Origin of the sequence: Streptomyces sp. JJ36, assembly GCF_021696945.1 — a bacterium.
GTDB lineage: Bacteria > Actinomycetota > Actinomycetes > Streptomycetales > Streptomycetaceae > Streptomyces.
In genome coordinates this window covers 1-54,772 of sequence record NZ_JACYHE010000019.1, presented here as the reverse complement: position 1 = coordinate 54,772, position 54,772 = coordinate 1, and the positions used below count along the sequence as shown (strand labels likewise).

General features: G+C 70.9%; 61 protein-coding genes and 1 tRNA gene (1 of these 62 cut by a window edge). 52 read left to right on the top strand and 10 right to left on the bottom strand.

Annotated elements, in window-relative coordinates:
• Positions 1 to 858, top strand: the 3' portion of a protein-coding gene (locus tag HOY81_RS10710) for a UDP-N-acetylmuramate dehydrogenase (RefSeq protein WP_237320044.1). Its footprint begins 198 nt before the window's first position; 858 of the gene's 1,056 nt are visible here — the last part of the coding sequence; its start codon lies beyond the left edge, outside the window; its stop codon occupies positions 856 to 858.
• Positions 859 to 1,255: 397 nt separating this feature from the next.
• Here HOY81_RS10710 and HOY81_RS10705 read toward each other — a convergent pair whose 3' ends face one another.
• Both HOY81_RS10705 and HOY81_RS10700 read right to left on the bottom strand, forming a co-directional pair.
• On the bottom strand, positions 1,256 to 2,341 hold the full coding sequence (locus HOY81_RS10705; RefSeq protein WP_237320043.1) for an adenosine deaminase: 1,086 nt from the start codon (positions 2,339 to 2,341) through the stop codon (positions 1,256 to 1,258).
• A gap of 143 nt (positions 2,342 to 2,484) precedes the next feature.
• Positions 2,485 to 3,720, bottom strand: coding sequence for a pyridoxal phosphate-dependent aminotransferase (locus HOY81_RS10700; protein ID WP_237320042.1), 1,236 nt, complete (start codon positions 3,718 to 3,720; stop codon positions 2,485 to 2,487).
• A gap of 182 nt (positions 3,721 to 3,902) precedes the next feature.
• Between HOY81_RS10700 and HOY81_RS10695 the strand changes: the two genes are divergently transcribed.
• The 3 genes from HOY81_RS10695 to nusG all read left to right on the top strand — a co-directional run bounded on the left by HOY81_RS10695 (position 3,903) and on the right by nusG (position 5,346).
• Positions 3,903 to 3,975, top strand: a tRNA-Trp gene (locus HOY81_RS10695).
• Positions 3,976 to 4,082: 107 nt separating this feature from the next.
• Entirely contained in the window at positions 4,083 to 4,361 is a 279-nt protein-coding gene (gene secE / locus HOY81_RS10690; protein WP_237320041.1) for a preprotein translocase subunit SecE, read from the top strand.
• Between the two features lie 88 nt (positions 4,362 to 4,449).
• Positions 4,450 to 5,346, top strand: coding sequence for a transcription termination/antitermination protein NusG (gene nusG, locus HOY81_RS10685; protein WP_237320040.1), 897 nt, complete (start codon positions 4,450 to 4,452; stop codon positions 5,344 to 5,346).
• Between the two features lie 58 nt (positions 5,347 to 5,404).
• Here the strand turns inward: nusG and HOY81_RS10680 are convergent, their stop codons facing one another.
• Complete coding sequence (locus tag HOY81_RS10680) at positions 5,405 to 6,217, bottom strand: alpha/beta fold hydrolase (RefSeq protein WP_237320039.1); 813 nt, start codon at positions 6,215 to 6,217, stop codon at positions 5,405 to 5,407.
• Positions 6,218 to 6,397: 180 nt separating this feature from the next.
• Here HOY81_RS10680 and HOY81_RS10675 point away from each other — a divergent pair, with 180 nt between their 5' ends.
• From HOY81_RS10675 to tuf, 15 genes are all read left to right on the top strand, one after another.
• Positions 6,398 to 7,843, top strand: coding sequence for an FAD-binding oxidoreductase (locus HOY81_RS10675; RefSeq protein WP_237320038.1), 1,446 nt, complete (start codon positions 6,398 to 6,400; stop codon positions 7,841 to 7,843).
• 206 nt (positions 7,844 to 8,049) lie between these two features.
• Positions 8,050 to 8,484: a 50S ribosomal protein L11 gene (rplK, locus tag HOY81_RS10670; protein WP_237320037.1), complete on the top strand. Its 435-nt coding sequence runs from the start codon at positions 8,050 to 8,052 to the stop codon at positions 8,482 to 8,484.
• A gap of 106 nt (positions 8,485 to 8,590) precedes the next feature.
• Complete coding sequence (rplA, locus tag HOY81_RS10665; protein WP_237320036.1) at positions 8,591 to 9,313, top strand: 50S ribosomal protein L1; 723 nt, start codon at positions 8,591 to 8,593, stop codon at positions 9,311 to 9,313.
• A gap of 203 nt (positions 9,314 to 9,516) precedes the next feature.
• A complete protein-coding gene (locus HOY81_RS10660; protein WP_237320035.1) occupies positions 9,517 to 10,407 on the top strand; it encodes a hypothetical protein in 891 nt (296 codons plus the stop codon).
• Positions 10,408 to 10,721: 314 nt separating this feature from the next.
• Positions 10,722 to 11,291: a 50S ribosomal protein L10 gene (gene rplJ / locus HOY81_RS10655; RefSeq protein ID WP_237320034.1), complete on the top strand. Its 570-nt coding sequence runs from the start codon at positions 10,722 to 10,724 to the stop codon at positions 11,289 to 11,291.
• A gap of 105 nt (positions 11,292 to 11,396) precedes the next feature.
• On the top strand, positions 11,397 to 11,789 hold the full coding sequence (rplL, locus tag HOY81_RS10650) for a 50S ribosomal protein L7/L12 (protein WP_237320033.1): 393 nt from the start codon (positions 11,397 to 11,399) through the stop codon (positions 11,787 to 11,789).
• Positions 11,790 to 12,345: 556 nt separating this feature from the next.
• Complete coding sequence (gene rpoB, locus HOY81_RS10645) at positions 12,346 to 15,831, top strand: DNA-directed RNA polymerase subunit beta (protein WP_237320032.1); 3,486 nt, start codon at positions 12,346 to 12,348, stop codon at positions 15,829 to 15,831.
• A gap of 95 nt (positions 15,832 to 15,926) precedes the next feature.
• Positions 15,927 to 19,826, top strand: a complete 3,900-nt coding sequence (locus tag HOY81_RS10640) for a DNA-directed RNA polymerase subunit beta' (RefSeq protein WP_237320068.1) — start codon at positions 15,927 to 15,929, stop codon at positions 19,824 to 19,826.
• Between the two features lie 238 nt (positions 19,827 to 20,064).
• A complete protein-coding gene (locus HOY81_RS27330) occupies positions 20,065 to 21,231 on the top strand; it encodes a cytochrome P450 (protein WP_237320031.1) in 1,167 nt (388 codons plus the stop codon).
• 5 nt (positions 21,232 to 21,236) lie between these two features.
• Positions 21,237 to 21,452, top strand: a complete 216-nt coding sequence (locus HOY81_RS10630; protein WP_237320030.1) for a ferredoxin — start codon at positions 21,237 to 21,239, stop codon at positions 21,450 to 21,452.
• Positions 21,453 to 21,810: 358 nt separating this feature from the next.
• Positions 21,811 to 22,311, top strand: coding sequence for a DUF1707 and DUF4190 domain-containing protein (locus HOY81_RS10625; protein WP_237320029.1), 501 nt, complete (start codon positions 21,811 to 21,813; stop codon positions 22,309 to 22,311).
• Positions 22,312 to 22,668: 357 nt separating this feature from the next.
• Positions 22,669 to 23,040 (top strand): 30S ribosomal protein S12, encoded by a 372-nt coding sequence (rpsL, locus tag HOY81_RS10620; protein ID WP_003948652.1) that lies wholly within the window; start codon positions 22,669 to 22,671, stop codon positions 23,038 to 23,040.
• A gap of 2 nt (positions 23,041 to 23,042) precedes the next feature.
• Complete coding sequence (gene rpsG, locus HOY81_RS10615) at positions 23,043 to 23,513, top strand: 30S ribosomal protein S7 (RefSeq protein ID WP_237320028.1); 471 nt, start codon at positions 23,043 to 23,045, stop codon at positions 23,511 to 23,513.
• 39 nt (positions 23,514 to 23,552) lie between these two features.
• Positions 23,553 to 25,676 (top strand): elongation factor G, encoded by a 2,124-nt coding sequence (gene fusA / locus HOY81_RS10610; protein WP_237320027.1) that lies wholly within the window; start codon positions 23,553 to 23,555, stop codon positions 25,674 to 25,676.
• Between the two features lie 233 nt (positions 25,677 to 25,909).
• Positions 25,910 to 27,103 carry an elongation factor Tu gene (tuf, locus tag HOY81_RS10605; protein WP_237320026.1) on the top strand — a complete coding sequence of 398 codons (1,194 nt, stop codon included), beginning with the start codon at positions 25,910 to 25,912 and terminating at the stop codon, positions 27,101 to 27,103.
• Between the two features lie 104 nt (positions 27,104 to 27,207).
• Here the strand turns inward: tuf and HOY81_RS10600 are convergent, their stop codons facing one another.
• The 5 genes from HOY81_RS10600 to HOY81_RS10580 all read right to left on the bottom strand — a co-directional run bounded on the left by HOY81_RS10600 (position 27,208) and on the right by HOY81_RS10580 (position 32,482).
• Complete coding sequence (locus HOY81_RS10600) at positions 27,208 to 27,459, bottom strand: hypothetical protein (protein ID WP_237320025.1); 252 nt, start codon at positions 27,457 to 27,459, stop codon at positions 27,208 to 27,210.
• The gene (locus HOY81_RS10595; protein WP_237320024.1) at positions 27,459 to 28,382 is read right to left on the bottom strand and encodes a hypothetical protein; all 924 of its coding nucleotides are present in this window, start codon (positions 28,380 to 28,382) and stop codon (positions 27,459 to 27,461) included. Before HOY81_RS10595 ends, HOY81_RS10600 begins: the two co-directional genes overlap by 1 nt.
• 141 nt (positions 28,383 to 28,523) lie before the next feature.
• Positions 28,524 to 29,651 carry a cellulose binding domain-containing protein gene (locus HOY81_RS10590; RefSeq protein ID WP_237320023.1) on the bottom strand — a complete coding sequence of 376 codons (1,128 nt, stop codon included), beginning with the start codon at positions 29,649 to 29,651 and terminating at the stop codon, positions 28,524 to 28,526.
• 160 nt (positions 29,652 to 29,811) lie between these two features.
• Positions 29,812 to 30,546 (bottom strand): hypothetical protein, encoded by a 735-nt coding sequence (locus tag HOY81_RS10585; RefSeq protein ID WP_237320022.1) that lies wholly within the window; start codon positions 30,544 to 30,546, stop codon positions 29,812 to 29,814.
• Positions 30,547 to 30,796: 250 nt separating this feature from the next.
• Positions 30,797 to 32,482, bottom strand: coding sequence for an amidohydrolase family protein (locus tag HOY81_RS10580; protein WP_237320021.1), 1,686 nt, complete (start codon positions 32,480 to 32,482; stop codon positions 30,797 to 30,799).
• A gap of 760 nt (positions 32,483 to 33,242) precedes the next feature.
• On the opposite strand from HOY81_RS10580, the gene rpsJ reads away from it, so the two are divergent.
• The 33 genes from rpsJ (at position 33,243) to HOY81_RS10415 (ending at position 51,097) form a co-directional block, all read left to right on the top strand.
• Positions 33,243 to 33,551, top strand: coding sequence for a 30S ribosomal protein S10 (gene rpsJ / locus HOY81_RS10575; RefSeq protein ID WP_016473429.1), 309 nt, complete (start codon positions 33,243 to 33,245; stop codon positions 33,549 to 33,551).
• Positions 33,552 to 33,565: 14 nt separating this feature from the next.
• A complete protein-coding gene (gene rplC, locus HOY81_RS10570; protein WP_237320020.1) occupies positions 33,566 to 34,210 on the top strand; it encodes a 50S ribosomal protein L3 in 645 nt (214 codons plus the stop codon).
• A gap of 8 nt (positions 34,211 to 34,218) precedes the next feature.
• Entirely contained in the window at positions 34,219 to 34,881 is a 663-nt protein-coding gene (rplD, locus tag HOY81_RS10565) for a 50S ribosomal protein L4 (protein ID WP_237320019.1), read from the top strand.
• Positions 34,881 to 35,219, top strand: coding sequence for a 50S ribosomal protein L23 (gene rplW / locus HOY81_RS10560; RefSeq protein ID WP_237320018.1), 339 nt, complete (start codon positions 34,881 to 34,883; stop codon positions 35,217 to 35,219). The genes rplD and rplW overlap by 1 nt, the downstream gene beginning before the upstream one ends.
• 46 nt (positions 35,220 to 35,265) lie before the next feature.
• Positions 35,266 to 36,102, top strand: coding sequence for a 50S ribosomal protein L2 (gene rplB / locus HOY81_RS10555; protein WP_237320017.1), 837 nt, complete (start codon positions 35,266 to 35,268; stop codon positions 36,100 to 36,102).
• 15 nt (positions 36,103 to 36,117) lie between these two features.
• Positions 36,118 to 36,399 carry a 30S ribosomal protein S19 gene (gene rpsS, locus HOY81_RS10550; protein ID WP_237320016.1) on the top strand — a complete coding sequence of 94 codons (282 nt, stop codon included), beginning with the start codon at positions 36,118 to 36,120 and terminating at the stop codon, positions 36,397 to 36,399.
• 42 nt (positions 36,400 to 36,441) lie between these two features.
• Complete coding sequence (gene rplV, locus HOY81_RS10545; RefSeq protein ID WP_237320015.1) at positions 36,442 to 36,789, top strand: 50S ribosomal protein L22; 348 nt, start codon at positions 36,442 to 36,444, stop codon at positions 36,787 to 36,789.
• Positions 36,789 to 37,610: a 30S ribosomal protein S3 gene (gene rpsC / locus HOY81_RS10540; RefSeq protein ID WP_237320014.1), complete on the top strand. Its 822-nt coding sequence runs from the start codon at positions 36,789 to 36,791 to the stop codon at positions 37,608 to 37,610. The genes rplV and rpsC overlap by 1 nt, the downstream gene beginning before the upstream one ends.
• Before the next feature lie 3 nt (positions 37,611 to 37,613).
• Positions 37,614 to 38,033, top strand: coding sequence for a 50S ribosomal protein L16 (rplP, locus tag HOY81_RS10535; RefSeq protein ID WP_237320013.1), 420 nt, complete (start codon positions 37,614 to 37,616; stop codon positions 38,031 to 38,033).
• On the top strand, positions 38,033 to 38,257 hold the full coding sequence (gene rpmC, locus HOY81_RS10530) for a 50S ribosomal protein L29 (RefSeq protein ID WP_237320012.1): 225 nt from the start codon (positions 38,033 to 38,035) through the stop codon (positions 38,255 to 38,257). The genes rplP and rpmC overlap by 1 nt, the downstream gene beginning before the upstream one ends.
• The gene (gene rpsQ, locus HOY81_RS10525; protein WP_237320011.1) at positions 38,257 to 38,562 is read left to right on the top strand and encodes a 30S ribosomal protein S17; all 306 of its coding nucleotides are present in this window, start codon (positions 38,257 to 38,259) and stop codon (positions 38,560 to 38,562) included. Before rpmC ends, rpsQ begins: the two co-directional genes overlap by 1 nt.
• A gap of 103 nt (positions 38,563 to 38,665) precedes the next feature.
• Complete coding sequence (gene rplN, locus HOY81_RS10520; RefSeq protein ID WP_019354942.1) at positions 38,666 to 39,034, top strand: 50S ribosomal protein L14; 369 nt, start codon at positions 38,666 to 38,668, stop codon at positions 39,032 to 39,034.
• Between the two features lie 2 nt (positions 39,035 to 39,036).
• Positions 39,037 to 39,360, top strand: a complete 324-nt coding sequence (gene rplX, locus HOY81_RS10515) for a 50S ribosomal protein L24 (RefSeq protein ID WP_237320010.1) — start codon at positions 39,037 to 39,039, stop codon at positions 39,358 to 39,360.
• Positions 39,360 to 39,923, top strand: coding sequence for a 50S ribosomal protein L5 (gene rplE / locus HOY81_RS10510; RefSeq protein ID WP_237320009.1), 564 nt, complete (start codon positions 39,360 to 39,362; stop codon positions 39,921 to 39,923). The genes rplX and rplE overlap by 1 nt, the downstream gene beginning before the upstream one ends.
• Before the next feature lie 2 nt (positions 39,924 to 39,925).
• Positions 39,926 to 40,111 (top strand): type Z 30S ribosomal protein S14, encoded by a 186-nt coding sequence (locus tag HOY81_RS10505; protein ID WP_070008926.1) that lies wholly within the window; start codon positions 39,926 to 39,928, stop codon positions 40,109 to 40,111.
• A 213-nt stretch (positions 40,112 to 40,324) separates the two neighbouring features.
• Positions 40,325 to 40,723: a 30S ribosomal protein S8 gene (gene rpsH / locus HOY81_RS10500; RefSeq protein ID WP_237320008.1), complete on the top strand. Its 399-nt coding sequence runs from the start codon at positions 40,325 to 40,327 to the stop codon at positions 40,721 to 40,723.
• A gap of 23 nt (positions 40,724 to 40,746) precedes the next feature.
• Positions 40,747 to 41,286, top strand: a complete 540-nt coding sequence (rplF, locus tag HOY81_RS10495) for a 50S ribosomal protein L6 (RefSeq protein WP_237320007.1) — start codon at positions 40,747 to 40,749, stop codon at positions 41,284 to 41,286.
• A gap of 3 nt (positions 41,287 to 41,289) precedes the next feature.
• Positions 41,290 to 41,673, top strand: coding sequence for a 50S ribosomal protein L18 (gene rplR / locus HOY81_RS10490; protein ID WP_237320006.1), 384 nt, complete (start codon positions 41,290 to 41,292; stop codon positions 41,671 to 41,673).
• A gap of 43 nt (positions 41,674 to 41,716) precedes the next feature.
• Positions 41,717 to 42,319, top strand: a complete 603-nt coding sequence (gene rpsE, locus HOY81_RS10485; RefSeq protein WP_027738926.1) for a 30S ribosomal protein S5 — start codon at positions 41,717 to 41,719, stop codon at positions 42,317 to 42,319.
• Complete coding sequence (rpmD, locus tag HOY81_RS10480; protein WP_237320005.1) at positions 42,319 to 42,501, top strand: 50S ribosomal protein L30; 183 nt, start codon at positions 42,319 to 42,321, stop codon at positions 42,499 to 42,501. The genes rpsE and rpmD overlap by 1 nt, the downstream gene beginning before the upstream one ends.
• 1 nt (position 42,502) lies before the next feature.
• Entirely contained in the window at positions 42,503 to 42,967 is a 465-nt protein-coding gene (gene rplO, locus HOY81_RS10475) for a 50S ribosomal protein L15 (RefSeq protein WP_237320004.1), read from the top strand.
• 177 nt (positions 42,968 to 43,144) lie between these two features.
• The gene (secY, locus tag HOY81_RS10470) at positions 43,145 to 44,458 is read left to right on the top strand and encodes a preprotein translocase subunit SecY (RefSeq protein WP_237320003.1); all 1,314 of its coding nucleotides are present in this window, start codon (positions 43,145 to 43,147) and stop codon (positions 44,456 to 44,458) included.
• The gene (locus tag HOY81_RS10465) at positions 44,458 to 45,108 is read left to right on the top strand and encodes an adenylate kinase (protein WP_237320002.1); all 651 of its coding nucleotides are present in this window, start codon (positions 44,458 to 44,460) and stop codon (positions 45,106 to 45,108) included. The genes secY and HOY81_RS10465 overlap by 1 nt, the downstream gene beginning before the upstream one ends.
• A 118-nt stretch (positions 45,109 to 45,226) precedes the next feature.
• On the top strand, positions 45,227 to 46,063 hold the full coding sequence (gene map / locus HOY81_RS10460) for a type I methionyl aminopeptidase (protein WP_237320001.1): 837 nt from the start codon (positions 45,227 to 45,229) through the stop codon (positions 46,061 to 46,063).
• A gap of 298 nt (positions 46,064 to 46,361) precedes the next feature.
• Positions 46,362 to 46,583: a translation initiation factor IF-1 gene (infA, locus tag HOY81_RS10455; protein WP_003948620.1), complete on the top strand. Its 222-nt coding sequence runs from the start codon at positions 46,362 to 46,364 to the stop codon at positions 46,581 to 46,583.
• A 66-nt stretch (positions 46,584 to 46,649) separates the two neighbouring features.
• The gene (gene rpmJ / locus HOY81_RS10450; protein WP_003956441.1) at positions 46,650 to 46,763 is read left to right on the top strand and encodes a 50S ribosomal protein L36; all 114 of its coding nucleotides are present in this window, start codon (positions 46,650 to 46,652) and stop codon (positions 46,761 to 46,763) included.
• Positions 46,764 to 46,967: 204 nt separating this feature from the next.
• The gene (gene rpsM / locus HOY81_RS10445; protein WP_237320000.1) at positions 46,968 to 47,348 is read left to right on the top strand and encodes a 30S ribosomal protein S13; all 381 of its coding nucleotides are present in this window, start codon (positions 46,968 to 46,970) and stop codon (positions 47,346 to 47,348) included.
• 68 nt (positions 47,349 to 47,416) lie between these two features.
• Complete coding sequence (rpsK, locus tag HOY81_RS10440) at positions 47,417 to 47,821, top strand: 30S ribosomal protein S11 (RefSeq protein ID WP_237319999.1); 405 nt, start codon at positions 47,417 to 47,419, stop codon at positions 47,819 to 47,821.
• Positions 47,822 to 47,847: 26 nt separating this feature from the next.
• The gene (rpsD, locus tag HOY81_RS10435) at positions 47,848 to 48,474 is read left to right on the top strand and encodes a 30S ribosomal protein S4 (RefSeq protein WP_237319998.1); all 627 of its coding nucleotides are present in this window, start codon (positions 47,848 to 47,850) and stop codon (positions 48,472 to 48,474) included.
• A 115-nt stretch (positions 48,475 to 48,589) separates the two neighbouring features.
• Entirely contained in the window at positions 48,590 to 49,612 is a 1,023-nt protein-coding gene (locus tag HOY81_RS10430) for a DNA-directed RNA polymerase subunit alpha (RefSeq protein WP_237319997.1), read from the top strand.
• A 277-nt stretch (positions 49,613 to 49,889) separates the two neighbouring features.
• Positions 49,890 to 50,423: a 50S ribosomal protein L17 gene (gene rplQ, locus HOY81_RS10425; RefSeq protein WP_237319996.1), complete on the top strand. Its 534-nt coding sequence runs from the start codon at positions 49,890 to 49,892 to the stop codon at positions 50,421 to 50,423.
• A gap of 174 nt (positions 50,424 to 50,597) precedes the next feature.
• Positions 50,598 to 50,855, top strand: a complete 258-nt coding sequence (locus HOY81_RS10420; RefSeq protein ID WP_237319995.1) for a type II toxin-antitoxin system Phd/YefM family antitoxin — start codon at positions 50,598 to 50,600, stop codon at positions 50,853 to 50,855.
• The gene (locus HOY81_RS10415; protein WP_237319994.1) at positions 50,852 to 51,097 is read left to right on the top strand and encodes a type II toxin-antitoxin system RelE/ParE family toxin; all 246 of its coding nucleotides are present in this window, start codon (positions 50,852 to 50,854) and stop codon (positions 51,095 to 51,097) included. Before HOY81_RS10420 ends, HOY81_RS10415 begins: the two co-directional genes overlap by 4 nt.
• 163 nt (positions 51,098 to 51,260) lie before the next feature.
• Here HOY81_RS10415 and HOY81_RS10410 read toward each other — a convergent pair whose 3' ends face one another.
• Together HOY81_RS10410 and HOY81_RS10405 are read right to left on the bottom strand one after the other, a co-directional pair.
• Entirely contained in the window at positions 51,261 to 52,871 is a 1,611-nt protein-coding gene (locus HOY81_RS10410; RefSeq protein WP_237319993.1) for an adenosine deaminase, read from the bottom strand.
• Positions 52,872 to 53,292: 421 nt separating this feature from the next.
• Positions 53,293 to 54,772, bottom strand: a 1,480-nt coding sequence (locus tag HOY81_RS10405; protein ID WP_237319992.1) for an FAD-dependent oxidoreductase, incomplete at its 5' end; no start/stop codon positions are given.

Sequence of the window (54,772 nt, the reverse complement as noted above, 5' to 3'; positions counted from 1 at the left end):
GTCGTGCGCATCGCCACCACCGGCTTCCACCTGGACGGCACCCACCTGGAGCTGGCCGCGGGCGAGAACTGGGCCGCCGCGGTGGACCGCACCGTGGACGCGGGCCTCGCCGGCATCGAGTGCCTGGCCGGCATCCCCGGCTCTGCGGGCGCGACGCCCGTGCAGAACGTCGGCGCGTACGGCCAGGAGGTGTCCGCCACCCTCACCGAGGTGGTCGCCTACGACCGGCGCGCCCGCGAGACGGTGACCCTGCCGAACGCCGCGTGCGGGTTCTCCTACCGGTACAGCCGCTTCAAGGCCGACCCGTCGCGCTTCGTGGTGCTGCGCGTCCGCTTCCGGCTGGAGGACGCGGGCGGGCTCTCCGCCCCGCTCCAGTACGCCGAGACGGCCCGCACGCTCGGTGTGCAGCCCGGCGAACGGGTGCCGGCCGCCACCGCCCGCGACACCGTGCTGAAACTGCGGGCCGGCAAGGGCATGGTGCTGGACCCGGAGGACCACGACACCTGGTCGGCCGGGTCCTTCTTCACCAACCCGGTGCTCAGCGAGACCGAACACGCCGCCTTCCTGGCGCGGGTGGACCGGCGGCTCGGCCCGGGCGCCGCCCCGCCCGGGTTCCCGGCGGGGGACGGGCGGGTCAAGGTGTCGGCGGCCTGGCTGATCGACCGCGCGGGCTTCACCAGGGGGTACGGCGACGGCCCGGCGCGCATCTCCACCAAGCACACGCTCGCCCTCACCAACCGCGGCGCTGCCACCACCGAGGACCTGTTGCGGCTCGCCCGGGAGGTACGGGAGGGGGTGCGGCGCGCCTTCGGCGTGACGCTGGTGAACGAGCCGGTCACGGTGGGGTGCGCGCTGTAGCGGGCCCCCGCGGGTCGCACACCCCGCGGGCCGCGGACGCCGCGCGGGCCGTGCACACCCCCGCGGGTCCCCGGGGGCCCGTACCCGGCGCCCCTCGCACGCCGTCCTTTCGCACGCCCTCCCCTCGCACGGCCCCGCGCCCGCACACGGCGCAGGCCCCGGCACAGCGTCCGGCCCGGGCCCCGAGGTCGCGTACGGCTCGCCCGCTCCACCGCACCCGGGCTCGCGCACGCCGGCTCTCCTCGGGCGCTCGTGCGCCGGTCGGTGAAGCGGGCGCGCCGCCGGCCCGCCCGCGCCCGCACGGCTTCACGGGCAGCCGCCTGGCCAGGGTTCCCGGGGCCTGGCTCTGCCGGTCCGTGGCTCGTCGGCCGGCACCCGTGGACGGGCAGCCGTACGGTCAGCGGCTCCGGGCCCCGGCCTCGCCCGGGCGCGGCGCCGGGCCCGGTACCCGGGGCCCGGCGGCCTCCGGGGCGGCGGCGAGCCAGTCGTCGATGCCGGCCAGCAGCTCGGCCCGTACGGGCTCCGGCGCCGCCGAGCCGCGTACCGACTGCCGGGCCACCTCCGCCAGTTCCTCGTCCGTGAAGCCGTGCGCCTCCCGGGCGAGTTCGTACTGGGCGGCGAGCCGGGAGCCGAAGAGCAGCGGGTCGTCCGCGCCCAGCGCCATCGGGACGCCCGCGTCCCAGAGGGTGCGCAGCGGCACGTCCTCCGGCTTGTCGTAGACGCCCAGCGCCACGTTGGAGGCCGGGCACACCTCGCACGTCACCCCGCGTTCCGCCAGCCGCGCCAGCAGCGTGGGGTCCTCCGCCGCCCGCACCCCGTGCCCCACCCGGGCGGCGCGCAGGTCGTCCAGGCAGTCACGCACGCTGCCCGGCCCGGAGAGCTCGCCGCCGTGCGGGGCGGCCAGCAGACCGCCGTCCCGCGCGATGGCGAAGGCGCGGTCGAAGTCCCGGGCGAAGCCGCGGCGTTCGTCGTTGGAGAGACCGAAGCCGACGATGCCGCGGTCCCGGAAGCGCACCGCGAGCCGCGCCAGCGTACGGGCGTCCAGCGGGTGCTTCATCCGGTTGGCCGCGACCAGCACCCGGATGCCGAGCCCGGTGTCCCGCGCGGCCCGTTCGACCGCGTCCAGGATCACCTCCAGCGCCGGGATCAGCCCGCCCAGCCGGGGTGCGTACGAGGTGGGGTCGACCTGGATCTCCAGCCACCGCGAGCCGTCCCGGACGTCCTCCTCGGCCGCCTCGCGCACCAGCCGCTGGATGTCCTCCGGGGACCGGAGGCAGCCGCGGGCGATGTCGTAGAGCCGCTGGAAGCGGAACCAGCCCCGCTCGTCGGTGGCGCGCAGCCTGGGCGGCCGCCCGCCGCTGAGCGCGTCCGGCAGATGGACGCCGTACTTGTCGGCGAGCTCCAGCAGGGTCCCCGGCCGCATCGAACCGGTGAAGTGCAGGTGCAGGTGGGCCTTGGGAAGCAGACGTACATCTCGTGCCATCCGCAGATACTGCTACACGCGGGCCGCCGACCGGTAGCGGGGGCGGCGGCCGCTGCCCGGACGGGGACCGCTTCGAAAACACGGACGGGCGGCGGCGCGGCGGCACGCCCGGTGCCACCGCTCCGCCGCCCGGTCCGGCCGGCTCAGTGCGCCTCGGCCAGCAGCTTCTGGATCCGCGACACGCCCTCGACGAGGTCCTCGTCGCCGAGCGCGTAGGAGAGCCGCAGATAGCCCGGGGTGCCGAACGCCTCACCCGGCACGACCGCGACCTCGGCCTCCTCGAGGATCACCTCGGCCAGCTCCACCGAGGTGGCGGGGCGCTTCCCGCGGATCTCCCTGCCCAGCACGCCCTTGACCGAGGGGTAGGCGTAGAAGGCGCCCTCCGGCTCGGGGCACACCACGCCCTCGATCTCGTTGAGCATCCGCACGATGGTGCGCCGGCGCCGGTCGAAGGCCTCGCGCATGGCGGCCACCGCGTCCAGGTCGCCGGAGACCGCGGCGAGCGCGGCGGCCTGTGCGACATTGCTCACGTTGGAGGTGGCGTGCGACTGGAGGTTGGTCGCGGCCTTGACCACGTCCCGCGGCCCGATGATCCAGCCCACCCGCCAGCCGGTCATCGCGAAGGTCTTCGCCACGCCGTTCACCACGATGCAGCGCTCCCGCAGCTCCGGCACCGCCGCCGGCAGCGAGGTGAACTGCGCGTCGCCGTAGACGAGGTGCTCGTAGATCTCGTCGGTGAGCACCCACAGCCCGTGCTCGGCGGCCCAGCGGCCCACCTCCTCGGTCTGCTCGCGGGAGTAGACCGCGCCGGTCGGGTTCGAGGGGGAGACGAAGACGACCATCTTCGTCCGCTCGGTGCGCGCCGCCTCGAGCTGCTCCACGGAGACCCGGTAGCCGGTGGTCTCGTCCGCCACCACCGGGACCGGCACGCCGCCCGCGAGCCGGATCGACTCGGGGTAGGTGGTCCAGTAGGGCGCGGGGACGAGGACCTCGTCGCCCGGGTCCAGGGTGGCGGCGAAGGCCTCGTAGATCGCCTGCTTGCCGCCGTTGGTCACCAGCACGTCGGCGGCCTCGACCTCGTAGCCCGAGTCGCGCCGCGTCTTCGCGGCGATGGCGGACTTGAGTTCGGGGAGGCCGCCGGCCGGCGTGTACCGGTGGTACGCGGGGTTCCGGCAGGCCTCGACCGCCGCCTCGACGATGTAGTCGGGCGTCGGGAAGTCCGGTTCGCCGGCGCCGAAACCGATCACCGGACGCCCGGCGGCCTTGAGGGCCTTCGCCTTGGCGTCCACGGCCAGCGTGGCGGACTCGGAGATCGACCCGATGCGGGCCGACACGCGTCGTTCTGTCGGGGGCTGTGCAGGTGGAGTCGCAGCGGTCATGGAGGCATGTTCGCAGACCCGGCACCGCACCCGCACCGGGGTGCGCCGGGCCGGGCGGCCCTATGTGTTCGACGGGGCGCCGTCGAGCACGTACACTCTCACGACGTCGGCCTCCAACGGTCGCTCCGCGCTGCGCACTCCACGCAGCGGCGCGGATGCGGTAGGTTGAGAGGCGTCGGCAAAGGGTCGTAGCTCAATTGGAAGAGCACTGGTCTCCAAAACCAGCGGTTGGGGGTTCAAGTCCCTCCGGCCCTGCTTCACACATCGTCGCCAAGGTGTGTGCCTGTGTACGTACAACTGATGCATCGCCGTGCGGCCGGCCCGTGCGCCGCAGGGCAACGATCCGGATCAGGTGAGGACGAGTGACGGAGATCACGGACACTACCGAGGTCCCCGAGCCTGGACGGTCCTCGGACGACAAGAAGCCCGGGCGTGGCAGGCGCGGCAAGAAGGGCCCGTTCGGGCGTCTCGCGCTGTTCTACCGGCAGATCGTCGCGGAGCTGCGCAAGGTCGTCTGGCCCACGCGGCACCAGCTCACCACGTACACCACCGTCGTGATCATCTTCGTCGCCGTCATGATCGGGCTCGTGACCGTGATTGACTATGGATTCACCGAAGCCATGAAGTGGGTCTTCGGCTGACATCCCTCGCGGAGGTACGCGCGGCCGGCAGCCGCGCCGGCGCGGCCACCGCATGTTCGACCCCAGAAGCCAGGAAGAAGCAGCCACCGTGTCTGACCCGAACCTGAACGACGCCGTCGAGCCCGCCGAGGGCGACGACACCGCGCGCGGCCTCTTCGAGACCGCGGACGACAGCGTCGCCCAGGCGGAAGCTGCCGACGCCGCCGCGGGCGGCCCGGCCGAGGGGGCCACCGCCACGGAGGCCGAGGAGGCCGGGGAGCCCGCCGCGGGCGAGCCGGCGGAGGCCGGTGCCGCACCCGGGGAGCCCGAGGGCACCCCGGAGGAGACCACCGAGGCCGAGGAGGCCGAGGAGGAGACGGTCGACCCGGTCGCCCAGCTCCGTGAGGAGCTGCGCTTCCTGCCCGGCGAGTGGTACGTGATCCACACCTACGCGGGTTACGAGAACCGCGTGAAGACCAACCTCGAGCAGCGCGCCGTCTCGCTCAACGTCGAGGACTACATCTTCCAGGCCGAGGTGCCGCAGGAGGAGGTCGTCCAGATCAAGAACGGCGACCGCCGCACCGTGCGGCAGAACAAGCTCCCGGGCTACGTCCTGGTCCGCATGGACCTGACGAACGAGTCCTGGGGCGTGGTGCGGAACACCCCGGGCGTCACCGGCTTCGTCGGCAACGCCTACGACCCGTACCCGCTGACCCTGGACGAGATCGTCAAGATGCTCGCCCCGGAGGCCGAGGAGAAGGCCGCGAAGGCGGCGGCCGCCGACGAGGAGGGGAAGCCCGCGGGCGGCCCCGGCCGCAAGGTCGAGGTTCAGGTGCTCGACTTCGAGGTCGGCGACTCGGTCACCGTCACCGACGGCCCGTTCGCCACGCTCCAGGCCACCATCAACGAGATCAACCCGGACTCGAAGAAGGTCAAGGGCCTGGTCGAGATCTTCGGCCGCGAGACCCCGGTCGAGCTCAGCTTCGACCAGATCCAGAAGAACTAGGCGCCCCGCGCCCCGACACAGCCCCTGACCAGCGCCGCAGCGCTGCTCAGGGGCTCTGTCATGCCCGCTGGGACTCGACCTCCTGCCAGAAGGCGTCGACCCGGGCGTTGAAGACGCCGGGGACCTCCTGGAACGGCTGATGCGCCTCCCCGGGCAGCATTTCGAAGCGCGCGCCCGGGATCGCCTCGGCGACGACGCGGCCCAGGCGCGGCGGGGCGACGAGGTCCACCTCACCGGACAGCACCAGGGTCGGCGCGGTGATCTCCGCCAGCCGGTCGAGGGTGTCGTGCGCCCGGAACGCGGCGAGCTGGCGCTGGAACGCCTCGACGGACTGCGGGTGCGGGAAGGCGAGCGTCTCCTCGACGAACCGGTCGACGGTTCCGTCGGCGTGCGCACGCGGCGTGTAGATCCACAACAGGAACGCCTCCAGCATGGCGCGTTCGTCGGGGGCGTACTCGGCCATCCAGTGCCAGAAGCCCGTCATCGCCCGGAAGTAGGCATCGGCGCGGGCCCAGGCGCTGGTCAGGACGAGGCTGCGGACCAGCGGAGGGTGGCGCAGCGCCAGTTCCTGCGCGACGGAGCTGCCGCCCGAGAACCCGGTGACATGGGCGGCGGGGACCTGCAGCGCGCGTAGCACCGCAGCCGCGTCGTCGGCCATCCCGGGCACCGTCAGGGGGCCGTCGGGGAGCGGCGTACGCCCGCTGCCGCGGTTGTCGAAGGCGGTGAGCCGGTAGCGGCCGGCGAGTCCGTCGAGTTGTTCCCGCCAGACCTCGGCCGGGTCGGAGAGCCCGGCGACGAGCAGGACGTCGGGGCCGTCGCCCCGGCGTTCCGCCCAGAACGCCCCCCGGTCGGTGGTGAGCAGGTCTCCCATGGCCGGCCTCCCGCACGGATCGCCCTGCCCGCGCCCGTGGGCCGGGCTCTCCCACCGTGGCACAGGGCGCGGTGGTCCGCCCGCGGGGCGGTCCGACCCGCGGGCGGCCGGATGGCGTCCCCGGCCGTGCGGCGTGATGCTGGGAGGGGAGGCGAGCGCCGTGAACGGGAGGCGGGCGCCATGAACGAGACCGCTGGAGGGCTCGGCGGAGCCACTGCCCACGCGACTCCGCCCCGCCCCGACCTGGACCGCTTCTCCGGTCGGCTGCACGGGCGGCTGGTGCAGCCCGGAGACCGGGAGTACGAGCGGGTGCGCACGGTCTGGAACGGCTTGATCGACCGGCGGCCCGCGCTCGTCGCCCGGTGCCGCGACGAGAGCGACGTGGCCGAAGCCGTCGCGTTCGCCCGCGACACCGGTCTGGCGCCGGCCGTGCGCGGCGGCGGGCACGGGGTGGCCGGCCATGCCGTCAGCGACGGCGGGCTGGTGGTCGACCTCTCGGAGATGCGGGAGGTCGGGACCGACCCCGCCCGGGCCACCGTCCGGGCGCAGGGCGGGTGCACCCTGGGTGACGTCGACGCCGCCACGCAGCGGCACGGGCTGGCCGTACCGCTGGGCGTGGTCTCGGAGACCGGAATCGCCGGGCTCACGCTCTCCGGGGGCATCGGCTGGCTTCGGCGCAAGTACGGTCTGAGCTGCGACAATCTGCTGTCCGCCCGGGTCGTCACCGCCGACGGCGCCGTGGTGACGGCGAGCGCGGAGGAGCACCGGGACCTCTTCTGGGCGCTCCGCGGGGGCGGCGGGAACTTCGGCGTGGTGACCTCGTTCACCTTCCGTGCCCACCCGGTGGGGCCCCGCGTCTTCCTGTGTCAGGTGTTCTACCCGCTGGCGCGGGTGCGGGAGGTGCTGCGGGCCTGCGAGCGGTACGTCGCGGAGGTGCCCGGCGAGGCGGGGCCGCTGGCCGTGCTCGGCCGGATACCCGAGGCCGGGGAGTTCCCGGCGGAGGTGCACGGGGAGCCCTTCGCGGCCGTCCTGGCGGTGTTCCCGGAGGCGGGCGCGACGGCGGGCGAGGCGGGGGAGCGCGCGCTCCGGCCGCTCCGGGAGGTCGCCGAGCCGCTCTGCGACCTCAGTGAGATCACGGACTGGACCCGGGCCCAGCGGTTCCTGGACGGCGACTACCCGGACGGTGGGCTGTACTACTGGAAGTCCGTGAACACGCCCGGCCTCGGCGACGAGCTGATCGGGTACCTCACGGAGCGCGCCGCCGTGGCGCCCTCGCCGGCCTCCACCATCGACGTCTGGTTCCAGGGTGGGGCGATGGCGCGGGTCGGCGAGGAGGAGACCGCGTTCGCCAACCGCCGCGCGCCCCTGCTGTTCGGCATCGAGGGGAACTGGGACCGCCCGGCCGACACGGAGCGGAACGTGGCATGGGTCCGGGACACCTTCACCGGCCTGCGTCGTTTCTCCACCGGCGGCGTCTATCTCAACTTCCCCGGCTTCCTGGAGGAGGGTGAGCAGCTCCTGCGGGAGGGCTACGGCCGGAACTACGAGCGGCTGGCGGCGGTCAAGGCGGCGTACGACCCCGGTAACCTGTTCCACCGCAACGCGAACATCCGCCCCGGGCGCTGAGCCCGCGGACCCGGCCGCCCGCACCGGTGCCGGACCCGGGCGGCCCGTCCCGGACCGGCCTTGACCTGCCCGGTTACGGGACTCGCGACGGTACCGGCTATCGTGGTGCGGTATGCCTCCATCCGGCTGACCAGACCGGACGCGCCGATGCGCGCCGGTGTCGCCGGCGGAGGCGGAAGAACCTCTCACTAGGACCCGGAGAGAGCATGCCTCCCAAGAAGAAGAAGGTCGCGGGGCTGATCAAGCTCCAGATCCAGGCCGGTGCGGCGAACCCGGCTCCGCCGGTCGGCCCGGCGCTGGGTCAGCACGGCGTCAACATCATGGAGTTCTGCAAGGCCTACAACGCCGCGACGGAGTCGCAGCGCGGGTGGGTCATCCCGGTGGAGATCACGGTCTACGAGGACCGCTCCTTCGACTTCGTCACCAAGACGCCGCCGGCCGCCAAGATGATCCTCAAGGCCGCCGGCCTGGAGAAGGGCTCCGGTACGCCGCACTCCACCAAGGTCGGCAAGGTCACGCGCGAGCAGGTGCGCGAGATCGCCACGACCAAGATGCCCGACCTCAACGCGAACGACCTGGACCAGGCGGAGAAGATCATCGCCGGTACGGCCCGTTCCATGGGCGTCACGATCGAGGGCTGACCTCGCGGTCGCGCACCCCGGGCAGCCGGTGGTGCCAGCCTCGCCCCCGTGGGAGGGCCCTGCGCGGCCCGTACCACGACTCCGAATCTCACCAGCAGGAGCAGCAGTGAAGCGCAGCAAGAACCTCCGCAGCGCGGACGCCAAGGTCGACCGGGCGAAGCTCTACGCCCCGCTCGAGGCGGTCCGGCTGGCCAAGGAGACCTCCACGGCCTCGTTCGACGCGACCGTCGAGGTCGCCCTGCGTCTGGGTGTCGACCCGCGCAAGGCGGACCAGATGGTCCGCGGCACCGTGAACCTCCCGCACGGCACCGGTAAGACCGCCCGGGTCCTGGTCTTCGCGACCGGCGACCGTGCAGCGGCCGCGGAAGCCGCGGGCGCCGACATCGTCGGCTCCGACGAACTGATCGACGAGGTCTCCAAGGGCCGGCTCGACTTCGACGCCGTGGTGGCCACCCCGGACCTGATGGGCAAGGTCGGCCGCCTCGGCCGGGTGCTCGGTCCGCGTGGCCTGATGCCGAACCCGAAGACCGGCACCGTCACCCCGGACGTGGCCAAGGCCGTCACGGACATCAAGGGCGGCAAGATCGAGTTCCGCGTCGACAAGCACGCGAACCTCCACTTCATCATCGGCAAGACCTCCTTCGAGGACGCCCAGCTCGTGGAGAACTACGCCGCCGCCCTGGACGAGGTCGTCCGGCTGAAGCCGTCGGCCGCCAAGGGCCGGTACGTGAAGAAGGCCACCATCACCACCACGATGGGCCCCGGCATCCCGGTGGACGGCAACCGCACCCGCAACCTCCTCGTGGAGGAGGACCCCGCGGCCGTCTGAGACGCCGGCGGCCGTACGCTCCGACGGGGGCGTACGCCCGCGCGCACCATGGGCCGGTCCCCGCTCTCCCCGGAGGGCGGGGACCGGCCCGTACGCGTCGCGCACCCCGCGCGGCGGGGCGTGCACCGGGCGCTCCCGGCGGCGGCGGAGGGGGACCCGCTACAGTCGTACCGGCACACAAGTGCCGGGACAATACGATCATCATGGGGGGACTCGTGCACAGGACCCGCATCGTCGCGGTGGCGGCGGGAGTGCTGCTGACGGCCGGCCTGACCGCCTGCGGCAGCGAGAAGAGCGGCGGCGACGGCGACGGAGGGGGCTCGGACCGGGTCGACTCGCTCTCGCCCATCGCGGCGCTGCAGAAGGCCTCGGACAGCACGGACGAGCAGAAGTCCGCGGCCGTCGAGGGCACCACGACACAGGGCACCCCGCGGGGCGAGCAGACGACCACCATGGAAGGCGCCATGGACTGGTCCGGCGGCGGGATGACCGGCGAGATGTCGGTCGTCCAGCGGGGCGGCATCGTCGCGGGCAGCCCGGTCGACGGCAAGCCGACGCCGACGCGCTACCTCGAGGACGCCTACTACGTGAACATGGGCGACGAGTTCGCCTCCACCGCGGGCGGCGGCGCGCACTGGATCAAGTACGACTACGACAAGCTGGCGGAGAAGCTGGGCCCGGCCGGCGCCTTCATGAAGGACCAGCTCCAGAACAACAACCCGTCGCGCTCCGTGGACCTGCTGCTGGCCACCGGCGAGGTGAAGAAGGTCGGCACGGAGACCGTGCGCGGCGAGCAGACCACCCACTACCGCGGCAGCTTCAAGGTCGCCGAGCTGGCCCGGATGCAGTCCCAGGACCTCTCCGAGGCGGACCTGCAGGCCCTCCAGGACCAGCTCGAGACGATGGGCATGGAGAAGGAGACCATCGACCTCTGGATCGACGAGGACGACCTGCTGGTGAAGAAGCGGGAGAAGGCCGACAGCACCAGCGGCACCGACTTCGACTCGACGGTCTACTACTCGGACTACGGCACCGCGGTCACCGTCGAGGCGCCGGCCGAGAGCGACTGGGTGGACTTCACCGAGCTGAGCTGACGGACCTGCCGACCGGGCCTGCCGGGCACCGGCGGCGCGGGCGGGCCCGGGACCGGATTTGGCGGCCCGGGCCCGCTCGCGTATTCTCCTGGGGTAGCCAAAGACCGCTGGTCGCCGGTGCGCCCGTGCAGAGGGTGCAGCGGCCGAAGGTTCCGCTCGCGGCGGACGACCTGCGCAGGTGACCGGAAGAGCTCCCGGAGGAGGCCCGTGCGGCCTGTCCGGTCGAGCCTCGCCCCGTGCGCCTGCGCCGGGGCGTTTCGTCGTTCACAGCCCCTTCCGTGCGGTCCTGAACACCCGGAAGGAGGCCGAGGCTCATGGCCAGGGAGCGGGTCGCCCCTGACAAGGTCGCCGCCGTCGAGGAGATGACGGACAAGTTCCACAACTCCAGCGCGGCCGTCGTGACCGCGTACACCGGTCTCACCGTGGCGCAGCTCAAGGACCTGCGCCGTTCGCTCGGTGGGAACGCCCAGTACCGCATCGTGAAGAACACGCTCACCAAGATCGCGGCCAATGAGGCCGGGATCAACGAGCTCGACGAGTACTTCACCGGCTCGTCGGCCGTCGCCTTCGTGACCGGCGACCCGGTCGAGGCGGCGAAGGGTCTGCGTGACTTCGCGAAGGCCCACCCCGCCCTCGTGATCAAGGGCGGCATCGTCGACGGCAGCCCGATGACGGCCGTCGACATCAACAAGCTCGCGGACCTCGAGTCCCGCGAGGTGCTGCTCAGCAAGCTTGCCGGCGGCATGAAGGCGTCCATGGCCAAGGCCGCGGCGACCTTCCAGGCCCCGCTGTCGAAGATGGTCCGCACCGCGGACGCGCTTCGCGACAAGCGCGAGCAGGGCGGTGCCGGTACGCCGGCTCCCGCCGAGGCCGAGTCGGAGTAGGCACGGTTCCCACCGCGCCGTTCCGCCCGGTCGCAGCGGGCCCGAGTACGCCCGCCGACATGTACGACATCCGGCACCAGCCGATCTAGTGGAAGGACCGCCACCATGGCGAAGCTCAGCCAGGACGAGCTGCTCGCGCAGTTCGAGGAGATGACCCTCGTCGAGCTCTCCGACTTCGTGAAGAAGTTCGAGGACCGCTTCGACGTCGAGGCCGCCGCGCCGGCCGCCGCCGTCGTGGCCGCCCCGGGCCAGGGCGGTGGCGAGGGTGCCGCCGCCGAGGAGGAGCAGGACGAGTTCGACGTCATCCTCACCGGTGCGGGCGACAAGAAGATCCAGGTCATCAAGGTCGTGCGGGAGCTGACCTCGCTGGGTCTGAAGGAGGCCAAGGAGCTCGTGGACGGCACCCCGAAGCCGGTCCTCGAGAAGGTCGCCAAGGACGCCGCGGACAAGGCCAAGGAGTCCCTCGAGGGCGCCGGCGCCTCCGTCGAGGTCAAGTGACGCGTACGCACACGCGAAGCGAGTGCGGGCCGCGTGTCGCGGACCGCTGCCCCCGCCCGGGCGGGGAAGCGCCGTGACACTGGTCACTCACGGGGTCGGATGACCCACGTGGCAGAGCCGTACCGGAGGGCGGTCACCCGTGCGGGTGACCGCCCTCCGTCGTCCGGTGACGGCTTCCTTGCCCCGCCGGGACGGGCGGGTATGGTGATCTTCGCTGTCCTGGGGGCCTTGACGAATGGCACGCAGCGCGTAATTCTCGGGACGCGTCGTCACATCGATCCAGGTTCCGAGGCATGGATCGCGGGCGAAGCGGGAAGCATCGACATGCGTCGGCAGCGTGGGCAGTGCGTGCGGCACTTCTCGCGTAGGTTGTCGCCTAACACAGCAGATCGAGAGGGGGAGAGTGGCACTGCGCCAGTCTCCGGGATTCCGCTCTGGACATCAGTGGGCCTAGTGGCTACACTGACCCTTTGCGCTGCCTATTAGCTGCTCCCTGCCCGTCACCAGGGGCACCGGTATGCGCGTAGTGAGTCCGAGCCCTCGGAAGGACCCCCTCTTGGCCGCCTCGCGCAACGCCTCGACCGCCATTTCGAACAACGGCGCCAGCACCGCCCCGCTGCGTATCTCCTTTGCGAAGATCAAGGAACCTCTCGGGGTTCCGAACCTCCTTGCGCTCCAGACCGAGTCCTTCGACTGGCTTCTCGGCAACGATGCATGGAAGGCTCGCGTCGAGGCCGCGCTGGACAGTGGTCAGGACGTCCCGACCAAGTCCGGTCTGGAAGAGATCTTCGAGGAGATCTCCCCGATCGAGGACTTCTCCGGGTCGATGTCGCTGACCTTCCGCGATCACCGCTTCGAGCCGCCGAAGAACTCCATCGACGAGTGCAAGGAGCGCGACTTCACCTACGCGGCCCCGCTCTTCGTCACCGCCGAGTTCACCAACAACGAGACCGGCGAGATCAAGTCCCAGACGGTCTTCATGGGCGACTTCCCGCTCATGACCAACAAGGGCACCTTCGTGATCAACGGCACCGAGCGTGTCGTGGTCTCGCAGCTCGTCCGCTCGCCGGGTGTCTACTTCGACAGCTCGATCGACAAGACCTCCGACAAGGACATCTTCTCCGCCAAGATCATCCCGTCCCGGGGTGCCTGGCTGGAGATGGAGATCGACAAGCGCGACATGGTCGGTGTGCGCATCGACCGCAAGCGCAAGCAGTCGGTGACCGTCCTGCTCAAGGCGCTCGGCTGGACGAACGACCAGATCCTGGAGGAGTTCGGCCAGTACGAGTCCATGCGCGCCACCCTGGAGAAGGACCACACCCAGGGCCAGGACGACGCGCTGCTGGACATCTACCGCAAGCTGCGTCCGGGGGAGCCGCCGACCCGCGAGGCCGCGCAGACGCTGCTGGAGAACCTCTACTTCAACCCGAAGCGCTACGACCTGGCCAAGGTCGGCCGGTACAAGATCAACAAGAAGCTCGGCGGTGACGAGCCGCTGGAGTCCGGCGTGCTCACCAACGCCGACGTCATCGCCACGATCAAGTACCTGGTGAAGCTGCACGCCGGCGAGACCGAGGCGCGGTCCGGCGAGGGCGACCTGATCGTCGTCGAGACCGACGACATCGACCACTTCGGCAACCGCCGCCTGCGGAACGTCGGCGAGCTCATCCAGAACCAGGTGCGCACCGGTCTGGCCCGGATGGAGCGTGTGGTCCGGGAGCGGATGACCACCCAGGACGTCGAGGCGATCACGCCGCAGACCCTGATCAACATCCGGCCGGTCGTCGCCTCCATCAAGGAGTTCTTCGGCACCAGCCAGCTCTCCCAGTTCATGGACCAGACCAACCCGCTCTCCGGGCTGACCCACAAGCGCCGTCTGTCGGCGCTGGGCCCGGGCGGTCTCTCCCGTGAGCGGGCCGGCTTCGAGGTCCGTGACGTGCACCCGTCGCACTACGGCCGGATGTGCCCGATCGAGACCCCCGAGGGCCCGAACATCGGTCTGATCGGCTCGCTGGCCTCCTACGGCCGGGTCAACGCCTTCGGCTTTGTGGAGACCCCGTACCGCAAGGTCGTCGACGGCGTGGTCACCGACGAGGTGCACTACCTCACCGCCGACGAGGAGGACCGCTTCGTCATCGCGCAGGCGAACGCGCCGCTGACGGAGGAGATGCGGTTCGCCGAGGACCGGGTGCTGATCCGCCGCCGCGGCGGCGAGGTCGACCTGATCCCGGGCGACGACGTGGACTACATGGACGTCTCGCCGCGCCAGATGGTGTCGGTGGCGACCGCCATGATCCCCTTCCTGGAGCACGACGACGCCAACCGTGCGCTCATGGGGTCGAACATGATGCGGCAGGCCGTGCCGCTCATCAAGACCGAGTCGCCGCTGGTCGGCACCGGCATGGAGTACCGCTGCGCGGTGGACGCCGGCGACGTGATCAAGGCCGAGAAGGAGGGCGTGGTCCAGGAGGTCTCCGCGGACTACGTCACGGTGGCCAACGACGACGGCACGTACACCACGTACCGCATCGCCAAGTTCTCCCGGTCCAACCAGGGCACCTCCTTCAACCAGAAGGTCCTGGTCGACGAGGGCGACCGGGTCGTGGTCGACCAGGTGCTGGCCGACGGCCCGTCCACCGAGGACGGCGAGATGGCCCTCGGCAAGAACCTGCTGGTCGCCTTCATGCCGTGGGAGGGCTACAACTACGAGGACGCGATCATCCTGTCGCAGCGCCTCGTGCAGGACGACGTCCTCTCCTCGATCCACATCGAGGAGCACGAGGTCGACGCCCGGGACACCAAGCTCGGCCCGGAGGAGATCACCCGGGACATCCCGAACGTCTCCGAGGAGGTCCTCGCCGACCTCGACGAGCGCGGCATCATCCGCATCGGTGCCGAGGTCGAGGCGGGCGACATCCTGGTCGGCAAGGTCACCCCGAAGGGCGAGACCGAGCTGACCCCGGAGGAGCGGCTGCTGCGCGCGATCTTCGGCGAGAAGGCCCGCGAGGTCCGCGACACCTCGCTGAAGGTGCCGCACGGCGAGACCGGCAAGGTCATCGGCGTCCGCGTCTTCGACCGCGAGGAGGGCGACGAGCTGCCCCCGGGCGTCAACCAGCTCGTCCGTGTCTACGTCGCGCAGAAGCGCAAGATCACCGACGGTGACAAGCTCGCCGGCCGCCACGGCAACAAGGGCGTCATCTCGAAGATCCTGCCGGTCGAGGACATGCCGTTCCTGGAGGACGGCACCCCGGTCGACGTCATCCTGAACCCGCTGGGCGTCCCCTCCCGGATGAACCCGGGTCAGGTCCTGGAGATCCACCTGGGCTGGCTCGCCTCCCAGGGCTGGAAGGTCGAGGGCCTGGACGAGGAGTGGAAGAAGCGGCTGGCCGCGATCGACGCGCACGAGGTCGAGGGCGGCACCAACGTCGCCACCCCGGTCTTCGACGGCGCCCGTGAGGACGAGATCGCCGGTCTCTTCGAGTCCACGACCCCCAACCGCGACGGCGACCGGCTGGTCCAGCCGTCCGGCAAGGCGCGCCTGTTCGACGGCCGCTCCGGCGAGCCGTTCCCGGACCCGATCTCGATCGGGTACATGTACATCCTCAAGCTGCACCACCTGGTCGACGACAAGCTGCACGCCCGGTCCACCGGCCCGTACAGCATGATCACCCAGCAGCCGCTGGGTGGTAAGGCCCAGTTCGGCGGCCAGCGCTTCGGTGAGATGGAGGTGTGGGCGCTGGAGGCGTACGGCGCCGCCTACGCGCTCCAGGAGCTGCTGACCATCAAGTCCGACGACGTCACCGGCCGCGTGAAGGTCTACGAGGCCATCGTCAAGGGCGAGAACATCCCCGAGCCGGGCATCCCGGAGTCCTTCAAGGTGCTCATCAAGGAGATGCAGTCGCTCTGCCTCAACGTGGAGGTGCTGTCCTCGGACGGCATGTCCATCGAGATGCGCGACACCGACGAGGACGTCTTCCGCGCCGCGGAAGAGCTCGGTATCGACCTGTCCCGGCGCGAGCCGAGCAGCGTCGAAGAGGTCTGACGGGGTGGCCGGTGGCACCCGGGCGGTGCCGCCGGCTCTCCCCGCGACCCCGTTCAGACCATTGACTGACACGACCCTGAGAGGGATTGACGAGAGTGCTCGACGTCAACTTCTTCGACGAGCTCCGCATCGGTCTCGCCACTGCTGACGACATCCGTCAGTGGTCCCACGGCGAGGTCAAGAAGCCGGAAACCATCAACTACCGCACCCTCAAGCCCGAGAAGGACGGACTCTTCTGCGAGAAGATCTTCGGTCCGACCCGGGACTGGGAGTGCTACTGCGGCAAGTACAAGCGCGTCCGCTTCAAGGGCATCATCTGTGAGCGCTGCGGCGTCGAGGTGACCCGCGCCAAGGTGCGCCGGGAGCGGATGGGCCACATCGAGCTGGCCGCACCCGTCACCCACATCTGGTACTTCAAGGGCGTCCCGTCCCGGCTGGGCTACCTGCTGGACCTCGCCCCGAAGGACCTGGAGAAGGTCATCTACTTCGCCGCGTACATGATCACGTACGTGGACGAGGAGCGCCGCACCCGCGACCTGCCCTCCCTGGAGGCGCACGTCTCCGTGGAGCGTCAGCAGATCGAGCAGCGCCGCGACGCCGACCTCGAGGCCCGGGCCAAGAAGCAGGAGTCGGACCTGGCCGAGCTGGAGGCCGAGGGGGCCAAGGCCGACGCCCGCCGCAAGGTCCGCGAGGGCGCCGAGCGGGAGATGAAGCAGCTCCGCGACCGCGCCCAGCGCGAGATCGACCGTCTCGACGAGGTGTGGAACCGCTTCAAGAACCTCAAGGTCCAGGACCTGGAGGGCGACGAGCTGCTCTACCGCGAGCTGCGCGACCGCTTCGGCACCTACTTCGACGGCTCGATGGGCGCCGCCGCGCTGCAGAAGCGGCTGGACACCTTCGACCTGGAGGAGGAGGCGGAGAAGCTCCGCGAGGTCATCCGCACCGGCAAGGGCCAGAAGAAGACCCGGGCGCTGAAGCGCCTCAAGGTCGTCTCCGCCTTCCTGCAGACCTCCAACAGCCCCAAGGGCATGGTGCTGGACTGCGTCCCGGTGATCCCGCCGGACCTGCGCCCGATGGTGCAGCTCGACGGCGGCCGCTTCGCGACCTCCGACCTGAACGACCTGTACCGCCGGGTCATCAACCGGAACAACCGCCTGAAGCGGCTGCTCGACCTCGGCGCGCCCGAGATCATCGTCAACAACGAGAAGCGGATGCTGCAGGAGGCCGTCGACGCGCTGTTCGACAACGGCCGCCGCGGCCGGCCGGTCACCGGCCCGGGCAACCGTCCGCTGAAGTCGCTGTCCGACATGCTCAAGGGCAAGCAGGGCCGCTTCCGGCAGAACCTGCTGGGTAAGCGCGTCGACTACTCGGCCCGTTCCGTGATCGTCGTCGGCCCGCAGCTCAAGCTGCACCAGTGCGGCCTGCCGAAGGCCATGGCGCTGGAGCTCTTCAAGCCGTTCGTGATGAAGCGCCTGGTCGACCTGAACCACGCGCAGAACATCAAGTCGGCCAAGCGGATGGTCGAGCGTGGCCGCACGGTCGTGTACGACGTGCTGGAGGAGGTCATCGCCGAGCACCCGGTGCTGCTGAACCGGGCGCCGACGCTGCACCGCCTCGGCATCCAGGCCTTCGAGCCGCAGCTCGTCGAGGGCAAGGCCATTCAGATCCACCCGCTGGTCTGCACCGCGTTCAACGCGGACTTCGACGGCGACCAGATGGCCGTGCACCTGCCGCTCTCCGCGGAGGCCCAGGCCGAGGCCCGCATCCTGATGCTGTCCTCGAACAACATCCTCAAGCCGGCCGACGGCCGCCCGGTGACCATGCCCACCCAGGACATGGTGCTCGGGCTGTTCTTCCTCTCCTCCGACGGCGAGCAGCGGGAGACGGTCGGCGAGGGGCGCTCCTTCAACTCCGTCGCCGAGGCGATCATGGCGTTCGACGCCCGGGAGCTCTCGCTCCAGGCGAAGATCGACATCCGCTTCCCGGTGGGTTCCGTGCCGCCCCGCGGCTGGACCCCGCCGGCGCCGGAGGAGGGCGAGCCCGAGTACCAGCCGGGTGACAGCTTCCGGCTGGAGACCACCCTGGGCCGGGCGCTCTTCAACGAGCTGCTGCCCGAGGACTACCCGTTCGTCGACTACCCGGTGGGCAAGAAGCAGATCTCCGGGATCGTCAACGACCTCGCCGAGCGCTACCCGAAGGTCGTCGTCGCGGCGACCCTGGACAACCTGAAGACCGCCGGTTACCACTGGGCGACCCGCTCCGGTGTCACCGTGGCGATCTCGGACGTGGTGGTCCCGGAGGCCAAGCGGGACATCATCACCTCGTACGAGGCCCAGGACGAGAAGGTCCAGAAGCAGTACGAGCGCGGTCTGATCACCAAGGACGAGCGCACCCAGGAGCTCATCGCGATCTGGACCAAGGCGACCAACGAGGTCGCCGAGGCGATGAGCGACAACTTCCCGAAGACCAACCCGATCTTCATGATGGTCGACTCGGGCGCCCGAGGGAACATGATGCAGATGCGCCAGATCGCGGGCATGCGCGGTCTGGTGTCGAACGCCAAGAACGAGACCATCCCGCGTCCGATCAAGGCGTCCTTCCGCGAGGGCCTCTCCGTGCTGGAGTACTTCATCTCCACGCACGGCGCCCGCAAGGGCCTCGCCGACACCGCGCTGCGTACCGCCGACTCGGGTTACCTGACCCGGCGTCTGGTGGACGTCTCGCAGGACGTGATCATCCGCGAGGAGGACTGCGGCACCGACCGCGGCCTCAAGCTGGCGATCGCCGAGCGCGGCGCGGACGGCGTGCTCCGCAAGGCGGAGAACGTCGAGAGCAGCGTGTACGCCCGCTGCCTCGCCGAGGACATCGTCGTGGACGGCAAGGTGCTGGCCCCGGCCGGCACCGACCTGGGCGACGTGCTCATCGACGAGCTGGTCCGGCACGGCGTGGAGACGGTCAAGACCCGCTCCATCCTCACCTGCGAGTCCGCCGTCGGCACCTGCGCCATGTGCTACGGCCGCTCGCTGGCGACCGGCAAGCTGGTGGACATCGGCGAGGCCGTCGGCATCATCGCCGCCCAGTCCATCGGTGAGCCCGGCACCCAGCTCACGATGCGTACCTTCCACACCGGTGGTGTGGCCGGCGACGACATCACCCAGGGTCTGCCGCGTGTCGTCGAGCTCTTCGAGGCCCGTACGCCCAAGGGCGTGGCGCCGATCTCGGAGACCGCCGGCCGGGTCCGCATCGAGGAGACCGAGAAGACCAAGAAGGTCGTCGTCACCCCGGACGACGGCTCGGACGAGACCTCGTACGGCGTCTCCAAGCGCGCCCGCCTCACGGTGCGCGACGGCGACCACGTCCAGGTCGGCCAGAAGCTGACCGTCGGCACCGAGAACCCGCACGACGTGCTGCGGATCCTCGGTCAGCGGGCGGTCCAGGTGCACCTGGTCAACGAGGTCCAGAAGGTCTACAACTCGCAGGGCGTGTCGATCCACGACAAGCACATCGAGATCATCATCCGGCAGATGCTGCGCCGGGTGACGATCATCGAGTCCGGCGACGCCGAGCTGCTGCCGGGCGAGCTGGTCGAGCGCTCGAAGTTCGAGCACGAGAACCGGCGCGTGGTGCAGGAGGGCGGCCAGCCGGCCTCCGGCCGTCCGCAGCTCATGGGCATCACCAAGGCCTCGCTGGCGACCGAGTCCTGGCTGTCCGCGGCGTCCTTCCAGGAGACGACCCGGGTGCTGACCGACGCGGCGATCAACGCCAAGTCGGACTCCCTGATCGGCCTCAAGGAGAACGTCATCATCGGTAAGCTCATCCCGGCCGGCACGGGCCTGTCCCGCTACCGGAACATCCGGGTCGAGCCGACCGAGGAGGCCAAGGCGGCGATGTACTCGGCCGTCGGCTACGACGACATCGACTACTCGCCGTTCGGCGCCGGCTCCGGTCAGGCCGTCCCGCTGGAGGACTACGACTACGGGCCGTACAACGCCTGAGGCGCCCCGCGCGCCGGGCACGGCCCACGGGCCGGTACAGGGCGGTCACCCCTCCGGGGGTGGCCGCCCTGCGGCGTGTGCGCCCGGCGCGCCCCGGGCCGGTTGTGTGCGCCCCCGCCTGCCGGGCGTGCACACGCCGCCCGCCCGTGCTCCCTGTCGGCCCGGCGGGAGCGCTCCTACGGTGCGAGGGCGAGCGCAGCCACCCCGGCCGCCCACCGCCCCGCCGTTGGAGGATCGCGTGACCCAGGAGAACTCCGCCGCCGCCATCCCCGAGATCGAGTCGCTGGCGGAGCGGGCCGCCGGACCCGCCCGCTTCCCGTTACCGGACGGGAGGACCGTCTGGGTCGTCGGCGACAACGCCCACGTGCGCACCGTGCTCTCCGACCCGCGCTTCTCCGCCGACGACCAGCAGCCGGGCTACCCCCGCCTGCTTCCGCTCCCGCTGGAGCCGGGCGGGCTCTCCTTCCTGCGCATGGACCCGCCCCGGCACGACGTGCTGCGCCGGGTCCTCACCCCCGTCTTCACCATGCGCCGCATCGAGGCGCTGCGCGGTCCGGTGACGCGTCTCGCCCGGGAACTGCTCGGCACCCTGCGGGCCGCCGGGCCGCCCGCCGACCTGGTCGCCGGGTTCGCGCTGCCGCTGCCCTCCCAGGTGATCTGCCTGCTGCTCGGGGTGCCGTACGCGGACCGGGCGATGTTCCAGCACCACAGCGGCGTGATCCTCAGCTTCGACGCGACCGGCGAGGAGGCCGGGGAGTCCATGGCGGCGCTCGGCGCCTACCTGGGCGAGCTGGCCGCCGCGAAGCGGGCCCACCCGGGGGAGGACCTGCTGAGCCAGGCCGTCCGGCGGCAGGAGGCCACGGGGATGTCCGACGCCGACGTGACGGCGATGGCCCGCCTGATGCTCGTCGCGGGACACGAGACCACCGCCAACATGATCGGCCTGGCCGTGCTCACCCTCTTCCGGGAGCCGGAGCGGCAGGCGGCGCTGCGCGCCGACCCGGAGCTGATCAAGCCCGCCGTCGAGGAGCTGCTGCGCTTTCTCTCGGTGGTCCGGGCCGGCATCGGGCGCGTGGCGCTGGAGGACGTGCCGCTCACCGACGAGGTGACCGTACGGGCCGGCGAGGGGGTCGTCTTCAGCCTGCGCAGCGCCAACCACGACCCGGCGGCCTTCGCCGACCCCGGCACCCTCGACTTCGGCCGGGACGCGCGCGGCCACCTCGCCTTCGGCTACGGCGTCCACCAGTGCCTCGGGCAGGCTCTGGCACGGCTGGAGCTGCAGATCGCCCTCCGGGAGCTGCTCGCGGAGTTCCCGGACCTGCGGTCGGCCCGGCCGCCGGAGGAGATCCGGGTGCGGGACCGGACCCTGGTCGCCGGGGTCGAGTCGCTGCCCGTCGTGTGGTGATCCCGGTGCGGCTGCGCGCGGACCGGGACCGGTGCTGCTCGGCGGGGCTCTGCGTGATGACCTCGGCGGAGCTCTTCGACCAGAGCGAGGAGGACGGCCGGGTGGTGCTGCGGGTGGCGGAGGTGCCGCCGCCGCTGCATGAGGCGGCGCGGGACGCGGTGCGGCTGTGCCCCAGCGGAGCGCTGAGCCGGGAGCCCCCCGTGGAGACGCCGGACGGCTGAGCCTTCCGCCCGGCCGCGGCGCGCCGGCCCGGGGGGCCGCGCGGGCGCGCCGGGCTCTGCCCGCCGCGCCCGGAGCCCCGGGCCCCCGGGTCGGTGCGTGCCGGGGTGCTGCGCGGCACGTCACCGTCGCCCCTGCCCGGCGGGGGGCGGCTCGGTCGCCGGCCGTCCCCGCCCCGTTGCGGCGTGGACGCGGAACTCTCCCGGCCCCACCCGGCGGCCCTGGCCGGTCGCCGGCCGCTCCGGTCGGGTGCAGGTGGACCGGGCGCCCCGGCACGAGCTCGGTCCGGCACGGAACCACACCTTCGCCGCGGGTGTCCGTCATGATGGGTACAGTCGTCCGGGGGAGGTGGGGGTTGCGATGCTCGCCGGGAACGCGGATCGGGAACGCACCGTCGACGTGCTGCGGGCTGCCTTCGCGGAGGGGCGGCTGACCAAGGAGGAGTACGACCAGCGCTCCGGGCGTGCCCTCGCGGCCCGCACTCTGGAGGAGCTCCAGCAGCTCACCTCGGACGTCCCGCACGGCCCCGGGGCCGTGCCCCCGGCCGTCCCGGCCGTCTTCCAGCCGCGCCCGCCCTACGCGGGCCCGCCGGTGCACCCGGCCTACCGGCGGCCGTATCCGGCCTTCTCGCCGCCACCGCCGCCCCGGCCGACCAACGCCGCCGCGATCGGCGCCCTCGTCTGCGGTCTGCTCACCCCGATCACCCTGGGCGTCAGCGGGCTGCCGGCGGTGATCCTGGGGCACAAGGCGCGGGCGGAGATCCGGCGGACCGGGGACCAGGGCGACGGGTCGGCGGTCGCGGGGCTGGCGCTGGGCTGGGTGGCGCTGGGCATCCTGCTGCTGGTGCTGGTCGCGGGCTGACCCGAGCGGGCGCCGGGTGGCTCCGGGCGGCCGCGGACCGTACCGGGGCGAACCGGGACGTCCGGGCGGCTGTGGGCGGGAACGAACCGGATCCCCTCGGCATGGGGGCTTGTTTTGACCGGGGACGACCGGCTAGGTAGGCTCTGACCTTGTGCCTGGGGTATCCCCTGCGCTCCCGTATGCGCTCCTACGCGCGGGGAGCGGGGTGAGGGGATGCCGGTGTCTGCACACTTCTCCCGCCAGAGGAGTTCCGCCTCCGGCGGGAGTCTGCGGACTCCGACACACCCGACCGCGTGGGTCGGAGAAGGTGGCCCAGGTTAGCTTTACCGAGATCGGCACACAGAAACCGGAGAAACGGTGCCTACGATCCAGCAGCTGGTCCGCAAGGGCCGGCAGGACAAGGTCGAGAAGAACAAGACGCCCGCGCTCGAGGGTTCGCCGCAGCGCCGGGGCGTCTGCACGCGTGTTTTCACCACCACCCCGAAGAAGCCGAACTCGGCCCTGCGTAAGGTCGCGCGTGTGCGTCTGACCAGCGGGATCGAGGTCACCGCTTACATCCCGGGTGAGGGCCACAACCTCCAGGAGCACTCCATCGTGCTCGTGCGCGGCGGCCGTGTGAAGGACCTGCCGGGTGTTCGCTACAAGATCATCCGCGGCTCCCTCGACACGCAGGGCGTCAAGAACCGCAAGCAGGCTCGCAGCCGCTACGGCGCCAAGAAGGAGAAGTAAGCATGCCTCGTAAGGGCCCCGCCCCGAAGCGGCCGGTGATCATCGACCCGGTGTACGGCACTCCTCTGGTGACCTCCCTCATCAACAAGGTGCTGCTGAACGGCAAGCGCTCCACCGCCGAGCGCATCGTCTACGGCGCCATGGAGGGCCTGCGGGAGAAGACCGGCAACGACCCGGTCATCACCCTGAAGCGCGCGCTGGACAACATCAAGCCGACGCTGGAGGTCAAGTCCCGCCGCGTCGGTGGTGCGACGTACCAGGTCCCGGTCGAGGTCAAGCCCGGCCGTGCCTCCACGCTCGCCCTCCGCTGGCTGGTCGGCTACGCCCGCGCCCGCCGCGAGAAGACCATGACCGAGCGTCTGATGAACGAGCTGCTCGACGCCTCCAACGGGCTCGGCGCCGCCGTGAAGAAGCGCGAGGACACCCACAAGATGGCCGAGTCCAACAAGGCCTTCGCGCACTACCGCTGGTAGTCGCTACCCCCATCGAGACCGAGAGAAGACTGAAGCCTCATGGCTACCACTTCACTTGACCTGGCCAAGGTCCGGAACATCGGGATCATGGCCCACATCGACGCGGGCAAGACGACCACCACTGAGCGGATCCTGTTCTACACCGGTGTGAGCTACAAGATCGGTGAGGTCCACGACGGCGCTGCCACGATGGACTGGATGGCGCAGGAGCAGGAGCGCGGCATCACCATCACCTCCGCCGCGACCACCTGCCACTGGCCGCTCAACAACGTCGACTACACGATCAACATCATCGACACCCCGGGCCACGTCGACTTCACCGTCGAGGTGGAGCGTTCCCTGCGGGTGCTCGACGGTGCCGTGACCGTGTTCGACGGGGTGGCCGGCGTCGAGCCGCAGTCCGAGACCGTCTGGCAGCAGGCGGACCGCTACGGCGTGCCGCGCATCTGCTTCGTCAACAAGCTGGACCGTACGGGCGCCGAGTTCCACCGCTGCGTGGACATGATCGAGGACCGCCTGGGTGCGGTGCCGCTGGTCATGCAGCTTCCGATCGGCACCGAGGCCGACTTCAAGGGCGTCGTCGACCTGGTGAAGATGAAGGCCCTGGTGTGGTCCGCCGAGACCAAGCTGGGCGAGGCGTACGACACCGTCGAGATCCCGGACACGCACACCGAGGCCGCCGAGGAGTGGCGCGGCAAGCTGCTCGAGGCCGTCGCGGAGAACGACGAGGAGATGATGGAGCTGTACCTGGAGGGCCAGGAGCCCTCCGAGGAGCAGCTCATCGCGGCGATCCGCCGGATCACCCTCGCCTCCACCGGCGCCGAGGGCAGCACCACCGTCACCCCGGTGTTCTGCGGTACCGCGTTCAAGAACAAGGGTGTGCAGCCGCTGCTCGACGCGGTCGTCAGCTACCTGCCGTCGCCGCTGGACGTCGAGGCCATCGAGGGCCACTCCGTGAAGGACTCGGACGAGGTCCTGAAGCGGCGGCCGTCGGAGGAGGAGCCGATGTCGGCGCTCGCCTTCAAGATCGCGAGCGACCCGCACCTCGGCAAGCTCACCTTCGTCCGGGTCTACTCGGGCCGGATCCAGACCGGCAGCCAGGTGATGAACTCGGTCAAGGGCAAGAAGGAGCGCATCGGGAAGATCTACCGGATGCACGCGAACAAGCGTGAGGAGATCGACTCGGTGGGCGCCGGCGACATCGTCGCGGTCATGGGGCTGAAGCAGACCACCACCGGTGAGACGCTCTGCGACGCGACGAACCAGGTGATCCTGGAGTCCATGGAGTTCCCGGCCCCGGTGATCGAGGTCGCCATCGAGCCGAAGTCCAAGGGCGACCAGGAGAAGCTGGGCGTCGCGATCCAGCGGCTGGCCGAGGAGGACCCGTCCTTCCAGGTCAAGACGAACGAGGAGACCGGCCAGACCATCATCGCGGGGATGGGCGAGCTGCACCTCGACGTGCTCGTCGACCGGATGAAGCGCGAGTTCAAGGTCGAGGCCAACGTCGGTAAGCCGCAGGTGGCCTACCGCGAGACCCTGCGCAAGCGGGTCGAGAAGGTCGAGTACACGCACAAGAAGCAGACCGGCGGTTCCGGCCAGTTCGCGAAGGTGCAGATCGAGATCGAGCCGCTCGAGGGCGACGGCTACGAGTTCGTCAACAAGGTCACCGGTGGCCGCATCCCGCGGGAGTACATCCCGTCCGTGGACGCGGGCTGCCAGGAGGCCATGGAGTTCGGCGTGCTCGCGGGCTACCCGCTCACCGGCGTCCGCGTGACCCTGCTCGACGGGCAGTTCCACGAGGTCGACTCCTCCGAGATGGCGTTCAAGATCGCCGGTTCGATGGCCTTCAAGGACGCCGCCCGGAAGGCCAGCCCGGCTCTGCTCGAGCCGATGATGGCCGTGGACGTCACGACGCCCGAGGAGTACATGGGCGACGTGATCGGCGACATCAACTCCCGCCGTGGCCAGGTTCAGGCCATGGAGGAGCGGGGCGTCAACAAGCTCGTCAAGGGCCTGGTGCCGCTCTCGGAGATGTTCGGTTACGTCGGTGACCTGCGCAGCAAGACCTCCGGTCGCGCAAGCTACTCGATGCAGTTCGACTCCTACGCCGAGGTTCCCAAGAACGTCGCCGAGGAGATCATCGCGAAGGCCAAGGGCGAGTAACTCCGGATTCCCGGAGCTGCGCACCCACTAGGCTGGAGCAAAGGCATTCGGGGCATACGGCGCAGAACACCCGGTGATCCCACCCGGTGATCTGCGTCGGGCCCCGGCCGCCGGCCCAGAAGACGAAACGGTCAAGGGCATCCCCCTCGGGGTCCTGACCGGTTCGGTACGACCACCTGAACCCCTCCGCAAGGCGCGGCGGGCGTACAGCACCAGTCCACAGGAGGACCCCAGTGGCGAAGGCGAAGTTCGAGCGGACTAAGCCGCACGTCAACATCGGCACCATCGGTCACATCGACCACGGTAAGACCACCCTTACCGCGGCGATCACCAAGGTGCTGCACGACGCTTACCCGGACCTCAACGAGGCTTCGGCGTTCGAGAACATCGACAAGGCTCCCGAGGAGCGCCAGCGCGGTATCACCATCTCCATCGCGCACGTCGAGTACCAGACGGAGAACCGTCACTACGCCCACGTCGACTGCCCGGGTCACGCGGACTACATCAAGAACATGATCACCGGTGCCGCGCAGATGGACGGCGCCATCCTCGTGGTCGCCGCCACCGACGGCCCGATGCCGCAGACCAAGGAGCACGTGCTCCTGGCCCGCCAGGTCGGCGTGCCGTACATCGTCGTCGCCCTGAACAAGGCCGACATGGTGGACGACGAGGAGATCATGGAGCTCGTGGAGCTCGAGGTCCGTGAGCTGCTCTCCGAGTACGAGTTCCCGGGCGACGAGGTTCCGGTCGTCAAGGTCTCCGCGCTCAAGGCCCTCGAGGGCGACGAGAAGTGGGGCCAGTCCGTCGTCGACCTGATGCACGCCGTCGACGAGGCGATCCCGGAGCCGCAGCGCGACACCGACAAGCCGTTCCTGATGCCCATCGAGGACGTCTTCACCATCACCGGCCGCGGCACGGTCGTCACCGGCCGTATCGAGCGTGGTGTCCTCAAGGTCAACGAGAACGTCGACATCATCGGTATCAAGGACGACAAGACGTCCACCACGGTCACCGGTATCGAGATGTTCCGGAAGCTGCTGGACGAGGGCCAGGCCGGTGAGAACGTCGGTCTGCTGCTCCGCGGCATCAAGCGCGAGGACGTCGAGCGCGGCCAGGTCATCATCAAGCCGGGCTCGGTCACCCCGCACACGGAGTTCGAGGCGCAGGCGTACATCCTGTCGAAGGACGAGGGCGGTCGCCACACCCCGTTCTTCAACAACTACCGCCCGCAGTTCTACTTCCGTACCACCGACGTGACCGGCGTGGTGACCCTCCCCGAGGGCACCGAGATGGTCATGCCGGGCGACAACACCGAGATGAGCGTCCAGCTCATCCAGCCGGTCGCCATGGAGGAGGGCCTGAAGTTCGCCATCCGCGAGGGTGGCCGCACCGTGGGCGCCGGCCAGGTCACCAAGATCCTCAAGTGACCCGCCGCGCCTGAGGCGCACCTCCCGGCCCCGGCCGGAGAAGGGGGCCCGTACGACCTCGGTCGTACGGGCCCCCTTCGTGCGTCGGCCGGCGGGCGCCGGGGTCAGCTCTCCGGCGGGGCGAAGAGCTCGTCGGCGGATGCCACGGTGGCGGCGCGGGTGAACCAGGTGCGGAGAATACCGAAGTCCCGGCAGGTGGTGATGCGCTCACGCGCCTCGTCGGGGACCTCGATACCGCGCTTCTCCAGTACCAGAAGAATGCTCTCGACGCGTCCCTCGATGCGTCCCTGGATACGGCCCTCGGCGCGAAGCCGGTGGCTGGTCATGGAGCGGTAGAAGGAGAGCGGGACGCTCATCAGGAGTCCTCGGCGAAGAGCTCGTCGGCAGACGTCGCTGCGACCGCGCGGGTGAACCAGCTACCGAGGGTGTCGAGGTCCCGGCAGGTGGCGATGCGCTGGCGTGCCTCGTCGGGAACGTCGATACCGCGGCGTTCCAGCAGCAGGAGGATGTCTTGGGCGCGGCCTTCGGCGTGGCCCTCGGCGCGGCCTTCGGCGTGGCCTTCGGCGTGGCCTTCGGCGCGGCCCTCGGCCCGGAGACGCTGGCTGGTTTCGGAGCGGAAGAAGGAGAGATCGACGGCCATCAGGTTCCTCCAGGTCTGCGCTGCCCGGGTGCTGCCCAGGCCGAGTTCGGTGATTTCGATGAAGATGCTCGCGGTGTCTTCGTCGAGCGTCTTCAGGGCGGAGGCCAGCGCCCTCAGTATCTCATCGGCATGCGGATCCTTGCCGTGCGTCATCGCCGACAGCGTGGCGAGCGGGATGTCCTGCGCGGCACGGGCGGGATCGGTGATGGCCGGCACGTTGTGCGGGCCGAGCACGAGCGGGCGCAGGGTGAGGGCAGGCCACTCGGGTGGCCCGATGCGTGCCGGGGCCTCGGCCCAGGCGGCGGTCCGCTGGTCCTGGCACACCACCAGCAGCACCGGCGGCAGCTTGTACTTGGCGTACAGGTGTGCCAGGTAGTACGCCCAGCTCGCGTGCTTGTCCGGGTCCTTCTTGCCCTGTGCCTCGACGGCGAGGAGAAAGCTCTCTCCGGTGGCGAGGTCGAAGCGCAGCAGGGTGTCCAGCCGGCGTTCCAGCGGCCGGATCTCGGTGAGATCGGTCGGCAGCAGCGAGACTGCGGCGGGTTCGCGGAAGGGGAGACCGAGATCCCGGAAGGTGCGGGCGAAGACTCCCGGGTCCTCCTGGAAGATGCGGTGCATCGCCTCGTGGGATGAACTGACCATGCGCCGCACGCTAGGAGCATGTGCCGGAGGCATAGGTGGTTTTCGTCTGGCCGCCACCCGAAGGGGTGAGCGGGCGGGGCCCGGCCCACCCGGTGGTGTGGGCGGGCCCCGCGGTGCGCTGGTGCGGTGGGCCGGAGGCGCTCAGCTCACGTCGCAGGCGGTGCCGTTGAGGGTGAAGGCCTGCGGCTCGGTGAAGGCTGACCCGGAGAGGGAGCCCTGGAAGCCGAAGGAGGCGGTGCCGCCGTCGGCCGCGATCCGTGCGTTGTGGCTCGCGTTGCGCGCGGTCACGGCGCCGTCGGACGGGCTGATATCGGCGTTCCAGGCGTTGGTGATCCGCTGTCCGGAGGGCAGCGTGAAGCCCAGCTCCCAGCCGTCGACCGCGGTGCCGCCGGTGTTGGTGACCGTCACCTCGGCGGTGAACCCGTTCGACCAGGTCTGCGGCTCGTAGGCGACCCGGCAGCCGGCCGCGGGGTCCGTCGGGTCGTCCCCGTCGTCCCCGTCGCCGGGCGACCCGTCCTGCACCGTGGAGGAGAAGGAGTGCACGGCCAGCCCGGCGCCGCCCTGCCAGGGCTCGAAGCCGGCCTGCACGCTGGTCAGGTACCAGGACTCGTCCGCCAGCCCGTGGTCGACGGCCTCGCCGACGAAGTCCATCACGTCGAAGCTCCAGCTCGGGACGGCCGACGGCGCGAGGAAGGAGATCACGTCGTTCATGCCGTTGCTGCCGGTCCACACCTCCCAGGTGCGCCCGCCGACCTGCGCGGTGCCGACCGGGGAGCCGATGGGCTGGACCGGTCCGACGCGGTTGAACCAGATCATGATCTCCGTCTGGTTCACCCCGTCGGTGCGGGGCGACGGGTCGAGCCAGATGTCGTAGGAGGCGTTGTAGACGGCGTCGTCGACGAAGCCGTACGAGATGCTGCTGGGCGCGCTGCCGATGGTGCCGATCTGCTTCGGCAGCCGGGTGCCGGGAGAGCAGTTGGTGTAGTGGCAGCCGTTGAAGAGCGACGGGTACGACTTCGGGGCGCCGTTGGTCGGGACGGAGCCGTCGGCCCGGGTGAGCTCGAAGCCGGTGCCGGTGACGTTGATGCACTGGGTCTCGCTGGTGCCCCAGCGGTTGTTCTGCGCGACGTACTGGTCCTGGACGACGGCGGTGCCGTACTGCTCGCAGATCTGGACGTCCGCGTGCGCGGCCGGCGCCGTGGTCAGCACGGCGGCCAGTGCGCCGAGTACGGCCAGCACCGCCGTCGCGGCGGAGCGGATGTGAGTCATCGTGTCCCCTCGTGGTAGACCGCGTCACGGCCTATGGGAGCGCTCCCAGCCCCTCTCCCGCCGGACTGTAGGGCTCCGCGGGGGCGGTGGCAAGGGGGCCCGGCGGGTGGCCGGCGCCCGGGGACGCCAGGCGGCGCCGGGCGGCGCGGCGCGGCCGGGGTCAGCCGTCCGGCGCGCCGCCGACCAGGTCGTAGAAGCGTCGCTGCAGCGGACCCCAGCGCCGGTCGTGCCGCGCCGCCCGTTCGGTGGCCCGGCGCCGCGACCGCGGTCGCCGCCGGTAGAGGCGCTTCGCCCAGAGGGAGCCCGGGCGGGCCAGCCGCACGGCCCCGAACAGGGCAGCCGGCGGGACCAGCACCCCGACCAGGGCCGTCACCGGCTTCCCCTTCACCAGGGTCACCAGGACGCAGAGGAAGTTCCCGCAGACCGTGAGCGCACCGCTCAGGCGGTCCTGGGCCTCGTCGTCGGTGAGGCCGTTCACACCGAACGGCGCGAAGCCGGCGAGCATCAGCAGGGTCAGGGCGAAGGTGAGTACGACCACCTCGACGCTGCGGGTGCCCTCCTCGCTCCAGTAGACGTCGTGCAGGTGCAGCACCAGCGCGAACTCGTCCAGCACCAGCCCGGTCCCCACGCCGAAGACGACCGCGGCGATGCCGGCGCCCACGCCGTGCCGTCCGCCGGCGAAGGCGGTGAAGCCGCCCACGGTCATCAGCAGGAGGCCCGGCACCACATGGTGGATGTGCATGCCGCCCGGCGTGACGTTCCGGAACGGGCCCCGGCCGGCGCGGATCGCCCGGGTGATCACCCGGGTCACGACGAAGGCGAGGACGAAGGAGATCAGCGCCAGCAGCAGCGGCAGCTTGCCCGGCTCCACGATGTTCCGCGTCCACCAGTCCACGCCTGTCGCCCGCCTCGTCGTCCGCGCCCGCTGCGAGCGCAGTCTAGGGCGCGGAACGGACGAATCCGTGCAGCACGGGGCGAAGGGCCCTGGTCGTGCCGCGGGGCCGGCCGGGTCCGGCCGCCTCCGCGCGCCGGGGCGGCCCCGCGCGCCACGGGCCGGGGCCGCCCCGTGCGCTCCGCGTGCGGACGGTCCCGCGTGCGGCGCGCCAGGACCGTCCCGCCCTCCGCGCGGGGGTCGTCGCCGCGTGCTACGCAGGCGGCGAAGTGCCGCCCGCGGCGCTCCACACCCGGCGGCCGCCGACATACGTCGCGACCGCCCGGGTCGCCTCCGCCGCCGGTTCTCCGTCGCAGAGCACCAGGTCGGCCGGGGCGCCGGGCTCCAGCCCGGCGGGCCGGTCCGGCCCGTCGAGCTGCCGGGCCGCCACCGGGCCCGCGGCCTGCACTGCCTCCCCGGGCCGCAGCGCCTGCCCGGCGTCCAGCTCCCGGCCGTCCGGGGTGCGGCGGTGCACGGCGTACCGGAGGTTGCCCAGCGGGTCCAGCGGCCCGCAGGGGTGGTCGGAGCTGATCGCCACCGGCACCCCGGCCTCCCGCAGCGCGCGCAGCGGGAAGAGCGAGAACTCCGGTTGCATGCCCCGTGCCCGGATCGCCTCGCCGTAGGAGCCGAGGAAGCCCGGCTGGGTGCTCACTGCCAGCCCCGACCCGGCCAGCGCCGCGAGACCCGCCTCGTCCACCGCCATGGCGTGCTCCAGGACCGCCCGGCGGCCGCTGAGCACCCGTGCGGCCTGGGTGAGTGCCCGGTTGCCCATGGCGTGCACCCGGAGCAGGCCGGCGCCGTCGGCGTCCGCGACGTGGCGCAGCGCGTCGTCCGCCAGCCGGAGGTCGCCGGAGTGCACATGGGAGCCCTCCAGCCGGGGGCGTGCGGACAGCAGCGCCGCCCAGGGCCAGGCCGTGCGGTCGCGCAGGCTCGTGGCGGCGGTCACCCGCAGGGAACGCCAGGCCACGGGCGCGGGCAGGCACATCGCGCAGCGGTGCGCACCGTCCAGGAAGACCTTCACCCCGGTGGCGCCCGCCTCCGCGGTGGCCGCCGCGGTCTCCGGGCGGGCCGCGTCGAGGAAGCCGTCCGGTTCCGCGAGCGACCAGCTCAGCCGCAGTGGCGTGCGGGCGGCCAGCCGGGCGAGGCCCGCGGCCTGCGCCACGGAGACCCCGGGCTCGTGCGCCCGGGTGACGCCGAGCGAGAGCAACGTGGCCGCGACGCCGTCCAGCGCCTCCTCGACCGCCCCGGCGCGGTCCCGCAGCGCAGTGCCCCAGGCGCGGCCGAAGGCCGACTCGTAGAGCACCCCGCGGTCCCGGCCGTGCGGCACGTCGTACCGGGGGAGCCCGGACGTGCTGAGCTCCCGGAGCACGGGGGAGGAGGCGGCACCGCGGTGCAGCGAGCGGTCGGCCAGCAGCACCCGGCGCCCGCCCGCCGCCTCCGCCAGCCGGGCGGCGAGCAGGCGCGGGGGCGGTCCGAACCGGTCCAGGTCCAGGCCGTGCGCCAGCAGCCAGCCGTTCGCGGGGGCCGTCGCGGCCTCCCGCTCCAGCGCGGCGGCGGCCTCGTCCCAGGACTGCCAGGCTGCGCCGTCCGGGGCGCCGGAGAGCAGGGCCGCGCCGGTGAGGTGCAGGTGGTTGTCGACGAAGCCGGGCAGCAGGTGGCGGCCGTTCCCGTGGACGGTGCGGTCCGCTGCGGGCGGGCTGCCCTCGCCGGAGTCCAGCACCCGGCCGTCCCGGATGCGCAACCACCCCTCGGGCCCGGTCGGTCCTTGCTCGCCGGACCACAGCCGGAAGCCGGTGAAGACGGTGGTGGTGCCGTCCCCGGACGCGGTCGTGTCCCCGACGGGGTCCGGCGGGGTGTCCGGCGGGGCGCCGCCGGCAGGCGGCTGCTCCGGCGCGGTCACCGTGCCGCCCCGCTCGGCGGCACGGGGCGCGCGGCGCCGGGCGCGGCGACACGGGTGGCGGAGCGTGGGACGGATGGCGGCATGGGCGTCTCCCTGGTCTCGGGTCTCAAGTCTCTCTCCCCGAGAGTTGCCCGGGCCCGGCCCCCGGTGCACCGGCGGGGACGGTTTCGCGCCACCACGGTCGTCCGGGCGCTGCGACCCGCCTGCGCGCCGCACGGCTTCGACACGCCGCGACCCGCCCCTGCACTCCCCGCGACACCCCCACGACACGCCGTGTCGCCCTGTCGTGCCGCTGCGCCGGGGCCGCGCGGCACGGCGCGCTGCCGTGTGTTCGCACGTACGGGCGTCCGGTGCCGTACGCTCTCCCCGAGCGGCAGTGCGACGCCGCGCGGGCGCCCCCGGCGCCCGATGCGCCCCGATTGGCGTGGGCCGAGTCCGCTGTGGCACACTGTTCCGGTTGCTCGGTTGAGTGCCGATGCCGTGCGCCTCCCGCCGGGAGGACTGGAAGCGAGTCCCGAGGTACTCGTCGCTCCTCATCAGGAGCGGAAGTACGGGAATCTTCCGGGAAGTGCGGGAGGGGCTCCGACCAGGCACCCGGTGGGTTCTCACCCCCGATCCCCCCTCATCCTCGAGGAATCCCTGCGGCGACGCACGGGGAGGGCTGCGACACGCCCGACCGCGTGGGTCGGAGCGGAGGGGGTCGGAGGCCGTCCGCCCACGGGTTCCAGAGCGTGACGAGAGACAGGACTACGAAGTAGCCATGGCGGGACAGAAGATCCGCATCCGGCTCAAGGCCTACGACCACGAGGTCATCGACAACTCGGCGAAGAAGATCGTCGAGACGGTGACCCGTACCGGTGCGTCGGTCGCGGGCCCGGTGCCGCTGCCCACAGAGAAGAACGTGTACTGCGTCATCAAGTCGCCGCACAAGTACAAGGACTCGCGCGAGCACTTCGAGATGCGTACCCACAAGCGGCTGATCGACATCCTCGATCCGACGCCCAAGACCGTTGACTCGCTGATGCGCCTGGACCTGCCGGCCGGCGTCGACATCGAGATCAAGCTCTGAGAGGCGCGGTAGAGATGACCAAGCAGATCAAGGGCGTCCTGGGCGAGAAGCTCGGCATGACCCAGGTCTGGGACGAGAACAACCGTGTCGTCCCCGTGACCGTCGTCAAGGCCGGTCCCTGCGTCGTGACCCAGGTGCGCACGAACGACAAGGACGGCTACGACGCCGTCCAGATCGCCTTCGGCGAGATCGACCCGCGCAAGGTGAACAAGCCGCTCAAGGGCCACTTCGCCAAGGCCGACGTGACCCCGCGCCGCCACCTCGTCGAGATCCGCACCGCGGACGCCGGCGAGTACGACCTGGGCCAGGAGATCACCGCCGAGGTGTTCGAGTCCGGCCTCAAGGTCGACGTGACCGGCAAGAGCAAGGGCAAGGGCTTCGCCGGCGGCATGAAGCGCCACGGCTTCAAGGGCGGCAAGGCCTCGCACGGTGCCCACCGCATCCACCGCAAGCCGGGCGCCATCGGCGGCTGCGCGACCCCCGGCCGTGTCTTCAAGGGCACCCGGATGGCCGGCCGCATGGGCAACGAGCGGGTCACCACCCAGAACCTGACCGTCCATGCCGTTGACGCGGAGAAGGGCCTGCTGCTCATCAAGGGCGCGGTTCCCGGTCCGAACGGCGGCCTCGTCCTGGTCCGTAGCGCGGCCAAGGGGGCCTGAGGTTAACCATGAGCACCGTTGACATCCTTTCGCCGGCAGGCGACAAGACCGGGACCGTCGAGCTCCCCGCGGAGATCTTCGACGTGCAGGTCAGCGTCCCGCTGATCCACCAGGTCGTCGTCGCCCAGCTGGCCGCTGCCCGGCAGGGCACGCACAAGACCAAGACCCGCGGCGAGGTCCGCGGCGGCGGCAAGAAGCCGTACCGCCAGAAGGGCACCGGCCGCGCCCGCCAGGGCTCGACCCGGGCACCGCAGTTCGCCGGCGGTGGCACCGTGCACGGTCCGGTGCCGCGCGACTACTCGCAGCGGACGCCCAAGAAGATGAAGGCGGCCGCGCTCCGCGGCGCCCTCTCCGACCGGGCCCGGCACGGCCGCGTCCACGTCGTCAGCGGCGTGGTGGAGGGCGACATCTCCACCAGGGCCGCCAAGGCGCTGCTCGGGAAGATCAGCGACCGCAAGCACGTGCTGCTGGTCGCCGAGCGTTCCGACGAGACCGCGTGGCTGTCCGCCCGCAACCTGCCCCAGGTGCACCTCCTGGAGCCGGGCCAGCTGAACACGTACGACGTGCTCGTCTCCGACGACGTGGTCTTCACGAAGGCCGCCTTCGAGTCCTTCGTGGCCGGCCCGCAGAAGGCCGCCGCCGGGGCTGAGCTCGAAGGGAGCGAAGCCTGATGAGCGAGGCGACCGCCACGGCCGCCGCGGTGACCAGCAAGACGTACACGGACCCCCGTGACGTGCTGATCAAGCCGGTGGTCTCGGAGAAGAGCTACGCGCTGCTGGACGAGAACAAGTACACGTTCATCGTCGACCCGCGCGCCAACAAGACCCAGATCAAGCAGGCCGTCGAAGCGGTCTTCTCGGTCAAGGTCATCGGGGTCAACACGATCAACCGGCAGGGCAAGCGCAAGCGCACCCGCACCGGTTACGGCAAGCGTCCCGACACCAAGCGCGCGATCGTGACCCTCGCTGAGGGCGACCGCATCGACATCTTCGGCGGTCCGGTCTCCTGACGGGGGCCGGGACGTGAGAAGTCCGGAATCTTCCGAGGACTGAGAAATGGGTATCCGCAAGTACAAGCCGACGACTCCGGGCCGTCGTGGCGCCAGTGTCGCCGACTTCGTCGAGATCACGCGGGACACGCCGGAGAAGTCACTGGTCCGCCCGCTGCACAGCAAGGGCGGCCGTAACAACGCCGGTCGTGTGACCGTCCGCCACCAGGGCGGCGGCCACAAGCGTGCCTACCGTGTGATCGACTTCCGTCGGCACGACAAGGACGGCGTGCCGGCCAAGGTCGCGCACATCGAGTACGACCCGAACCGCACCGCGCGCATCGCGCTGCTGCACTACGTGGACGGCGAGAAGCGCTACGTCCTCGCCCCCGCCGGCCTGAAGCAGGGCGACCGGGTGGAGAACGGCCCCGGCGCGGACATCAAGCCGGGCAACAACCTGGCGCTGCGCAACATCCCGGTCGGTACGACCATCCACGCCATCGAGCTGCGGCCCGGCGGCGGTGCGAAGTTCGCCCGCTCGGCCGGCGCCTCCGTGCAGCTCCTGGCGAAGGAGGGCCGCATGGCCCACCTGCGCATGCCGTCCGGTGAGATCCGCCTGGTCGACGTCCGCTGCCGCGCCACCGTCGGCGAGGTCGGCAACGCCGAGCAGTCGAACATCAACTGGGGCAAGGCCGGCCGGATGCGCTGGAAGGGCGTCCGCCCGACCGTGCGCGGTGTGGTCATGAACCCGATCGACCACCCGCACGGTGGTGGTGAGGGCCGCACCTCCGGTGGTCGTCACCCGGTGTCGCCGTGGGGCCAGAAGGAGGGCCGTACGCGCCGTCCGAAGAAGGCCAGCAACAAGTACATCGTCCGCCGCCGCAAGACGAACAAGAAGCGCTAGGAGGCGGGGTTTTCGATGCCGCGCAGTCTCAAGAAGGGGCCCTTCGTCGACGACCACCTGACCAAGAAGGTGGACGCGCAGAACGAAGCAGGCACCAAGAACGTCATCAAGACCTGGTCCCGCCGCTCGATGATCGTCCCGGCGATGCTCGGCCACACGATCGCGGTGCACGACGGTCGCAAGCACGTCCCGGTGTTCGTCACCGAGTCGATGGTCGGCCACAAGCTCGGCGAGTTCGCGCCGACCCGCACCTTCCGCGGCCACGTGAAGGACGACCGCAAGTCGCGTCGTCGCTGACGGGCGGGTGTGAAGACCATGACTGACACCGAAGGGACAACCATGGAAGCCAGGGCCTCCGCGCGCTATGTGCGCGTCACGCCCATGAAGGCCCGCCGGGTGGTGGACCTCGTCCGTGGCATGGACGCCACGGAGGCTCAGGCGGTCCTGCGTTTCGCCCCGCAGGCCGCGAGCGTTCCGGTCGGCAAGGTGCTGGACAGCGCCATTGCCAATGCCGCGCACAACTACGACCACACGGACGTCGACAGCCTCTACATCTCCGAGGCCTACGTCGACGAGGGCCCGACCCTGAAGCGGTTCCGGCCGCGCGCCCAGGGCCGTGCCTACCGGATCCGTAAGCGGACCAGCCACATCACCGTGGTCGTCAGCAGCAAGGAAGGAACCCGGTAATGGGCCAGAAGGTAAACCCGCACGGGTTCCGGCTCGGCGTCACGACCGACTTCAAGTCGCGCTGGTACGCCGACAAGCTCTACAAGGACTACATCAAGGAAGACGTCGCGATCCGCCGCATGCTCACCCAGGGTATGGAGCGGGCCGGTATCTCCAAGGTGGAGATCGAGCGCACCCGGGACCGTGTTCGCGTGGACGTGCACACCGCGCGTCCGGGCATCGTCATTGGGCGCCGCGGCGCCGAGGCCGATCGTCTCCGGGGCAACCTGGAGAAGCTGACCGGCAAGCAGATCCAGTTCAACATCCTCGAGGTGAAGAACCCGGAGACGGACGCGCAGCTCGTGGCCCAGGCGGTCGCGGAGCAGCTCTCCTCCCGGGTCTCCTTCCGCCGCGCCATGCGCAAGAGCATGCAGACGGCCATGAAGGCGGGCGCCAAGGGGATCAAGATCCAGTGCGGCGGTCGTCTCGGCGGTGCCGAGATGTCCCGCTCGGAGTTCTACCGCGAGGGCCGCGTGCCCCTGCACACCCTCCGGGCCAACGTCGACTACGGCTTCTTCGAGGCTCGTACGACCTTCGGCCGCATCGGCGTGAAGGTCTGGATCTACAAGGGCGACGTGAAGAACATCGCCGAGGTCCGCGCCGAGAACGCCGCGGCCCGCGCCGGCAACCGCCCGTCGCGTGGCGGCGACCGTCCGCGCCGTGGCGACCGCCGCCGCAAGCCGCAGGGGCAGCAGGCGCAGTCCGACGCCCCGAAGTCGGCCGAGGCCGCTGCTCCCGCCGCCGCCGCGGCCGAGCCCACAGCTTCCGGAAAGGAGAGCTGACCCATGCTGATCCCGCGCAGGGTCAAGCACCGCAAGCAGCACCACCCGAAGCGCAAGGGCATGGCCAAGGGCGGCACCGAGCTGGCGTTCGGTGAGTACGGCATCCAGGCCGTGACCCCGGCGTACGTCACGAACCGGCAGATCGAGGCCGCGCGTATCTCGATGACCCGGCACATCAAGCGTGGCGGCAAGGTGTGGATCAACATCTTCCCGGACCGTCCGCTGACCAAGAAGCCCGCCGAGACCCGCATGGGTTCCGGTAAGGGCTCGCCGGAGTGGTGGGTCGCGAACGTCAAGCCCGGCCGGGTGATGTTCGAGCTGTCCTACCCGAACGAGCGGATCGCGAAGGAGGCGCTCCTCCGGGCGTCTCACAAGCTTCCGATGAAGTGCCGGATCGTTAAGCGCGAGGCAGGTGAGTCGTGATGGCGGCCGGTACCAAGGCGTCCGAGCTGCGTGAGCTCGGCAGCGAGGAGCTCGTTGCGAAGCTGCGCGAGGCCAAGGAGGAGCTGTTCAACCTCCGCTTCCAGGCGGCGACCGGACAGCTCGAGAACCACGGCCGGCTGAAGGCCGTCCGGAAGGACATCGCCCGGATCTACACCCTCATGCGTGAGCGTGAACTCGGCATCGAGACGGTGGAGAGCGCCTGATGAGCGAGACGAATGTGACTACACCAGAGAACAGCTCCGCCGAGGGGAAGCAGCAGCGCGGCTTCCGCAAGACCCGCGAGGGCCTCGTCGTCAGCGACAAGATGGACAAGACCGTCGTCGTCGCCGTCGAGGACCGCGTCAAGCACGCGCTGTACGGCAAGGTCATCCGCCGTACCAACAAGCTCAAGGCGCACGACGAGCAGAACGCCGCCGGTGTCGGTGACCGCGTCCTCCTGATGGAGACCCGGCCGCTGTCGGCGACCAAGCGCTGGCGCATCGTCGAGATCCTCGAGAAGGCCAAGTAATTCCTGAAGGCATGAGCCTTCTGGACAGTTCCGCCAGGCTCGGCAGGGCGTGCATCGCGGATGACCGCCCTGCCGGGAACCGGCAGACGATCAGGAGATAGACGTGATCCAGCAGGAGTCTCGGCTTCGCGTCGCCGACAACACGGGTGCGAAGGAGATTCTCACCATCCGTGTGCTCGGCGGTTCGGGCCGGCGCTACGCGGGCATCGGTGACGTCGTCGTCGCTACCGTCAAGGACGCGATCCCGGGCGGGAACGTGAAGAAGGGCGACATCGTCAAGGCGGTCATCGTGCGCACCGTGAAGGAGCGCCGCCGCCCCGACGGCTCGTACATCCGCTTCGACGAGAACGCAGCCGTCATCCTCAAGAACGACGGCGACCCCCGTGGCACCCGTATCTTCGGCCCGGTGGGCCGTGAGCTGCGCGAGAAGAAGTTCATGAAGATCATCTCGCTCGCGCCGGAGGTGCTGTGACGATGAAGATCAAGAAGGGCGACCTGGTCCAGGTCATCACCGGCAAGGACAAGGGCAAGCAGGGCAAGGTCATCAAGGCCATGCCCCGCGAGGACCGTGTCCTGGTCGAGGGTGTCAACCGGGTCAAGAAGCACACCAAGGCCGGCCAGACCGCGCGCGGTTCGAAGACCGGCGGCATCGTGACGACCGAGGCCCCCGTCCACGTGAGCAACGTACAGCTCGTCGTGGAGCAGGACGGCAAGAAGGTGGTCACCCGCGTCGGTTACCGCTTCGACGAGGACGGCAACAAGATCCGCGTTGCCAAGCGGACCGGTGAGGACATCTGATGACTGCCACCACCAGCACTGCGCCGCGTCTGAAGGCGCGCTACCGCGAGGAGATCGCGGGCAAGATGCGTGACGAGTTCGGCTACGCCAACGTCATGCAGATCCCGACCCTGACCAAGATCGTGGTCAACATGGGCGTGGGCGACGCCGCCCGCGACTCCAAGCTGATCGAGGGCGCCATCAAGGACCTCGCCACGATCACCGGCCAGAAGCCCGCCGTGACCAAGGCCCGGAAGTCCATCGCCCAGTTCAAGCTGCGGGAGGGGCAGCCGATCGGCGCCCACTCGACGCTGCGGGGCGACCGGATGTGGGAGTTCCTGGACCGCCTGCTGTCGCTGGCGCTGCCGCGCATCCGCGACTTCCGCGGGCTGTCGCCGAAGCAGTTCGACGGCCGGGGCAACTACACCTTCGGTCTCACGGAGCAGGTCATGTTCCACGAGATCGACCAGGACAAGATCGACCGGGTCCGGGGCATGGACATCACCGTGGTCACCACGGCGACCACGGACGACGAGGGCCGCGCGCTCCTTCGTCACCTGGGCTTCCCGTTCAAGGAGAACTGACCATGGCGAAGAAGGCCCTGATCTCCAAGGCCGCCCGCAAGCCGAAGTTCGCCGTGCGTGCCTACACGCGCTGCCAGCGCTGCGGCCGCCCGCACTCCGTCTACCGCAAGTTCGGCCTCTGCCGGGTGTGCCTCCGCCAGATGGCGCACCGCGGCGAGCTGCCGGGCGTGACCAAGAGCTCCTGGTAACGGCCGCGCAGCGCGCAGCCGCCCAGGACTCTCGGTGAGCCAGGAGGACGACCGGGAGCCCGGCCCGCATCCCGTAAGGTGGAGGGTCGGGCGCCCGCCGCCCGTACGACTTACTACGCCGTAGGTCCCCGTGCCACACCCGCCCCGCCGCATGAGCGGGGAGAGGGACGGCACAGACAGGAAACCCCGGCGAGAGAGGCCGAAGGCCAGCACATGACCATGACCGATCCGATCGCAGACATGCTCACGCGTCTGCGGAACGCGAACTCGGCTTACCACGACTCCGTCGTGATGCCGCACAGCAAGATCAAGGCGCACATCGCGGAGATCCTCCAGCAGGAGGGCTACATCACCGGCTGGAAGACCGAGGACGCCCAGGTGGGCAAGAGCCTCGTGCTCGAGCTGAAGTTCGGTCCGAACCGTGAGCGCTCGATCGCCGGTATCAAGCGGATCTCGAAGCCGGGTCTTCGGGTCTACGCAAAGTCCACCAACCTGCCGAAGGTGCTCGGCGGCCTGGGCGTGGCGATCATCTCCACGTCGCACGGGCTCCTCACCGACAAGCAGGCGCAGAAGAAGGGCGTGGGCGGGGAAGTCCTCGCCTACGTCTGGTAACGGAAGGGAACGGAGGAACAGCCATGTCGCGTATCGGCAAGCTCCCCATCCAGGTTCCCGCCGGTGTGGACGTCACCATCGAGGGCCGTACGGTCGCTGTGAAGGGTCCCAAGGGCTCCCTCTCGCACACCGTCGCCGCGCCCATCGATGTCGCCAAGGACGAGGACGGCGCGATCGTCGTTACCCGTCCCAACGACGAGAGCCGGAACAAGGCCCTGCACGGCCTGTCCCGCACGCTGGTGGCGAACATGATCACTGGCGTGACCGACGGATTCACCAAGGCTCTCGAGATCAGCGGTGTCGGCTACCGCGTCCAGGCCAAGGGCTCCGATCTGGAGTTCTCCCTGGGCTACAGCCACCCGATCCTCGTGCCGGCCCCCGAGGGCATCACCTTCGCCGTCGAGTCCCCGACCAAGTTCTCGGTCCAGGGCATCGACAAGCAGAAGGTCGGCGAGGTCGCGGCGAACATCCGCAAGCTCCGCAGGCCCGACCCGTACAAGGCCAAGGGCGTGAAGTACGCGGGCGAGGTCATCCGCCGCAAGGTCGGAAAGGCTGGTAAGTAAGCCATGGCATACGGCGTGAAGATCGCTAAGGGCGACGCCTACAAGCGCGCCGCCGCCAAGCGCCGGCACATCCGCATCCGCAAGAAGATCTCGGGCACTCCCGAGCGCCCGCGGCTGGTCGTGACGCGCTCCAACCGCCACATGGTCGCCCAGGTCATCGACGACCTGGCGGGCCACACGCTCGCCTCGGCGTCCACCATGGACGGCTCCATCCGTGGCGGCGAGGGCGACAAGAGCTCGCAGGCCCAGCAGGTCGGCGCGCTGGTCGCCGAGCGTGCGAAGGCGCAGGGCATCGAGACCGTCGTGTTCGACCGCGGGGGCAACAAGTACGCAGGGCGGATTGCCGCTCTGGCCGACGCCGCCCGTGAAGCCGGGCTCAGGTTCTGAGCCGCATCCGGGTCAGCGGACGTAAACGAGAGAGGTAATTCCAATGGCTGGACCACAGCGTCGCGGTGGCGGCGCCGGTGGCGGCGAGCGGCGGGACCGTAAGGGCCGGGACGGCGGCGCTGCCGCCGAGAAGACCGCGTACGTCGAGCGCGTCGTCGCGATCAACCGTGTCGCCAAGGTTGTGAAGGGCGGTCGCCGCTTCAGCTTCACCGCGCTGGTCGTGGTGGGCGACGGCGACGGCACCGTGGGTGTCGGTTACGGCAAGGCCAAGGAGGTGCCGGCCGCCATCGCCAAGGGTGTGGAGGAGGCCAAGAAGCACTTCTTCAAGGTCCCCCGCATCCAGGGCACCATCCCGCACCCGATCCAGGGTGAGGAGGCCGCGGGTGTCGTGCTGCTCAAGCCGGCCTCGCCGGGTACCGGTGTGATCGCCGGCGGCCCGGTGCGTGCCGTGCTGGAGTGCGCGGGCATCCACGACGTGCTGAGCAAGTCGCTCGGCTCCGCCAACCCGATCAACATCGTGCACGCCACGGTGGCGGCGCTCCGCGGGCTGCAGCGCCCGGAGGAGATCGCCGCCCGCCGCGGTCTGCCGCTCGAGGACGTGGCGCCCGCCGCCCTGCTGCGGGCGCGTGCCGGGGTGAGTGCGTGATGACCCGCCTGAAGATCACCCAGAAGCGTTCCGTCATCGGGACCAAGCAGAACCACCGCGACACGCTGCGGACGCTCGGTCTGAAGCGTGTGAACGACGTGGCCGTTCGCGAGGACCGTCCCGAGGTGCGCGGCATGCTGCACGCCGTGCGCCACCTCGTGACGGTCGAGGAGGTCGACTGACATGGCTGAGCCGCAGGGCGACAAGCCGCTGAAGGTCCACAACCTCCGGCCGGCCCCCGGCGCCAAGACCGCCAAGACCCGGGTGGGTCGTGGTGAGGCGTCCAAGGGCAAGACCGCAGGGCGTGGCACCAAGGGCACCAAGGCCCGTTACCAGGTTCCGGAGCGCTTCGAGGGCGGGCAGATGCCGCTGCACATGCGGCTGCCCAAGCTCCGGGGCTTCAAGAACCCCGCGCACAAGGACTTCCAGGTCGTCAACCTGGAGAAGCTGGCCGTGCTCTACCCCGAGGGCGGCGAGGTCACGGTGGCCGACCTGGTCGCCAAGGGCGCGGTGCGCAAGAACGAGCTCGTGAAGGTGCTGGGCACCGGCGAGGTCTCGGTGGCGCTGCAGGTGACCGTCGACAAGGTCTCCGGCTCCGCCAAGGAGAAGATCACCGCCGCGGGCGGGACCGTGACCGAGCTTGTCTGAGCTCGGTGACTGACCGGCCGGGGGTGCCTCGCGGGGCATCCCCGGTCAGTCATACCCGCGGGTGGTCGTTCCCCGCGGGTGGTCGCCGCCGGTAAGGTGGCGTGCACTGTTGATATCCGTCGATCCTCAAGACCGTCACCTCTCGCGTGGTCGAGCGCGGGGGGCGCAGGAGGCACCGTGCTCACCGCGTTCGCCCGGGCGTTCCAGACGCCCGACCTGCGCAAGAAGCTGCTGTTCACGCTCGGCATCGTGGTGCTCTTCCGGCTCGGGGCCCACATCCCGGTCCCGGGCGTGAGTTTTGAGAACGTCAACCAGTGCATGAGCGAGGCCGAGGCCAACAGCGGCCTGTTCGGCCTGGTCAACATGTTCAGCGGCGGCGCACTGCTCCAGCTCACCATCCTGGCGCTCGGAATCATGCCGTACATCACGGCGAGCATCATTCTGCAGCTGCTGGTGGTGGTCATCCCGCGGCTGGAGCAGCTCAAGAAGGAGGGGCAGGCCGGCCAGGCCAAGATCACGCAGTACACGCGATACCTGACCGTGGCGCTCTCCGTGCTCCAGGCCACCGGTCTGGTCGCCACCGCGCGAAGCGGCTCGCTCTTCCCGCAGTGCCAGGTCCGGGACGAGATCATCCCGAACGACTCGATCTTCACCACCATCACCATGGTGATCACGATGACCGCCGGCGCTGCGCTGATCATGTGGCTGGGCGAGCTCATCACGGACCGCGGCATCGGCAACGGCATGTCGATGCTCATGTTCATCTCCATCGCCGCCGGCTTCCCCGGCGCCCTGTGGGCCATCAAGCAGCAGGGCAAGCTGGCCGACGGCTGGATCGAGTTCGGCGTCGTCATCGTCGCCGGTCTCGCGATGGTCGCCCTGGTGGTCTTCGTCGAGCAGGCGCAGCGCCGCATTCCGGTGCAGTACGCCAAGCGCATGATCGGACGCCGCAGCTACGGCGGCACCTCCACCTACATTCCGCTGAAGGTCAACCAGGCGGGTGTGATTCCGGTCATCTTCGCCTCCTCGTTGCTCTACATTCCCGCCCTGATCGTGCAGTTCAGCAACTCGCAGGCGGGCTGGGCGACCTGGGTGCAGGAGAATCTCGTCGGCAGTGACAGTCCGATCTACATCACGACGTACTTCCTGCTGATCGTCTTTTTCGCCTTCTTCTATGTGGCCATCTCCTTCAACCCCGAAGAAGTCGCCGACAACATGAAGAAGTATGGTGGGTTCATCCCGGGCATCCGGGCGGGACGTCCCACCGCTGAGTACCTGAGCTACGTGCTGAACCGCATCACGTGGCCCGGGGCCCTCTATCTGGGGCTGATCGCCCTGGTGCCCACCGTTGCGCTGGTGACGTTCAACGCCGACCAGAACTTCCCGTTCGGCGGGACGAGCATCCTGATCATCGTGGGTGTCGGGCTCGAGACCGTGAAGCAGATCGAGAGTCAGCTTCAGCAGCGCCATTACGAAGGGTTCCTCCGCTGATGCGTATCGTCCTCGTCGGGCCACCGGGCGCGGGTAAGGGCACTCAGGCCGCGTACCTCGCCGAGAACCTGTCGATCCCGCACATCTCCACGGGCGACCTCTTCCGCGCCAACATCAGCCAGGGCACACCGCTGGGCCGGCAGGCGAAGGAGTACATGAACGCCGGCCGGCTGGTGCCGGACGAGGTCACCATCGGCATGGCCGAGGACCGCATGCAGCAGGAGGACGCCCGGGAGGGCTTCCTGCTGGACGGCTTCCCGCGCAACATCGGCCAGGCCGAGGCGCTGGACGCCTTCCTGCGTTCCCACGACCTCAAGCTGGACGCGGTGCTGGACCTGGAGGTCCCCGAGGAGGAGGTCGTCCGGCGGATCGCCGGGCGGCGCATCTGCCGCAAGGACAGCAGTCACGTCTTCCACGCGGAGTACCAGCGCCCGAAGACGGAGGGCCGCTGCGACGAGTGCGAGGGCGAGCTCTACCAGCGCGAGGACGACAGCGAGGAGACGGTCCGCAAGCGGCTCGCCGTCTACCACAGCGAGACCGAGCCGATCATCGACTACTACCGGGAGCAGGGGCTCGTCACGACGATCTCCGCGCTCGGTGCGGTGACGGAGGTCACCGAGCGCGCGATGACCGCGCTCGGCCGCGACTGAGACGGCGGACCGGCCCGCCCGCGCGGTCCCGGGCCCGGCGCCCGCCGGGTCCGGCGCGGCCGTATCGGGCAGACTGGTAGCGAGGCGTTCGAGACAGGTGCAGGAAGGCGACGGCCCGATGGTGGAGATCAAGACCCCCGAGCAGATCGCGAAGATGCGGGAGGCGGGGCTGGTGGTCGCCGCCATGCACCGGGCGTGCCGGGAGGCCGCGGTGCCGGGCGCCAGCACCAAGGACCTGGACGAGGTCGCGGCCAAGGTCCTCGCCGAGCACGACGCCAAGCCGAACTTCCTGGGATACGGCGGTTTCCCCGGCAACATCTGCACCTCGGTGAACGACGTGGTGGTGCACGGCATCCCGGACGGCGGCACGATCCTGCGGGACGGCGACCTGCTCTCCGTCGACGCCGGCGCCATCGTGGACGGCTGGCACGGGGACGCGGCGATCACGGTCTTCGTCGGCGAGGGGCACGCCCCGGAGCTGCACGAGCTCAGCCGGGTCACCGAGGCGTCCCTGTGGGCCGGGATCGCGGCCATGCGGAAGGGCAACCGCCTGGTGGACGTCTCCCGGGCCGTCGAGTCCTCCATCCGCCGGCAGCCCCGTCCGGCCACCGGCAAGTACGGGATCATCGAGGACTACGGCGGCCACGGCATCGGCTCCCAGATGCACATGGACCCGCACCTGCTGAACTACGTCGACCGGCGCCGCGGCCGGGGTCCGCGGCTGGTCCCGGGGATGTGCCTGGCGATCGAGCCGATGGTGAGCCTGGGCACCCCGAAGACGCACGTCCTCTCCGACGACTGGACGGTCAAGACCAACGACGGAAGCTGGTCCAGCCACTGGGAGCACTCGGTGGCGCTCACCGAGCAGGGCCCGCTGGTGCTGACCGCCCCCGACGGCGGCCGGGCGAAGCTGGCCGAGTACGGCATCACGGCCGCCCCCGACCCGCTGGGCTGAGGGGCCCGTTCGCCGCCCGGGCATCCGGTGCCTCCGGGCGCCCGGCGCCTGGGACGCCTCCGGCGGTCCCGGTGACGTCCACGGTCCTCCGGCCCGGCAGCGTCCGGCCGGCGGCCCGGCTCACCCGGACGGCCCCGCACCTCCGCGGCCTCCCGGCGCATAACGATCTCCCCGGTGGGGGAGACTCCCCCGATTCGTGTTTCCGGAGACGGTGCCGTAGACTGGCTCGTCGGTCCGGGTGTCCCGTATGCCCTGGGCCACCCCAGGTAGCCGATCCCGGAAGGTGAAGCGCTCAAGCATGGCCAAAAAACAAGGGGCCATCGAGATCGAGGGCACAGTCGTCGAATCTCTGCCGAACGCCATGTTCAAGGTGGAGCTGCAGAACGGCCACCAGGTCCTCGCGCACATCAGCGGCAAGATGCGGATGCACTACATCCGTATTCTTCCCGACGACCGGGTCGTGGTGGAGCTGTCTCCCTACGACCTGACGCGCGGGCGGATCGTCTACCGCTACAAGTAGATCTCGCCGCCGGCTCCGCCGCCCGCGGCGGGACGACGGCACGACGACCCGGAGAACCTCAACCTCATGAAGGTCAAGCCGAGCGTCAAGAAGATCTGCGACAAGTGCAAGGTGATCCGCCGCCACGGCCGGGTCATGGTCATCTGCGACAACCTGCGCCACAAGCAGCGCCAGGGCTGACGCACGGCCGACCACGCCTTCGCACCTCGCACCTCTTCGCGCGACGCAAGCGAAAAGTACATACGCAGTCACCCGACCCCCACCAGCGATGTGTGTGGGACGACACCCCCGGTCGGAGGCCGGGGACCCGGCTCGTAACACTTTCCAGAGTCTTACGGGAACGGTGCTGCGCCAGACCTCCGCACGCACACAGGAGCCACGTTCATGGCACGCCTCGCAGGCGTCGACCTCCCGCGCGAGAAGCGCGTCGAGGTCGCCCTCACCTACGTCTTCGGCATCGGCCGTACCCGGGCCCAGGAGACCCTGGCCCACACCGGGGTCAGCCCCGACACCCGGGTCCGCGACCTGACCGAGGAGGACCTGGTCAAGATCCGCGACTACGTGGACAACAACCTCCGGGTCGAGGGTGACCTCCGCCGGGAGATCCAGGCCGACATCCGCCGCAAGGTCGAGATCGGTTGCTACGAGGGTCTGCGGCACCGCCGCGGCCTGCCGGTCCACGGCCAGCGCACCAAGACCAACGCGCGCACCCGGAAGGGTCCGCGTCGCGCGATCGCCGGCAAGAAGAAGCCGGGCAAGAAGTAGTCCACCGCGGACTCGCTGACCAGCGGTCCCGCAGTCGGACCGACCACCTCCACGGGAGTTAATTCTCAATGCCTCCGAAGGGCCGTACGGCCGGCACCAAGAAGGTGCGCCGCAAGGAGAAGAAGAACGTCGCCCACGGGCACGCTCACATCAAGAGCACGTTCAACAACACCATCGTCTCGATCACGGACCCGACCGGCAACGTGATCTCCTGGGCCTCCGCCGGCCACGTCGGCTTCAAGGGCTCGCGCAAGTCGACGCCGTTCGCCGCGCAGATGGCCGCGGAGAACGCCGCCCGCCGCGCCCAGGAGCACGGCATGCGCAAGGTCGACGTCTTCGTGAAGGGCCCCGGCTCCGGCCGGGAGACCGCGATCCGCTCCCTCCAGGCCACCGGCCTCGAGGTCGGGTCCATCCAGGACGTCACGCCCACCCCGCACAACGGCTGCCGCCCGCCGAAGCGCCGCCGAGTCTGAGCAGCAGGAAGTAGGAGATCTAAGACATGGCGCGTTACACCGGGGCCGACTGCAAGCGTTGCCGTCGGGAGAAGCAGAAGCTCTTCCTCAAGGGAGCTAAGTGCGAGAGCGCGAAGTGCCCGATCGAGATCCGTCCTTACCCCCCGGGTGAGCACGGGCGCGGGCGCACCAAGGACTCCGAGTACCTGCTGCAGAAGCGCGAGAAGCAGAAGTGCGCGCGCATCTACGGTGTCCTGGAGAAGCAGTTCCGCGGGTACTACAACGAGGCCAACCGCCAGCAGGGCAAGACGGGTGAGAACCTGCTGCGCATCCTCGAGACCCGCCTGGACAACGTGGTCTACCGGGCCGGCTTCGCCAAGTCCCGCGACCACGCCCGTCAGCTCGTCCGCCACGGGCACATCATGGTGAACGGTCGCAAGACCGACATCCCGTCCGCCCGTGTCGTGGCGAACGACATCGTCGAGGTCCGCGAGTCCTCCCGCAACCTGACCCCCTTCCAGGTGGCGCAGGCGGAGGCCGGCGAGAAGACCGTCCCGGCGTGGCTGGAGACGATCCCCGCCAGGCTGCGGATCCTCGTCCACTCGCTGCCCGAGCGCCAGGTGATCGACACCCAGGTGCAGGAGCAGCTCATCGTCGAGCTCTACTCGAAGTAATCCGAGTACCGGCTCGCCCCGGTCCGGGCGGTACGGCTGGGTTTCCGGCCGTACCGCCCGTACCCTTGCAGTACGGCATCAAATAGCGGTTGCCGCAGACTGGAGGCACATCCCCATGCTGATCGCTCAGCGCCCCTCACTGACCGAAGAGGTCGTCGACGAATTCCGCTCCCGGTTCGTGATCGAGCCCCTGGAGCCCGGCTTCGGCTACACCCTCGGTAACTCCCTGCGTCGTACGCTCCTCTCCTCGATCCCCGGTGCTGCGGTGACCAGCATCCGGATCGACGGGGTCCTGCACGAGTTCACCACCGTGCCGGGCGTCAAGGAGGACGTCACCGACCTCATCCTCAACATCAAGAGCCTCGTCGTCTCCTCCGAGCACGACGAGCCGGTCGTCATGTACCTGCGCAAGCAGGGACCGGGTGTGGTCACCGCCGCCGACATCGCGCCGCCGGCCGGTGTCGAGGTGCACAACCCCGACCTGGTGCTGGCCACCCTGAACGCCAAGGGCAAGCTGGAGATGGAGCTGACCGTCGAGCGCGGCCGCGGCTATGTCTCCGCCGTGCAGAACAAGCAGGTCGGCCAGGAGATCGGCCGGATCCCGGTCGACTCGATCTACTCGCCGGTGCTCAAGGTCACCTACAAGGTGGAGGCGACCCGAGTCGAGCAGCGCACCGACTTCGACAAGCTGATCGTCGACGTCGAGACCAAGGAGGCCATGCGCCCGCGCGACGCCATGGCCTCGGCCGGCAAGACCCTGGTCGAGCTCTTCGGCCTGGCCCGCGAGCTCAACGTCGACGCCGAGGGCATCGACATGGGCCCGTCCCCGACGGACGCCGCGCTCGCCGCCGACCTGGCGCTGCCCATCGAGGAGCTGGAGCTCACCGTCCGCTCCTACAACTGCCTCAAGCGCGAGGGCATCCACTCCGTGGGCGAGCTGGTGGCCCGCTCCGAGGCCGACCTGCTCGACATCCGCAACTTCGGTGCGAAGTCGATCGACGAGGTCAAGGCGAAGCTGGCCGGCATGGGCCTGGCCCTCAAGGACAGCCCGCCCGGATTCGACCCGACCGCCGCCGCCGACGCCTTCGGCGCGGAGGACGACACCGACCAGGGCTTCGTCGAGACCGAGCAGTACTGAGACCGAGCCCGTCCGGTGGGGGCGCGCCGCCCGGCGCGCCCCCACCGCGGGGCCGGGGCCGCCCGGCCCCGGGCACGCCCTCCCGCCGCGGGGGGCGCCGCAGCCTCCCGGCCGCTGACGGCCGGGCCGCCCGCGAGCCACGGCTCGCGGGCTCCGGAACGCCCCGGGGGCGCACGCCGTCCCCGGACCGTTCCGGGCCCGTGCGGACAGACGTCCCCGCGGACCCCTGACACCGGTACCTGATACGGCCGGTGCAGAGAACCAAGGAGCGAAGATCATGCCGAAGCCCACCAAGGGTGCCCGTCTGGGCGGCAGCGCCGCGCACCAGAAGGCCATGCTGGGGAACCTCGCCACCAGCCTCTTCGAGCACGGCCGCATCACCACGACCGAGGCGAAGGCCCGCCGCCTGCGTCCGGTCGCGGAGCGTCTGATCACCAAGGCGAAGAAGGGCGACCTGCACAACCGTCGCCAGGTCATGCGCACGATCCTGGACAAGGGCGTCGTGCACACCCTCTTCACCGAGATCGGCCCGCGCTACGAGAACCGCCCGGGTGGCTACACCCGCATCACCAAGATCGGCCCCCGTCGAGGCGACAACGCCCCGATGGCGGTCATCGAGCTGGTGGAGCCGCTCACCGTCCAGCAGGAGGCGGTCGGCGAGGCCGAGGCGGCGACGAAGCGCAGCGCCAAGGACGCAGCTGGCGACGAGGCCGTGGCGGACCTGAAGAAGGACGCCGCGCAGGCCGAGGAGCCCGCCGAGGCCGAGGCCACGGAGGACACCGGGAAGGCCGAGGACTCCAAGGAGTCCTGAGCCCCCTCCCGGCTCTCCACGCCCGAACGGGCCCGCTCCCCCCGGGGGAGCGGGCCCGTTTCGCGTCCCGGGGCTGCTATGCCGTTCCGGGGTCCCGGCTCACGCGGTGCAGAGTGAGCTGTTCCTGCCGCTGTCGGAGGCAGCAAGGGTGCACACTTCTGTAAGGTGGTGTGCATGACCGAGGTGCACTACTCGATCGTGGAGGCCCGTGCGCGGCTGGGAGCGATCGCGCGGGAGGTCAGCGCGACGCGGGAGCCGGTGGCGATCACCGATCACGGGAACACGGTGGCGATACTGGTCAGCCCTGCTGACGCGCTGGAGCTCCAGGAGCTGCGTGCGTTGGCCGCCTATCGAGAGCGGCAGTCTCGCGGAGAGTCCGCCGGTGTCTCGCACGACGAGGCCGTGCGCCGGGTCTTCGGCGAGAGCACGTGAGCCACGAGGTCGTCTGGGAACCGGAAGCCTTGACGCAGGCCGAGCGGTTAGCGAAGACGGACCCTGAGGACGTGCGGCAGGTCTTCACGGCTGTGGACCGTCTCGCCCAGGAGCCGCGCCCCCGCGGTGCGTTCGGCAGCGCGAACCTCCTGCGTATCCATGTCGGCCCCTACCGGGTGCTGTACGAGGTGAGTGACCGGCAGGTCCGCGTCACCGTCATCCACCTCGGCCGCATCCGCTGAGCACTGGCGCCGGTTTCACTCGTCCGCGGCGGTCGCCGGTCTCCCAGCGGAGGAGGTCGCCGGGCCGGCAATCGAGCGCCTGGCAGAGGCTGCACTGCGAGCGGCCGGAGGCAGAGCGCGCCGCCCGGCGCGGGTGGCGCCGGGCGGCGTGTGGGGGAGAGGGTCAGCGCATGGTGCGCAGGAGGCGCTGTTCGAAGCGGTGGAAGGCGGCCTCCAGGCGCCACTGGTGGCGGGCCTTGGCGCTGTCGCGCAGCAGCTCCGCACAGGCGGCGCGCGGCGCGACCGTCCCGGGCCGCTGCCCGGCGCAGGTGGCGCGCGGTACGTACGCGTCCGGACCGCCGGTGCGCCAGAGGCTCCGCCCGGGCAGGAAGGCGTGCTCCAGGGAGGCGCGCGCCAGGTTCTTCAGCTCGACGTAGTCCAGCCCGTAGGTGCGCGCCGCGTACGCGTACTCCCGGCTGATGTCGGTGCGGGAGACGCCCGGGTCGTCGGTGGCCAGCACCACCGGCACCCCGTGCCGCCGGTAGACGGGGAACGGGTGGGCGTCACCGGAGACGCCGAGGATCTGCCGGTTGCTGGTGAACGGCACCTCGACCGCCACCCCGCGGCGCGCCATCTCCCGCAGCAGCGGCCGCCAGCCGTCCTCGTGCAGCAGGTCGACGCCGTGCCCGATGCGCTCGGCGTGCCCGGTGCGCACCGCCTCGCGGATGTGGAAGCGCAGGTCCTCGGGCTTGGCCAGGCCGGGCACCAGCTCCCCGGCGTGCAGGGTGATGTGGGCGTCCGGGTAGACCCCGTGCAGGTAGTCCAGCATGCGCATGTGGAGCCGGTAGTGGCGCAGCGCGTTCTCGTCGTCCTCGGGCTGCACGAGGTTGACGGCGACGAAGCGCGGGTCGCGCTCGGCGAGCCGCATGCCGAGCGCGAGCTGGGTGAAGACCCGCTCCGGCGTACTCGCGCGGGCCGCCTGGGAGATCCAGCGGACGGTCACCCGGCAGCCGGGCGCCGCGGCCGGGGTGCCGCAGCGGGAGATCTCGCGGAACTGCCGCTCGGCCTTGTCGGCTTCCTGCTGGGCCCGCCGCACGAGCTGGTCCAGCTTGCCGCCGGCGACCAGCTTCGCGTGCATCTGCCGCAGGTCCCGGTCGAATCCGACGCGCTGCGCCAGTTTCTTCCCCTCGGGGGACGCGGGGGTGGTCATGGACTCCAGATAGAACTGGTTCTGCCGGGCCATGGTGTCCGTCACGTCGGCCAGCAGCGCGCCGGGGCGGCGCCAGGGCACCTCGCCGAACTTGCCGAAGGTGGCGAAGAAGTGGTCGTGGCCGGAGGCGCCACGCGGCAGGTCCTCCATCGACCAGGCGCGGATCAGCTCCCGCCGGAAGGCCCCGTCCGTACGGGCGTCGGCGGCCGGCCGGTTGCCGGGGCCGCAGGGCGGCGGGACGGCCTTCATGGTGTCCGTCTCCACGCACAGCCCCTCCTGGCCGGCGAGCCGGATCAGGGTCTCGGTGGAGGCGGCGCCGGAGAGGTGGTTGTGCAGGTCGCCGCCCTTGGGCAGGGCGCGGAAGAAGGCGCGCAGGCGCCCGGGCCGCTCCCGGACGCGGTCCAGGTACGTGTCCGCGGCCCGCTCGGCGCGGGTGGGCGCGGGGTGCTCCGGGGCGGGCCGCACCGGCGGGCTCGCGGGTTCGGCGGCGGCGGGCAGGGCGGGCAGCAGGCACAGCACGGCGGCGGTCAGCCCCAGGGGGAGCAGCCGACGGCGCCGGGGGTGCGGGGGTCTCGTGGTGTTCACCCCCGTATGGTCGGCGCGCCGCGCCCCCCGGGTTCGTGGACAGGCCGTGTCGCAGGGGGTGTTCACCCGAAGGGGGCCGCGTCTGTGACCGTGCGCCCTCCCCGGCGGTCGGCCCGCCCGGGGCCGGCGCCTCCGGGGACGGTGCAACCGGGCGCCCCGGGGGGACAGCGACCCCTGGACCGGTGCGACCCGGGTGGGTGGCGCGCCCCCGGGGACGACCGACCCCTGGGAAGACGCCCCTGGGCACGGCGCGACCCGGGCGCACCGGGAGGAGGGCGCGCCCCGAGGGGCACCACCTCCGGGGGCGGTGCCCCGAGACAGCGCCCCCTATCGACGCGCCCGGGCCGAAACGGCCGGGCCGCACGGAACGTGGGAAGCGCCGCGCCGGGGCGGTGCCGCGGCGTGCTCCCGGAGGCCCGGGTCAGAAGGGGAGGCGCCGGCGGCTGCGGGCGGCGGCGACCAGGTCGCCCGCGGTGGTGAGCTTCACCCGGGGCCGCCCGTCGCGGCGGCCCCGGGCCTCCTCGGCCCGGTGGATCGCGGCAAGGCCGCGGGCGTCCACGATCCGGCGGTTGCGGCGCCGGACCAGCCGGCCGAAGGCCTTCCGCGAGCCCTCCGGAGCCGGCAGCGCCCCGGCGACCGCGTCGTCCAGCAGGGTGCCGACGGTCTCGGCGGCGCAGGAGCGGTTGGCGCCGATGCCGCCGGAGGGCCCGCGCTTGATCCAGCCCACGACGTACGTCCCCGGCCACCCGGTCACCCGCCCCGCCTCGTGCGGCACCGTCCCGGCGGCTTCGTCGAACGGCAGCCCCGGCACCCGTACGCCGCGGTAGCCGACCGCGCGCAGCACCAGTCCGGCGGGGATCTCCGTCTCCCCGGCGGCACCGGTCGTACGGACCCCGTGCACGTCGTCGTCGCCGGAGAGCGCCACCGGGGCGGAGTGGAAGCGGAGCACCAGGCGCCGCCCGGCGCCGGGCGGCGCCGACGTGTCGAGTGCGGTGCGCGGGACGTCGCGCAGCAGCCCGGCCTTGGTGTCCGGCCCGGCCGCGTCGATCGTCGCGCCGGTGCGCGGATCGTGGTCGTCCACGACCAGCTCCACGCCGGGCAGATGGGTCAGGGCGAGCAGTTCGGGCCGGGTGCAGGCGGCGTGCTCCGGGCCGCGCCGCCCGAGCAGCACCACCTCCCGCACCCGGCTGCGGCGCAGCGCGGCCAGGGCGTGGTCGGCGATGTCGGTGCCGGCCAGGGTCTCCGGGTCGGTGAGGAGGATGCGGGCCACGTCCAGGGCGACGTTCCCGGTGCCCACCACGACGGCGCGCTCGGCGGACAGGGAGACGGCGTCCGGCGGCACGTCCGGGTGGCCGTTGTACCAGGCGACGAAGGTGGGGGCGGCGAGGCTGCCGGGCAGGTCCTCGCCGGGGAGGCCGAGGCTGCGGCCGGCGGGGGCGCCGACGGCGTAGACCACCGCGTCGTGGTGGGCGGCGAGCTCCTCGGCGGTGAGGTCCCGGCCCACCTCCAGGCCGAGGTGCATCCGCACCCGGGGATGGGTGTGGAAGCGGGCGAAGGCGTCGCCGGCCCGCTTGGTGGAGGGGTGGTCGGGCGCCACGCCGTAGCGGAGGAGCCCGCCGGCGACGGGCAGCCGGTCGATGAGGGTGACCTCGGCCGGGGTGTGCAGCAGCAGGTCCTCGGCGGCGTACATGCCGGCCGGGCCGGTGCCGACGACGGCGACGCGGAGCCGCGGGAAGTCGGCGGGGAGGACGCGCGCGAAGGAGGGCTCGTCCCAGGTGTGGAGGTTCGGTCCGTGCGGGCGCGGTGCGGGCCCGGAGGCGCGGCCCCCGGCGGCCGGGGTTCCGGTGGTGCCGGGACCGGCGGCGGCCGGCGGCGCCGCGGCCGGTGCGCCGACTGCGGCG

What these genes read in the sequence shown, in the direction of transcription:
- HOY81_RS10705 (WP_237320043.1), bottom strand. Translation starts at nt 2,341, where the DNA reads ATGGCACGAGATGTACGTCTGCTTCCCAAGGCCCACCTGCACCTGCAC.
- HOY81_RS10700 (WP_237320042.1), bottom strand. Translation starts at nt 3,720, where the DNA reads ATGACCGCTGCGACTCCACCTGCACAGCCCCCGACAGAACGACGCGTG.
- HOY81_RS10680 (WP_237320039.1), bottom strand. Translation starts at nt 6,217, where the DNA reads ATGGGAGACCTGCTCACCACCGACCGGGGGGCGTTCTGGGCGGAACGC.
- HOY81_RS10675 (WP_237320038.1), top strand. Translation starts at nt 6,398, where the DNA reads ATGAACGAGACCGCTGGAGGGCTCGGCGGAGCCACTGCCCACGCGACT.
- rplK (WP_237320037.1), top strand. Translation starts at nt 8,050, where the DNA reads ATGCCTCCCAAGAAGAAGAAGGTCGCGGGGCTGATCAAGCTCCAGATC.
- HOY81_RS10660 (WP_237320035.1), top strand. Translation starts at nt 9,517, where the DNA reads ATGGGGGGACTCGTGCACAGGACCCGCATCGTCGCGGTGGCGGCGGGA.
- rplJ (WP_237320034.1), top strand. Translation starts at nt 10,722, where the DNA reads ATGGCCAGGGAGCGGGTCGCCCCTGACAAGGTCGCCGCCGTCGAGGAG.
- rplL (WP_237320033.1), top strand. Translation starts at nt 11,397, where the DNA reads ATGGCGAAGCTCAGCCAGGACGAGCTGCTCGCGCAGTTCGAGGAGATG.
- HOY81_RS10625 (WP_237320029.1), top strand. Translation starts at nt 21,811, where the DNA reads ATGCTCGCCGGGAACGCGGATCGGGAACGCACCGTCGACGTGCTGCGG.
- rpsG (WP_237320028.1), top strand. Translation starts at nt 23,043, where the DNA reads ATGCCTCGTAAGGGCCCCGCCCCGAAGCGGCCGGTGATCATCGACCCG.
- fusA (WP_237320027.1), top strand. Translation starts at nt 23,553, where the DNA reads ATGGCTACCACTTCACTTGACCTGGCCAAGGTCCGGAACATCGGGATC.
- HOY81_RS10600 (WP_237320025.1), bottom strand. Translation starts at nt 27,459, where the DNA reads ATGAGCGTCCCGCTCTCCTTCTACCGCTCCATGACCAGCCACCGGCTT.
- HOY81_RS10595 (WP_237320024.1), bottom strand. Translation starts at nt 28,382, where the DNA reads ATGGTCAGTTCATCCCACGAGGCGATGCACCGCATCTTCCAGGAGGAC.
- HOY81_RS10590 (WP_237320023.1), bottom strand. Translation starts at nt 29,651, where the DNA reads ATGACTCACATCCGCTCCGCCGCGACGGCGGTGCTGGCCGTACTCGGC.
- rpsJ (WP_016473429.1), top strand. Translation starts at nt 33,243, where the DNA reads ATGGCGGGACAGAAGATCCGCATCCGGCTCAAGGCCTACGACCACGAG.
- rplC (WP_237320020.1), top strand. Translation starts at nt 33,566, where the DNA reads ATGACCAAGCAGATCAAGGGCGTCCTGGGCGAGAAGCTCGGCATGACC.
- rplD (WP_237320019.1), top strand. Translation starts at nt 34,219, where the DNA reads ATGAGCACCGTTGACATCCTTTCGCCGGCAGGCGACAAGACCGGGACC.
- rplW (WP_237320018.1), top strand. Translation starts at nt 34,881, where the DNA reads ATGAGCGAGGCGACCGCCACGGCCGCCGCGGTGACCAGCAAGACGTAC.
- rplB (WP_237320017.1), top strand. Translation starts at nt 35,266, where the DNA reads ATGGGTATCCGCAAGTACAAGCCGACGACTCCGGGCCGTCGTGGCGCC.
- rpsS (WP_237320016.1), top strand. Translation starts at nt 36,118, where the DNA reads ATGCCGCGCAGTCTCAAGAAGGGGCCCTTCGTCGACGACCACCTGACC.
- rplV (WP_237320015.1), top strand. Translation starts at nt 36,442, where the DNA reads ATGGAAGCCAGGGCCTCCGCGCGCTATGTGCGCGTCACGCCCATGAAG.
- rpsC (WP_237320014.1), top strand. Translation starts at nt 36,789, where the DNA reads ATGGGCCAGAAGGTAAACCCGCACGGGTTCCGGCTCGGCGTCACGACC.
- rplP (WP_237320013.1), top strand. Translation starts at nt 37,614, where the DNA reads ATGCTGATCCCGCGCAGGGTCAAGCACCGCAAGCAGCACCACCCGAAG.
- rpmC (WP_237320012.1), top strand. Translation starts at nt 38,033, where the DNA reads ATGGCGGCCGGTACCAAGGCGTCCGAGCTGCGTGAGCTCGGCAGCGAG.
- rpsQ (WP_237320011.1), top strand. Translation starts at nt 38,257, where the DNA reads ATGAGCGAGACGAATGTGACTACACCAGAGAACAGCTCCGCCGAGGGG.
- rplX (WP_237320010.1), top strand. Translation starts at nt 39,037, where the DNA reads ATGAAGATCAAGAAGGGCGACCTGGTCCAGGTCATCACCGGCAAGGAC.
- rplE (WP_237320009.1), top strand. Translation starts at nt 39,360, where the DNA reads ATGACTGCCACCACCAGCACTGCGCCGCGTCTGAAGGCGCGCTACCGC.
- HOY81_RS10505 (WP_070008926.1), top strand. Translation starts at nt 39,926, where the DNA reads ATGGCGAAGAAGGCCCTGATCTCCAAGGCCGCCCGCAAGCCGAAGTTC.
- rpsH (WP_237320008.1), top strand. Translation starts at nt 40,325, where the DNA reads ATGACCATGACCGATCCGATCGCAGACATGCTCACGCGTCTGCGGAAC.
- rplF (WP_237320007.1), top strand. Translation starts at nt 40,747, where the DNA reads ATGTCGCGTATCGGCAAGCTCCCCATCCAGGTTCCCGCCGGTGTGGAC.
- rplR (WP_237320006.1), top strand. Translation starts at nt 41,290, where the DNA reads ATGGCATACGGCGTGAAGATCGCTAAGGGCGACGCCTACAAGCGCGCC.
- rpsE (WP_027738926.1), top strand. Translation starts at nt 41,717, where the DNA reads ATGGCTGGACCACAGCGTCGCGGTGGCGGCGCCGGTGGCGGCGAGCGG.
- rpmD (WP_237320005.1), top strand. Translation starts at nt 42,319, where the DNA reads ATGACCCGCCTGAAGATCACCCAGAAGCGTTCCGTCATCGGGACCAAG.
- rplO (WP_237320004.1), top strand. Translation starts at nt 42,503, where the DNA reads ATGGCTGAGCCGCAGGGCGACAAGCCGCTGAAGGTCCACAACCTCCGG.
- HOY81_RS10465 (WP_237320002.1), top strand. Translation starts at nt 44,458, where the DNA reads ATGCGTATCGTCCTCGTCGGGCCACCGGGCGCGGGTAAGGGCACTCAG.
- map (WP_237320001.1), top strand. Translation starts at nt 45,227, where the DNA reads ATGGTGGAGATCAAGACCCCCGAGCAGATCGCGAAGATGCGGGAGGCG.
- infA (WP_003948620.1), top strand. Translation starts at nt 46,362, where the DNA reads ATGGCCAAAAAACAAGGGGCCATCGAGATCGAGGGCACAGTCGTCGAA.
- rpmJ (WP_003956441.1), top strand. Translation starts at nt 46,650, where the DNA reads ATGAAGGTCAAGCCGAGCGTCAAGAAGATCTGCGACAAGTGCAAGGTG.
- rpsM (WP_237320000.1), top strand. Translation starts at nt 46,968, where the DNA reads ATGGCACGCCTCGCAGGCGTCGACCTCCCGCGCGAGAAGCGCGTCGAG.
- rpsK (WP_237319999.1), top strand. Translation starts at nt 47,417, where the DNA reads ATGCCTCCGAAGGGCCGTACGGCCGGCACCAAGAAGGTGCGCCGCAAG.
- rpsD (WP_237319998.1), top strand. Translation starts at nt 47,848, where the DNA reads ATGGCGCGTTACACCGGGGCCGACTGCAAGCGTTGCCGTCGGGAGAAG.
- HOY81_RS10430 (WP_237319997.1), top strand. Translation starts at nt 48,590, where the DNA reads ATGCTGATCGCTCAGCGCCCCTCACTGACCGAAGAGGTCGTCGACGAA.
- rplQ (WP_237319996.1), top strand. Translation starts at nt 49,890, where the DNA reads ATGCCGAAGCCCACCAAGGGTGCCCGTCTGGGCGGCAGCGCCGCGCAC.
- HOY81_RS10420 (WP_237319995.1), top strand. Translation starts at nt 50,598, where the DNA reads ATGACCGAGGTGCACTACTCGATCGTGGAGGCCCGTGCGCGGCTGGGA.